Raw genomic sequence first — 52298 nt, 5'->3', positions numbered from 1 at the left:
TTACGCGTTATGGCCATGACACATCTCCACTAACTCCCGAACGGCGAGCAGCCGATTCAGAGTCTCATTTGAAATTAGCGAGTATTGTTTTGCCAGCTCACGAAAGCCCTCAAGTTCGCTTTCACTCAGGTTGCTCTGATCCTGTTTGGCAAATAAAAAGGTATAAATCCAGTTTTTACCCCCTTTGGCCAGAATGATGGCGCGATCGCGATTTTGCTGCAGACGCTTTTTAAATACGCCACCACCCAAATCATCGGCATAACCCAGTTTTACTGCTGCAATTGCCCGACAAAGTTCTTTATCGCCAATGAGATGCCGACGGGCTTGCTTACTGAACCATTTGGTTTTGAATACTCGCGTTGTAGCTGACATAGTCACTCTCCAAAATATAGCACTGGGTGCGAGAGTAATCAGAATCTTTTTCGTCAGCTAGCGGGTATTAAGATTGAAGGTGTTAACATGGCTTTTTTGCGACCTTTCTTGCGCCAGTTGCCGCAATGACACACTGCTACGACCTACTATGCTGCTGCTAATCGATAACTACGACTCCTTCACCTGGAATCTCTACCAATACTTCTGCGAGCTGGGCGCGGATGTGCGTGTGGTGCGCAACGACGCCATTACGCTGGATGAGATAGCAGCGCTGCCGCTGACGCATCTGGTGATTTCGCCGGGCCCATGTACGCCGGATCAATCTGGCATCTCGCTCGCGGCTATTCGCCATTTTGCCGGGCGCTTGCCGATCCTCGGCGTTTGCCTTGGACATCAGGCGATTGCGCAAGCCTATGGCGCGCAGGTGGTACGCGCGCGGCAGGTGATGCATGGCAAAACCTCGCTGATTCAGCACACCAACCAAGGTGTGTTTCGTGATCTGAATAATCCGCTTACCGTGACCCGCTATCACTCATTAATTGTGGCGCGCGATACGCTGCCCGCTGAGTTTGAAGTCACCGCGTGGAGCCTGCGCGACGGCCAGCCGGATGAGATCATGGGCTTCCGCCATCGCAGCTTGCCGCTGGAAGGCGTGCAGTTCCATCCGGAAAGCATCCTCAGTGAGCAAGGGCATCAGCTGCTGGCTAATTTCCTCAACGCGTAACTTATGTTTGCCTTCGTGTGACTTTTTATGCATATTTTGTGATTATAATTTCACATCAGCTCAACAAATAACCCGATGAGGTCGTCAATGGCAGCGGAAAAAATAGCGGTAACCCGGGAAACGTTCGATAACGTAATTTTGCCTGTTTATGCACCTGCGCAGTTTGTGCCGGTAAAAGGCAAAGGCAGCCGAGTGTGGGATCAGCAGGGCAAAGAGTATATCGATTTCTCTGGCGGTATCGCGGTGACTGCATTGGGCCATTGTCATCCGGCGCTGGTGGAAACGCTGAAAACCCAGGGCGAAACGCTGTGGCACACCAGCAACGTGTTCACCAACGAACCGGCGCTGCGTCTGGCGAGTAAACTGATTGCCGCGACCTTTGCCGATCGGGTGTTTTTCGGTAATTCCGGCGCGGAAGCCAACGAAGCGGCATTCAAGCTGGCGCGTTATTACGCCTGCAAAAAACACAGCCCGTTCAAAAGTAAAATCATCGCCTTCCATAACGCCTTCCATGGTCGCACGCTGTTCACCGTGTCGGTGGGTGGCCAGCCGAAATATTCTGATGGCTTCGGTCCAAAACCGGCGGATATCGTGCATGTGCCGTTCAACGATCTCGATGCGGTGAAAGCGGTGATTGACGACCATACCTGCGCCATCGTGGTCGAGCCGATTCAGGGCGAAGGCGGCGTAATGCCGGCTACGCCAGAATTTATGCAAGGCCTGCGCGCCCTCTGTGATGAACATCATGCGCTGCTGGTGCTGGATGAAGTGCAGAGCGGCATGGGACGCAGCGGCAAACTCTTTGCGTATGAACATTACGGTATCAAGCCCGATATCCTCACCACCGCCAAAGCGCTGGGCGGCGGTTTCCCGGTGAGTGCGATGTTGACCACCAACGAAATCGCCTCAGTAATGGCGCCGGGCGTGCACGGCACCACTTACGGCGGCAATCCGCTGGCGTGTGCCATCGCTGAAACCGCGCTGGATATCATCAATACGCCAAAAGTGCTGGAAGGCGTTGAAGCGCGTCGTCAGCAGTTTGTTGAAGCGCTGCAAGCCATCGACAGCAAATTCGCTATCTTCAGCGAGATTCGCGGCAAAGGTCTGCTGATTGGTGCCGCGCTGAAGCCGCAGTTCGCCAGCAAAGCGCGTGACATCCTCAACGCTTCCGCTGCGGAAGGGCTGATGATTCTCACCGCCGGTACTGACGTGATCCGTTTTGTGCCGTCGCTGGTGATTGAACCAACCGATATCGCCGAAGGCATGACGCGTTTCGCCAGCGCGATTGAAAAGGTGCTGGCCGCTTAATCCGCTTTCGGACGTAACACCTTGAGCCAGCGGCCATGATGCGGTCGCTGGCTCCACGCCAGCGAAGAGATGGTGTGCATCACGCTGAGGTGCTGCAAGATCCGCTTCACATGCTGTTCGACAATCGTCACCGGCCCTTCATTAAGATTCTCCGGCGCTTCCAGAATATTGCTGTCATTGCCCGGACCGTCATACGCCAGCCGTTGCTGACAACGCTGCAGCGCGATTTCACAGGATTGCAGATAACCTTCTGCCAGCTTCGATGTCAGCATGGTGTGCTCGCGCGCCAGAATCGTCATGGCATTAATATGCTCGACGATGAACTGACTGTGCGTAACCCACATGCGCATATCTTTCAGATATTGCAGGTTAAAGCCCGGCTCGCTCGATGCCTGGTTCAATGAGTTGAACAGCGCGTTGTGCGCCTGATTAACCTTTATGCGCTGATAAGCCAGTTTATCGGGCGACTGTTCCGGCCCCAGCAGCAGTTGCAGCGCCTCCTGATAGGCTTCCAGCGCATCGTGCGCGTTCTTGCGCAGCAGCCCGCTTTGCCACTGCGGCCACAGCCAAATCATCCCGGCGAAGGCAATTAAACAGCCCATCAAGGTATCCATCATGCGCGGCAGCAGAAACTGCGCGCCGTTCAGCGACAGCAATTGCAGCGAATACACCGCCGTGACGGTAAAGCCAATCATCGACCAGCCATAATATTTCCGCGTGATCAGATAGCTCGCCAGCGTAATCCCCAGCATAAACAGCAGCGTGATCGATTCCGGCACCGCCAGCTGCAGCGACGCGGCGGCGATCAGCAATCCGGCGAAAGTACCCAGCGCACGGTGCTGAATACGCACGCGCGTGGCGTTGTAACCGTTCTGGCTGACGAACATGATGGTCATCAGAATCCAGTAAGGTTTGGGGATGTTAAAGAACAGCGCCAGCGAGCTGCCAAACATCAGCATCACAGCGAAGCGGGCTGCGGTGCGTAACGCGGTGGATTTGAATGACAGATAACTGCGCAGCGCCGGCAACAGCGGCAAACGGCGCTGGCGATCGGCCATTAGGTCACGCGTGTAGAGCGGCTTCTGCGTACGCAACACGCGGGCGATGCGACTGAAGTGATACAGGCAGAAGTTGCCGACCGGATTATCCGGATGCTGGCGTGCAATTTTCTCCAGCGCGCCGAGCTGTTTCTCCATGTGAAAACGGTCCGGCAGCTGATGGTAGAGAATCGCATCCGCCAGCACGCGCAGCCGCGCCGAGATAATCTTGGCGTTCCAGCGAATCACCGCTTCGGCGTGGCTCTCCTCAACCAGCTTCTGCACCTCTTCGGGCTGATGCAAACTCACGGAGATGTGTTCCTGTAAATCCAGCGCAACCTGGAAAGCGCGCGTCAGGCGTTTGTGGCTGTTATCGCGGCTCGCCGACAGCATATGCATTTGCTGATAGCAGGTGGTGATGAGATCGACCGCCTTTTGCTGGCGCGCCAGCAGCGGCGGCAGCGCTTTCTCCGGATCGGTCAGCTGCGTCAGTAAGGTGTATTTGGCATCGCAGTAATCCGCCAGCTCGCGGAACAGCAGGCTGAGCGATTCGCGCATCGGCTGCTCTTTCCACAGCCAGAACCAGAACCAGTTGAACAAGCCGTACCACAGCGTGCCGCCAATATAGAGCAGCGGCGGCACCCATATCGGCATGCGTCCCACTAAGCTGAGCGTAAAGATGGCGGCGATGAGTGTGGCGGGCAGCAGGCGCGCGTGCAGCGGGCCGATTTCGCCGGTTACGCCAATCAGCAGCGGCAGCGCCAGTAAAATCAGCGGCAGCGGTATCTGGTAAGCGGTGAGGATTTGCATCAGGAAACTGCCGGTGGCAAACAGCGAACCACCCACAATCAGGCGTTTGAAGAAGCGTTTGTGCGGCGTATCCAGTCCCGCCATGTTGCAGCAGGCGGGCACTAACGAGAACAGCAGACCTTTTTGCAGATCGCCAAACAGCCAACCGAGAGCCACAGGCAGGCACAGCACCAGCGTTTGCCGCAGCGCATAGTTAACTTCGGGATGATAGATGATTCGGCGCCACATCAGCTCATCGCAAATAGAAACGGCGCGATGTTGCCATCACGCCGTGGGTGAGAAGAAATTAGCGGGTGCCGTAAACGACGATGGTTTTACCGTGTGCGGAGATCAGGTTCTGATCTTCCAGCATTTTCAGGATACGACCCACGGTTTCGCGTGAGCAGCCCACGATCTGACCAATCTCCTGACGGGTGATTTTGATTTGCATCCCGTCTGGGTGAGTCATCGCATCTGGCTGTTTGGCCAGATTTAGCAGCGTTTGCGCAATACGGCCGGTGACATCGAGGAAGGCAAGGTTGCCCACTTTCTCAGATGTCACTTGCAGACGACGCGCCATTTGCGACGAAAGTCGCATTAAAATATCCGGGTTTACCTGAATCAGCTGACGGAATTTTTTGTATGAAATTTCAGCCACTTCGCAGGCAGACTTCGCACGCACCCAAGCACTACGTTCCTGGCCTTCTTCGAAAAGACCGAGTTCGCCGATGAAATCCCCCTGATTGAGGTAGGAGAGAATCATCTCTTTGCCTTCTTCATCTTTAATCAGTACCGCTACGGAACCTTTTACGATGTAGTACAGCGTTTCCGCTTTCTCACCCTGATGGATGAGCGTGCTTTTGGATGGATATTTGTGAATATGGCAATGGGACAGGAACCATTCGAGTGTAGGGTCTGTTTGCGGTTTGCCGAGAACCATTCGCTATTATCCTCTGTTGTAATCGTGCCCAAAACACAGGGGGCATTTTTTCCCTGTCAGGCGGTTTAATCGTCGAGCGTTTCCAGTAAAGGAAAAATTATTCCGGGTGGACTCTTAAGCTACGCTTTTGATTCTTCCGGCCTTCGTCTGTAATGACGAAAATATTTTCAGCACTGTTTGTAGCACAGCTTTTGCGAGCTGTCTTGTGTTGTCTCGCTTCAGCAGAAGGGGGATTACTCTGGATTGCTGTTTGTCAGGTGAAAGCGTACTCTGGCGGCAAAACCGCCGCTTCAGGAGAAAGAATCATGCAGGCACGAGTGAAATGGGTGGAAGGTCTTACCTTTCTCGGAGAATCCTCATCCGGCCATCAGGTATTGATGGATGGTAATTCCGGTGATAAAGCGCCAAGTCCAATGGAAATGGTGCTGATGGCCGCGGGCGGCTGTAGTGCTATTGATGTGGTGTCGATCCTGCAAAAAGGGCGCAGCGATGTGGCCGATTGCGAAGTGAAGCTCACATCGGAACGCCGTGAAGAAGCGCCACGCATTTTTACCCACATCAACCTGCATTTTATCGTTAGCGGTAAAGCGTTGAGCGATAAGGCCGTTGCGCGTGCGGTTGATCTGTCAGCGGAAAAATATTGTTCGGTAGCGATCATGCTGGGTAAAGGCGTGGAAATTACCCACAGCTATGAAGTGATCGAGTTATAACTCGGATTGTAGCGGCGCAATTTATTGCGCAATAAATTGCGCCGCTACGGAATGACTTCGCTTATTCAATCCGCTTCCCTTCAATCAGTCGCTGTACCAGCGGCAGCATAATCAGCTCCATCGCCAATCCCATTTTGCCACCCGGCACCACCAGCGTATTGATGTGCGAAATAAACGATCCCTGAATCATCGCCAGCAGATAGGGGAACGCGATGCCTTCCAGACCACGGAAATGAATCACCACGAAGCTTTCGTCGAGCGACGGAATTTCGCGTGCGGCAAACGGGTTTGAGGTATCAACGGTCGGCACGCGCTGGAAGTTAATGTGGGTGCGCGAGAACTGTGGCGTGATGAAGTTAATGTAATCCTCCATTGACCGTACCACCGAATCCATCACCGCTTCGCGTGAATGGCCGCGCTCGCTGGTGTCACGCACCAGCTTCTGAATCCACTCAAGGTTAACAATCGGCACCACGCCAACCAGCAGATCGACATGCTCCGCCACATTTTGCTGCTGCGTGACCACGCCGCCGTGTAAGCCTTCATAGAACAGCACATCGGTGTTTTCCGGCAGCGGCTGCCACGGCGTAAAAGTGCCCGGCACCTGATTCCACGGCACGGCTTCATCGTAGGTATGCAGATATTTGCGCGATTCGCCAAGGCCAGTTTGGCCGTAATGTTTAAACGTCTGCTCCAGCAGGCCGAAGTCGTTGGCTTCCGGGCCGAAGTAGCTGATGTGACGCCCGAGATCGCGCGCCTTGCGGATCGCCATGTCCATTTCCGGACGTGTGTAGCGATGGAAACTGTCGCCTTCGAGTTCCGCCGCATGCAAATTCAGCTGCTGGAAAATTTTACGGAAGGCGAGGCTGGTGGTGGTGGTTCCGGCGCCGCTGGAACCGGTGACGGCAATAATTGGATGCCTGGCTGACATAACAGAGCTCCCTGTGAAGTCCGGCGATGAGCATTGTTACCACGAATTGCCGCGGGGTGCATCAGCCGCGGAATTCACCCTTCGGCATAATATTGATCGATTCATGCAGTTCCGACCACACCAGCACCACGTCGCCGCGCTCCAGTTGGCGGCGTACGTCGGCGACTTTTTGCAGCAAACTGCGTTCCTGCTCGCCGTAATCAGTGCCTTCGCGTAACACGAAGGTTTCAATCAGGTTTTCCAGCGTGTCCGCTTCGAGTTCTTGCCAGGGAATAATCACAATTACACATCCAGATAGGTTGAGAGCCAGTCGGGCACGCGCTGTTCCAGCCACATTTTCGGTTTAAGAACGGTGCCGCCGACGAAACCGACGTGGCCGCCTTGCTGCGTCAGCTGATACTGAATGGAGGCTGACAGCTGGTCAGGTTGCGGAATAACGGCATCGGTCATAAAGGGATCGTCTTGCGCGTGAATGATCAACAGCGGTTTACGCACGCCGGTCAGCAACGGCATCGCGCTGGCTCGTTGATAATAGTCGTTGGCGTCAATAAAACCGTGCGCACGTGCGGTTATCGCATCATCGAACTCGCGTAAGCGGCGGAAAGCACGTAACTGGCTGAGATCGACCGGCAGCGTGCCAGGCCAGGCGCGCAGTTTGCGCGTGGCGTTCTTTTTCAGCTGCGTCAGTAAATAGTGCTGATAAAAGCGTGAAAAACCCACATCCAGCTTGCCGCTGCACGGCTCGAGCGCCAGCGGCGCTGAGATGGCGATGCCAGCATCAATCGGTGCATCGTGACCTTGCTGACCCAGCAGGCAAGCGAGCATGTTGCCGCCCAGCGAAACGCCGACGGCGGCGGTGGGTACGCTGCCCCATTCGCGCTGCAGCCAGTGAAGGAAGTAGGTGGCGTCTTCGGTTTCACCGGAGTGATAGATGCGCTTTAAGCGATTAGGCTCGCCGCTGCAGCCGCGAAAGTGCATTACCACCGCCAGCCAGCCGCGTGCCTGACACGCCTGCATCAGGCCGTGCGCATACGGGCTGCGAAAGCTGCCTTCCAGTCCGTGAAACATCACCATGCGCGGTTTATGACGCGCCTGCGCCGGATCTTCACTCCACGCTAAATCGACAAAATCGCCGTCCGGCAGGTCAAGACGCTGCCAGTGCGGACGTAACGTAACGCGGCGCCGCAGAATACGCGGCAGCAGCGTTTGCAGATGCGCGTTACTGAATCCGCGCAGGGGTTTAAAACGCTCGCCGCTGGGGCGATCAAAATAGCTTGGGTAAAGGCTTGTCTGATGCATAAGTCGCTGATAGCTTCGATGGGTTGTTCGCTTTACTGGGTGAGGAGCACCCGAATATACATGGAACTGAGTCTTTTTTTATCAATGTTAGGTTTTCTCTGGGTCGCGGCCATCACGCCCGGGCCCAATAATATGTTACTTACCGCCTCGGGTGCTAATTTTGGCTTCCTGCGCACCATTCCGCTGCTGATTGGTATCATGATTGGTATGCAAGTCATGTTGCTAATGGTGGCATTTGGCATCGGCGGCCTCATCCTGCTTTATCCCTCGTTGCATCTCATCCTGAAGATTGCCGGTAGCCTTTATCTGCTGTGGCTGGCATGGAAAATCGCCAGCGCCGAGTATGAAAAACTGGAAACCGACGATGTCACGGTGAAGCAGATGCCTTTCTGGCAAGGCGGCTTGCTGCAGTTGATCAACCCGAAAGCCTGGCTGATGGCGCTCGGCGCGGTGGCCAGCTTCAGCCTGGCGGGCAGCGAATATCTGCATTCGGTGGTGGCGATCAGCATCGGCATGTTCATGGTGAACGTGGTTTCTGGGGTGATCTGGATGGGCTTTGGCTCACTGATTGGACGTCTGCTGCGCAGCCCACGCGCGTGGAAAATCTTCAATCTGGCGATGGGCTTGCTCACCGCTGCCTGCGTATTGCTGATTTGGCGCTAAGTTAGCTGGAAGCGCGTTCAACGCGTTTCCACGGCAACACTTCATGGACCACCGACGCGTTAGGCTGGCGGATGCGTTGCAGCAGCAGCTGTACGCTGCGCACACCCATACGATTCATCGGCTGCTCAATCGTGGTCAGCGGTGGATTCAGGCTGCTGGTAAAGTTGATGCCATCAAATCCCACCACCGCTAAATCTTCCGGCACGCGTAAACCTGCTTCCAACGCCGCGTGGATGACGCCGACCGCCAACACATCCGATACCGCAAACACCGCATCCGGCGGTTCCGGCTGCGTGAGCAGTTCGCGCAAAGCCGCACTGCCCGCTTCGCAGGTGATATTCTCGGCGTAAGCCACACCGCACCAGCTGAGATCCAGCTGCTCCAGCGCCGCGCGATATCCCTCTTCACGCTTATGTGAATAGAGGTAGCGCATATCGCAGTTCACCAGCGCAATACGACGTCGGCCTTTGCTCGCCAGATAACGCACGGTTTCGAAAGCCGCTTCTTTATTATCAATCGCCACGCTTGAGGCGGCGATCGACGGATCGTATTCCGCGCACTGCACCCAAGGCTGATCGCCAATCAATTCTTTCAGCTCATGCAGGCTGCTGGCGGCATCCATGGTGATCACGCCGTCGACCACTTTGCCGGTGAGCAACGCAATGTAGGCCGCTTCGCGCCGCAGCTGCGATCCCGAGTTACACAGCAGAATGTGGTAACCCTGCGCTTCAGCTTCGGCTTCAATGCCCTGAACCACGCGTGAGCAGAATGGATTGGTGATGTCGGGAATCAGCACTAACAACATATGGCTTTGCGAAGTGCGCAACTGGCGCGCCAGCAGGTTGGGCTGATAGTCGCAGATGTCGATGGCCGCCAGCACTTTGGCACGCGTATCCGGGCGCACGCCGGGATTCTGGTTCAAAACCCGTGAAACGGTGGCTTTTGACACGCCAGCCAGGTGTGCGACTTTTTCTATCGACATGGATTCAGGACCGTTAATAAAGAGTTAAAAAATGAGATCTCTATCAATATCACAGCTGCCATGTGAGCGTGTGACATATTTACCGCTTTCCTTTTCTTTCCATTTGCACTTTTTGCATAGCCTTGCCCGATGTTGATCTAAGAACGGATCGTCATTAGGGATAATTTTTAATTCCTTTATGAAATTACTGTTGCTGGAGAAACTGCCCAGACAAAACACATTGGGGTGAATGATGATGGCAATGAAAAAAACAATAACGGCGGTCACAGCGGCTCTGGCCCTGATGGCGTTCCAGGCGCAAGCGGTCAACGTTACCGTGGCGTATCAGACCTCGGCTGAACCAGCCAAAGTGGCGCAGGCGGATAACACCTTCGCCAAAGAGAGCGGTGCTACCGTCGACTGGCGCAAATTTGATAGCGGGGCCAGCGTGTTACGTGCACTGGCGTCGGGCGACGTGCAGATTGGTAATATCGGTTCCAGCCCGCTGGCGGTCGCCGCCACGCAAAAGCTGCCGATTGAAGCTTTCCTGCTGGCCTCTCAGCTCGGTAACTCCGAAGCGCTGGTGGTGAAGAAAACCATCAAAGATCCTAAAGACCTGATTGGCAAGCGCATCGCCGTGCCGTTCATCTCGACGACGCACTACAGCTTCCTCGCCGCGCTCAAGCATTGGGGCATCAAGCCTTCGCAAGTGACCTTAGTCAACCTGCAGCCGCCGGCGATTATTGCTGCCTGGAAACGCGGTGACATTGACGGCGCTTACGTCTGGTCTCCGGCGGTCAACGAGCTGGAGAAAGATGGCAAGGTGCTGACGGACTCTTCGCAGGTCGGCAAGTGGGGCGCGCCAACGCTCGATGTGTGGGTGGTGCGTAAAGACTTTGCGCAGCAGCATCCAGAAATCGTCACCGCCTTTGCCCGCAGCGCCGTTGAAGCGCAGCAAGCTTACATCGCCAATCCGGATCAATGGCTGAAGCAGTCAGACAACCTGAGCAAGCTGGCGCGCCTGAGCGGTGTACCCGAAGCGGATGTGCCGGTGCTGGTAAAAGGCAACACGTACCTCACCGCGCAGCAGCAGGTGGAGCAGCTCGGCAAGCCGGTGAACAAGGCGATTGTCGATACTGCCGGCTTCCTGAAAGAGCAGGGCAAAGTGCCAGACGCGGATAGCGATTACAGCAGCTTCGTCACCACGCGCTTCGTTGCACCCTTAGTGAAATAACCGGAGGCCGTATGCTTAACATCACCCATCTCAATGCGCGTTACGCCGGACAACCCGCGCTGCAGGACATCAACCTGCAGCTGGGCAGCCGAGAGCTGCTGGTGGTGTTAGGTCCCTCCGGCTGTGGCAAAACCACGCTGCTGAACCTCATCGCCGGCTTTCTGCCGCTGGAATCTGGCAGCATTACGCTGGATGGCAAAGCGGTAAAAGGGCCGGGCGCTGAGCGCGGCGTAGTGTTTCAAAATGAAGGATTGCTGCCGTGGCGCAACGTGATCGATAACGTTTCGTTCGGTTTGCAACTGGCGGGCATGGCGAAGGCGGAGCGCCATAGCATTGCACGCCGTTTGATCCGCAAAGTAGGACTGGAAGGTGCAGAGCAGCGTTATATCTGGCAGCTCTCTGGGGGTCAACGCCAGCGCGTGGGCATTGCGCGTGCGCTGGCGGCCGATCCTCAGTTGCTGCTGTTAGATGAGCCGTTTGGCGCGCTGGACGCCTTTACCCGTGAACAGATGCAAACCCTGCTGCTAACGCTGTGGCGTGATACCGGCAAGCAGATTCTGCTGATCACCCACGACATCGAAGAAGCGGTGTTCCTCGCCAGCGAACTGGTGCTGCTGTCGCCGGGACCGGGCCGCGTAGTGGAGCGTTTGAAACTCGACTTCGGCCAACGCTTCGCCGCCGGGGAACCGTGCCGCAGCATCAAATCCGATCCGGCGTTTATCGAACGTCGTGAATATGTACTGAATCAGGTGTTTTCCCAGCGTGAGGCGTTTATATGAGTGCGGTGATTGATGGGAAGACCCAAATGCGTCGTCGTGGACTGCGCTGGCCGTTCTCGCGCCAGTTCTCACTCAGCCTGCTCAGCGTGGGCTTGTTACTGCTGTTGTGGTGGGCTATTACCGCGCTCGGCTTAGTGGCACCGCTGTTCTTACCGCCGCCGCAAGTGGTGCTGCAGAAGCTGATATTGATTGCCAGCCCGCAAGGTTTTATGGACGCCACATTATGGCAGCATCTGGGTGCCAGCCTGGCGCGTATGCTGGTGGCGCTGTTCTTTGCCGCGCTGATTGGGATTCCGGTCGGCATCGCCATGGGCCTGAGCCCGGCGATTCGCGGCTTGCTTGATCCGCTGATCGAACTCTATCGCCCGGTACCGCCGCTGGCTTATTTGCCGCTGATGGTGATCTGGTTTGGCATCGGCGAAACCTCGAAGATTTTACTGATTTATCTGGCGATTTTCGCGCCGGTGACCTTGTCGACGCTGGCGGGTGTGAAGAATGCCCAGCAGGTACGGATTCGCGCGGCACAGGCGCTGGGCGCATCGCGCTGGCAACTGCTGCGCTATGTGATTCTGCCTGGCGCGCTGCCGGAAATCCTCACCGGTTTGCGCATTGGTCTCGGCGTAGGTTGGTCAACGCTGGTGGCGGCGGAACTGATTGCCGCTACGCGGGGACTCGGCTTTATGGTGCAGTCGGCCGGTGAGTTCCTCGCCACCGACGTGGTGCTGGCCGGTATCGCCGTGATTGCCCTGATTGCCTTTGGCTTAGAACTGGGTCTGCGCGCCTTGCAGCGCCGACTGACGCCCTGGAATGGAGAACAGCAATGAACGAACGTCTTAATTTTACCGCGTTGGGCCCGAATATTGGGGCGCAGGTCAGTGATGTCGATCTCAGCCGTCCGCTGAGCGATGCCCAGTTTGAACAGCTCTATCATGGCTTGCTGCGCCATCAGGTGCTGTTCCTGCGTAATCAGGTGATTACCCCGGAACAGCAGCGCGCGCTGGCGATTCGCTTTGGCGATCTGCATATCCATCCGGTCTATCCGCATGCGGAAGGCGTGGAAGAGATCATCGTGCTGGATACGCATCAGGATAATCCGCCGGATAACGACAACTGGCACACCGATGTGACCTTTATTCAAACCCCGCCGGCAATTGCAATCCTGGCTTCGAAGCTGCTGCCGGAAAGCGGCGGCGATACCTTGTGGTCAACCGGGATTGCGGCCTATGAAGCGCTGTCTGAACCGTTTAAGACGCTGTTGAATGGACTGCAGGCGGAGCACGACTTTAAGAAGTCGTTTCAGGAGTACAAATACCGCAAAACCGAGGAAGAGCATCAGCGCTGGCAGCAAGCGGTGGCAAAGAACCCGCCGGTGCAGCATCCGGTGATTCGTACCCACCCGGTGAGCGGACGCAAGGCGCTGTTTGTCAACGAAGGTTTTACCACGCGTTTGCTGGGCTTGAGCGAAAAAGAGAGCGATGCGCTGCTTAACTTCCTGTTTTGGCATAGCGCCAAACCGGAATTCCAGGTGCGCTGGCGCTGGCAAGAGAATGATGTGGCGATTTGGGACAACCGCGTGACCCAACACTATGCTAATGCGGATTATTATCCGGCGCGGCGGGTGATGCATCGCGCGACGGTGTTAGGGGATAAGCCGTTTTAATTTGGAATAGTGCTCGCATTCCCCCTCCTCGGTCCTCCCCCATAAATAGGGGAGGAAGATGCTGCCACATGTAAGTGATGAAGCTGCATGTGGCAGCGTCTCCTTCCCCCGCTTGCGGGGGAAGGCCGGGATGGGGGACAGCGTGCACACTTCCATAAATGGGGGAGGACCGAGGAGGGGGACAGCGCGCACACTCAACCCGCCAGCATCTGCTCCAGCTGTTCCTGCGCATCCAGCCACGCCATTTCGACCTCTTCCAGCGCCGCCTTACTCTCGGCCTGACGCTGCAGCGCCACATTCAAATCGGCTTTGCGGCTCTGATCGTAAATCGCGCTGTCGGCTAACTGGGCTTCCGCATCGCTGAGCTGGCTCTGCCACTTCGCCATCTGCTTCTCAAGCTTCTCGATCTCTTTACGCAGCGGCTGCGTTTGTGCGCGCAGTTCGGCGTCGCGGCGTTTCTGGTCTTTGCGCGATTGCGCGCTGTTGCCGTTGTCCTGCTTCGGTGCGGCATCCTGTTGCGCTTGCTGCTTCTGCAAATCGCTCAGCCACTGCTGATAATCTTCCAGATCACCCTCAAACACGTCGACCTTGCCGTCGTGCACCAGATAGAGATCGTCGGTGGTGGCGCGCAGCAGATGGCGATCGTGCGAGACCACCACCAGCGCGCCTTCGAAATCAATCAGCGCTTCGGTCAGCGCCTGACGCATATCAAGATCGAGGTGGTTAGTTGGTTCATCAAGCAGCAGCAGGTTCGGGCGCTGCCAGACAATTAATGCCAGCACCAGACGCGCTTTTTCGCCGCCGGAGAAACGTTCGGTGATTTCGCTGACTTTATCGCCCTGGAAGCCGAAGCCGCCTAGGTAGTCGCGCAGTTGCTGCTCCAGCACTTTCGGCGCGATGCGTGATAAATGCTGCAAGGGTGATTCATCGGCGCGCAGATATTCCAGCTGATGCTGGGCGAAGTAACCGAGCTTAATGCCTTTCGCCAGGCCAACTTTGCCATCCAGCGCGTCGAGCTCACCGGCTAGCAGCTTAATCAGCGTCGATTTACCCGCGCCGTTACGGCCCAGCAGGCCAATACGTGAACCCGGCACAAGGTTGAGTTTGATGGCGTCGAGAATGATGCGTTCGCCATAACCGGCGGTAACACGCTCCATCTTCAGCAACGGATTCGGCAAGCTTTCTGGCGCGCGGAAACTGAAGCTGAATGGGTTATCGACGTGTGCTGGCGCAATCAATTCCATGCGCTCCAGCATTTTGATGCGGCTCTGCGCCTGCTTGGCTTTGGTCGCCTGCGCGCGGAAGCGATCGATATACTTCTGCAGGTGCGCCACTTTTTCCTGCTGGCTCTGGAACAGCGCTTGCTGCTGCGCCAGCTTGGCGCCGCGCTGACGTTCGAACGAGCTGTAGTTACCGGTGTATTCAAACATCGTCTGCTGTTCGATATGGATGATCTTATCGACCACCGGATCGAGGAAGTCGCGGTCGTGCGAAATCAGCACCAGCGTGCCTTCGTAGCTTTTCAGCCAGCGTTCAAGCCAGATCACCGCATCCAGATCGAGGTGGTTAGTCGGTTCATCCAGCAGCAGCAGATCGGAACGGCACACCAGCGCCTGCGCGAGGTTAAGGCGCATGCGCCAGCCACCGGAGAAATCGCTCACCGGACGCATTAATTGTTCCTGGCTAAAGCCCAAACCGTGCAACAAACTTGAGGCGCGAGCAGGTATGCTCCACGCCTGAATCGCATCCAGCTTGCCGTGCAGCAGGGCGATGGCGTTACCATCGTTGCGCGCGTTGGCGTCGGCCAATTCGGATTCAAGCTGACGATATTCACGGTCGCCGTCGATAACATACTCCAGCGCGGGTTTGCTCAGCGCCGGGGTTTCCTGATTGACCCACGCCAGCGCCCAGTTGCTCGGGAACGTAGCGTTACCTGCATCGCTGCTGATTTCGCCCTTCAGCAATGACAGCAGCGTCGATTTGCCGCAGCCATTTTTGCCCACTAAGCCAACTTTCTGGCCTGGGTTAATGGTGGCTGTTGCGTTATCCAGCAGCACATTGGTGCCGCGGCGAATTTGTAGTGCTGAAAAGACAATCATAAGCGCCGTATCGTCAGAATATGTTAATTTACCGGCAACATAATTCGAGAAAATTTGTTGCGTCGAGCATGGTAGCGGAATTCCTGTGCCGTGACGACGCTTTGGAGGGGAACGATGTCGCAGCCACCCAAAATATTGCTGCTTTACGCCCATCCGGAATCACAGGATTCGATTGCTAATCGGGTTTTGCTGCAGTCGGCTATGGAACTGGACCACGTCACGGTGCACGATTTATACGCCCACTATCCGGATTTTTTTATTGATATTCACTATGAGCAGCAGCTGCTGCGCGACCATCAAATCGTTGTATTCCAACATCCACTTTATACCTACAGCTGCCCGGCGCTCCTGAAGGAGTGGCTGGATCGTGTGCTGTCGCGCGGCTTTGCCAGCGGACCGGATGGTAATGCGCTGGAAGGCAAATACTGGCGCAGCGTGGTCACCACCGGCGAACCGGAAGCGGCGTATCACCCTAGCGGCCTGAATCGCTATCCGATGAGTGACATTATGCGTCCGTTTGAGCTGACGGCGCAGATGTGTCGCATGCACTGGATGACGCCGATGGTGATTTATTGGGCGCGTCGACAAACGCCGGACGTGATGCGTAATTTTGCGCGCGCATACGGCGACTGGCTGGCTTCACCGCTGCCGCAGGGAGGAGTGTGATGGAAGGCGAAACGTTACTGACGGCGGGCGTGATTTATCTGGTCGCGGCGGTGCTGATTGTGCCGATTGCGGCACGTCTCGGCATTGGCGCGGTGCTGGGCTATCTGCTGGCCGGTATCGCGATTGGTCCGTGGGGTTTGGGGTTCATCAGCGACGTCGAGGAGATTTTGCACTTCTCGGAACTCGGCGTGGTGTTCCTGATGTTCATCATCGGGCTTGAACTGAACCCCTCGAAACTGTGGGCGCTGCGCCGTTCGATATTTGGCGTTGGTGCGGCTCAGGTGCTGATTTCCGCCGCCATTCTCGGCGGATTGCTGTGGCTGACCGATTTTAGCTGGCAGGCGGCGGTGATTGGCGGCATTGGTCTGGCAATGTCATCCACGGCGATGGCGCTGCAGCTGATGCGCGATAAAGGCATGAACCGCAGTGAATCGGGACAGCTCGGATTCTCAGTGTTGCTGTTCCAGGATCTAGCGGTGATTCCCGCGTTGGCGCTGGTGCCGCTGCTGGCGGGCGGCGACAGCGGTCATGTTGACTGGTTGAAAGTTGGGATGAAAGTGCTGGCGTTCGGCGGGATGCTGATTGGTGGTCGTTATCTGCTGCGCCCGATTCTGCGCTTCATTGCCGCATCCGGCGTGCGCGAAGTGTTTACTGCCGCCTCACTGCTGCTGGTGCTGGGTTCGGCACTGTTTATGGATGCGCTCGGCCTGTCGATGGCGCTCGGTACTTTCATCGCGGGTATTCTGTTGGCGGAAAGCGAGTATCGCCACGAGCTGGAAGTGGCCATTGAACCGTTCAAAGGTTTGTTGCTGGGCTTGTTCTTTATTTCGGTTGGCATGGCGCTGAATCTCGGCGTGCTTTATACCCACATCACTGAAATTTTGTTGGGCGTGCTGATTCTGGTGACGGTGAAAACGTTGGTGCTGTATGTGCTGGGGCGCATTTATGGCCTGCGTAGTTCGGAGCGCCAGCAGTTTGCCGGTGTGTTAAGCCAGGGCGGCGAGTTTGCCTTTGTGCTGTTCTCGGCGGCGTCGTCGGCCAAAATGTTCAGCGGCGACCAAATGCCGCTGCTGCTGGTGACGGTGACGTTATCCATGATGACCACGCCGCTGCTGATGAACGGCATCGATCGTTTACTGGCGCACCGCTTTAATGAGCCCGATGAAAATGCCGAGAAGCACTTTGTTGAGGACGATCGGCCGCAGGTCATTGTGGTGGGCTTTGGTCGTTTTGGTCAGGTTGTTGGCCGTTTGCTGATGGCGAACAACAAGCGCATTACCGTGCTGGAGCGTGATATCTCCGCGGTGAGCCTGATGCGTAAATATGGCTATAAGGTTTACTATGGCGACGCCACCGAGCTGGAGCTGCTGCGTGCGGCGGGCGCGGAGAATGCGCAATCCATCGTCATTACCTGTAACGATCCGGAAGATTCGATGACCATCGTGCAACTGTGTCAGCAGCATTTCCCGCAGCTGGAAATCCTGGCGCGTGCGCGTGGACGTGTTGAGGCGCACGAACTGTTGCAGGCGGGTGTTACGCTGTTCTCGCGTGAGACGTTCTCCAGTGCGCTGGAGCTAGGTCGTAAAACGCTGATCTCGCTGGGCATGCATCCGCATCAGGCGCAGCGCGCGCAGCAACATTTCCGGCGTCTGGATATGCGTATGCTGCGTGAGCTGGTGCCCAGCCACGATGACAGCGCGCAAGTTTCGCGTGTGCGCGAGGCGCGGCGCGAGCTGGAGGATATCTTCCAGCGCGAAATGCAGCACGAGAAACGTCAGTTTGACGGCTGGGATGACGAGTAGAACTATACTTACTTAATCCGTTCACTAACGACGGCAGGAAACAGTATGCGTAAACAATTTATTGCCGGTGCGGTTTGCCCGCACTGCCAGGAAAAAGACACGTTGGCATTGTGGCGTGAGAACAATGTTGATGTGGTGGAGTGCGTCGAGTGCGGTCATCAAATGCGGGAAGCGGATAAGCAGGTGCGCGATCAGGTTCGCAGCAATGAGCAAGTGATCGGCATTTTTCATCCTGAGTAGCGCAATGGCTCAGCTTTTTTTAAGCTTGAACTTACAGCGGGATTGAATTCCGTTACAATCGGCGCCATTAACGCTGAGCAGTATGCAATAACACATTTGTTGGCATCCTCAGTCTTGAACCTTTCTGGTTGGTTATTGCACGCAAAATTGACCAATGGGACGGGATCTTAGTTCTCAACGGTTAGGAGATATCATGAAAGTAGCAAAAGACCTGGTGGTGAGCCTGGCGTATCAGGTTCGTACCGAAGACGGTGTGTTGGTTGACGAGTCACCGGTGAGTGCACCGTTGGACTATCTGCACGGTCATGGTTCCCTGATTTCTGGTCTGGAAAAAGCGCTGGAAAATCATGATGTAGGCGATAAGTTTGACGTGCATATCCCGGCGAACGACGCTTACGGTCAATACGATGACAACCTCGTACAGCGCGTACCAAAAGACGTGTTTATGGGCGTTGACGAACTGCAGGTTGGCATGCGCTTCCTGGCAGAAACCGATCAGGGTCCAGTTCCGGTTGAAATCACCGAAGTTGAAGATGAGCACGTAGTGGTTGATGGTAACCACATGCTGGCGGGTCAGAACCTGAACTTCAACGTGGAAGTTGTGGCGATTCGCGCAGCGACCGAAGAAGAGCTGGCGCACGGCCACGTGCATGGCGCGGATGGTCATCACCACGATCATGACCACGACCATGGTCACGATCACGGCCAGGGCGGTTGTGGCACTGGCGGTTGCGGCTGCAGCCACTAATTAGTGTGATGCTGGCGAGGCCACCTTCGGGTGGCCTTTCTTATGTACAGCATCTAAGAATGTGCGAGCAACATTGAGGCAAGGCGCCAGGAATCGGGAGAGCGCAGCATACTGTAGTATGTGAGCATCTCACGGTGACGCAGCAACGCGGCATCGATGTGGCGCAGCCATTCTGGACATTAGTAATGCGGCGGCGGCGTCTCTTCTGCTTGTGATGCGATCATCGACGGCGCGCTATCTTTCACTTTATCGATTAACAGACGGACCTGCTCACGCAGTCTGATCATCTCCAGCTCATGCTGAACCACCGTTTGATTGAGCTGATCGATGGTGTATTCCTGAAAAGCCAGCTTGCTCTCCAGCGCCTCAAGGCGTTGTTCCCATTCTGTTGGTTGCATGATCTTTCCTCATCTTGCGGTGCTGCACGTTAGTCTGTTTCGGGCGTGATTCTACGGCCTTTCGCTTCAGAATCACCTGATATTTTACCTTTCCGCGCCATGCTGCATTGAAACGCCGCATAACGCCTATATCTCTGATGAAACTTCCTGAAGCAAAAAAGGTCGGAGGTTGGACGGGTAATTACATTGTGGGAGTGTTCGCCGCTGCCACGTAAAGTTATAGTGTGGGCCTCAGTCCGCAATGATTCCCGAGGTTAGAGGCTTCGGTTTTGGAGAAAGGATGAATTCACTGTTTAAAGTCACATTGTTAGCTACCACCATGGCCTTCGCGCTGAATGCACCGCTGGCAATGGCAGCAGAAACCGCCGCTGCTCCAGTAGACGCCGCTCAGGCTGCGCCGCAAGCACCGAAAAATGCAGCCTTCAAAAACGAAGACCAGCAATCAGCTTATGCACTTGGCGCGTCGCTGGGTCGCTACATGGACAACTCTCTGAAGGAACAAGAGAAGCTGGGCATCAAACTTGATAAAGATCAGTTGATCGCGGGTGTTCAGGACGCCTTTGGCGGCAAGAGCAAACTCTCTGATCAAGAGATCGAGCAAACCCTGCAGGCCTTTGAAGGCCGCGTAAAAGGTGCTGCTCAGGCGAAGATGGAAAAAGACGCGAAAGAGAACTCTGATAAGGGTTCCGCTTACGCTGACAAATTCGCTAAAGAAAAAGGCGTGAAGAAAACCGAATCTGGCCTGCTGTATCAGGTAGAGAAAGAGGGTACCGGTAGCGCGCCGAAAGACAGCGACACTGTGGTTGTGAACTACAAAGGGACGCTGATCGACGGTACTGAGTTCGATAACTCTTATACCCGCGGTGAGCCGCTGTCGTTCCGTCTGGACGGTGTGATTCCGGGCTGGACCGAAGGTCTGAAGCACGTGAAGAAAGGCGGTAAAATCAAGCTGGTGATCCCACCGAACCTGGCTTACGGCAAAAATGGCGTTCCGGGTATTCCGGCCAACTCTACGCTGGTGTTCGATGTTGAACTGCTCGACATCAAACCCGCGCCGAAAGCGGACGAAAAAGCGCAGGCTCCAGTCGCTGCCGATCAGAAAGCCCAGTAATCTTAACTTTCTGCATCACGCCGCCCTCGGGCGGCGTTTTTATTGCGGAGAAGAGAGTAAAGGTCTGGCTAAAGACCAGCACATTTGCCAGACTAGCGCCTGCACAATTATCACAATATGAGTCTGCCCCAATGCTGTCGAGACAGGCTCCAGCCATTTAGGGTAATGTCTTCGATGTCTAATCCATTCAATCCCGGTGAACTGACTGACTTCGATTTACTGGAGCAACGTCCGTTCGAGCAAGCAGATTACGATATCCTCAAATCCTACGAAGCCGTTGTCGATGGCCTGGCGATGCTGATTGGCTCGCACTGCGAAATCGTGCTGCACTCGCTGGAAGATTTGAAGTGTTCTGCGGTGCGTATCGCCAACGGTGAACATACCGGGCGTAAAGTGGGTTCGCCGATTACCGATTTGGCGCTGCGTATGCTGCACGATATGCACGGCGCCGACAGCAATGTCTCCAGAGCCTACTTCACGCGCGCGAAAAGCGGTGTGCTGATGAAATCGGTCACGATCGCGATTCGTAATCGCCAGCAGCGCGTTATTGGCTTGCTGTGCATCAACATGAACCTCGACGTTCCGTTCTCGCAGATTATGTCGACCTTTATGCCGCCGGAGATGCAGCAGGTGGATTCCAACGTCAACTTTGCCAGCTCGGTGGAAGATCTGGTGATGCAGACGCTTGAGTTCGCGATTGAAGAAGTGAGCGCTGACCGTAACGTCTCTAATAATGCTAAGAATCGCCAGATCGTGCTCAATATGTATGAGAAGGGTATCTTCGACATTAAAGATGCGATTAACCAGGTGGCCGATCGCCTCAATATCTCCAAGCACACGGTTTACCTCTACATTCGTCAGTTTAAAAGCGGTGATTTTCAGGGGCAGGATCGTTAATGCGCTACACCTTGCTGGTCACCGGACCAGCATACGGCACGCAACACGCCAGCAGCGCGCTGCTGTTTGCGCGCGCACTCATTAAGGCCGGGCATCAGCTGGAGAGCGTGTTCTTCTATCGTGAAGGCGTGTTGAACGCCAACCAACTGAGCGCGCCGGCCAGCGATGAGGTGGATATGGTGCGTGAATGGCAGCAGTTGCGCGCTGAAAGTGGCGCCGCGCTCAATATCTGCGTGGCCGCAGCATTACGTCGTGGCGTAACCGACGCGCAGGAAGCCGCGCGCTTGCAACTGGCGGGCAGTAACTTGCAGCCGGGTTTTGAACTCAGCGGTTTGGGCGCATTGGCAGAAGCCGCGCTCAGCTGCGATCGTCTGGTGCAATTCTGATGAACCGCGTGGCTTTTCTTTTTACTCAGGCACCGCATGGCAGCAGCGCGGGCAGGGAAGGGCTGGACGCTGTGCTGGCGACGGGCGCGCTAAGCGAAGATATCGGTCTGTTCTTTATCGGGGATGGCGTGCTGCAGCTCAATCGCGACCAGCAACCTGAGCAAATTCTGGCGCGTAACTACATCGCGACTTTTGGCGTGCTGGAGTTGTACGATATTGACCAGTGTTTTGTCTGCGCCGATTCGCTGCTGGCGCGCGGGCAAAGTTTGACGGCCGAACGTGTGTTAAACGCTGAAGTGATGGATGTCGCATCGCTACGCGAAAAGCTGGCTTCCTATCATCGTGTTATTCGATTCTGAGAACTGATCATGCTCTACACGCTGTTGCAATCTCCCTGGCAATGCGACCTCGATAGCCTGCTGCTTTTATTGCAGGAAGGCGACGATCTGCTTTTATTGCAGGATGGCGTCACCGCCGCTTTGGCTGGCAGCCAAATGTTAATCAAGCTCAGCGCATCGCCGGCTACGCTGTGGGTATTAGAAGAAGATGTGGGGGCGCGCGGCCTAGATGAGCAAATTTCGACCAATGTAGCACGTTTGGACTATACTGGTTTCGTTGCGATGACAGCGAAGCATCCACAACAAGTGGCCTGGTAAGAGCGAAAACCTGGTTATTTCTTGACACCCTTTTGACACAGCCCTAAAATTCTGCCTCCTCGTAGTAATACGAGGCGATTTATTACGTGTTTACGAAGCAAAAAGCTAAATCCCAGGAGCTATTTAATGGCAACAGTTAACCAGCTGGTTCGCAAACCACGCGTACGCAAAGTTGCAAAGAGCAACGTGCCTGCGCTGGAAGCTTGCCCGCAGAAACGTGGTGTATGTACTCGTGTGTACACCACTACCCCTAAAAAACCAAACTCAGCACTGCGTAAAGTTTGCCGTGTGCGTTTGACCAACGGTTTTGAAGTTACCTCCTACATCGGCGGTGAAGGTCATAACCTGCAGGAACACTCAGTGATCCTGATCCGTGGCGGTCGTGTTAAAGACTTGCCAGGTGTGCGTTACCACACCGTTCGTGGCGCGCTGGACTGCTCAGGTGTTAAAGACCGTAAGCAGTCACGCTCCAAGTACGGCGTGAAGAAGCCAAAGGCTTAATGGTTCTCCGTTAAGTAAGGCCAAACGTTTTAACTTAAATGTCAAACTAAACTCGTAGAGTTTTGGACAATCCTGAATTAACAACGGAGTATTTCCATGCCACGTCGTCGCGTCATTGGTCAGCGTAAAATTCTACCGGATCCTAAGTTCGGATCAGAGCTGCTGGCTAAATTTGTAAATATCCTGATGGTAGATGGTAAAAAATCTACTGCTGAATCTATCGTCTATACCGCGCTTGATACCCTGGCTCAACGCGCTGGTAAAGATGGCCTGGAAGCGTTCGAGGTTGCTCTCGAAAACGTACGTCCGACTGTCGAAGTTAAGTCACGTCGCGTTGGTGGTTCTACCTACCAGGTTCCAGTTGAAGTCCGTCCGGTTCGTCGTAATGCCCTGGCAATGCGTTGGATCGTAGAAGCTGCTCGTAAACGCGGTGATAAATCTATGGCTCTCCGCCTGGCGAACGAACTTTCTGATGCTGCAGAGAACAAAGGTACTGCAGTTAAGAAACGTGAAGACGTTCACCGCATGGCTGAAGCCAACAAGGCGTTCGCACACTACCGCTGGTAACAGCAACGTAGTTGTTATAAACCCAGCGGGCGTCCCAGTGACTCACCTGCTGGGCTTTTTTAACTTAGAACGTCTAAGAATCAGAGGAATCAAATGGCTCGTAAAACACCCATTGAGCGCTACCGTAACATTGGTATCAGTGCGCACATCGACGCCGGTAAGACTACAACTACCGAACGTGTTCTGTTCTACACCGGTGTAAACCACAAAATCGGTGAAGTTCATGACGGCGCAGCAACCATGGACTGGATGGAGCAGGAGCAGGAACGTGGTATTACCATCACGTCTGCTGCGACTACCTGTTTCTGGTCTGGTATGGCTAAGCAGTTTGAACCACACCACGTAAACATCATCGACACCCCGGGACACGTTGACTTCACCATCGAAGTTGAGCGTTCTATGCGTGTGCTTGATGGCGCAGTAATGGTTTACTGTGCAGTTGGTGGTGTTCAGCCACAGTCTGAAACCGTATGGCGTCAGGCTAACAAATATAAAGTTCCACGCATCGCGTTCGTTAACAAAATGGACCGCATGGGTGCTAACTTCCTGAAAGTTGTTGACCAGATGAAAGTGCGCTTGGGTGCAAACCCAGTTCCACTTCAGCTGGCTATCGGCGCAGAAGAAGGTTTCACCGGTGTTGTTGACCTGGTGAAAATGAAAGCGATCAACTGGAACGATGCCGATCAGGGCGTTACCTTCGTTTACGAAGATATTCCAGCTGATATGCAGGAACTCGCTGAAGAGTGGCGTGCGAAGCTGGTTGAAGCCGCTGCTGAAGGTTCTGATGAGCTGATGGAGAAATTCTTCGGCGGTGAAGAACTGACCGAAGAAGAGATTAAAACTTCTCTGCGTAAGCGCGTTCTGAAAAACGAAATCATCCTGGTGACCTGTGGTTCTGCATTTAAGAACAAAGGTGTTCAGGCGATGCTGGATGCGGTAGTTGAATACCTGCCAGCACCGACTGACGTTACCGCGATTAACGGTATGCTGGACGACGGTAAAGACACGCCGGCTGAGCGTCATTCCGATGACAAAGAGCCGTTTGCTGCACTGGCGTTCAAAATCGCTACCGACCCGTTTGTTGGTAACCTGACCTTCTTCCGCGTTTACTCTGGTGTTGTTAACACCGGTGACACCGTGTTCAACCCGGTTAAGTCAAACCGTGAGCGTCTGGGCCGTATCGTTCAGATGCACGCGAACAAACGCGAAGAGATCAAGGAAGTTCGTGCGGGCGATATCGCCGCTGCGATCGGTCTGAAAGACGTAACCACTGGTGACACCCTGTGTGACCCAGACAACGTCATCATTCTTGAGCGTATGGAATTCCCTGAGCCGGTAATCTCTATCGCCGTTGAGCCGAAAACCAAAGCTGACCAGGAAAAAATGGGTCTGGCTCTGGGTCGTCTGGCGAAAGAAGATCCATCATTCCGCGTATGGACTGATGAAGAAACCAACCAGACCATCATCGCAGGTATGGGTGAGCTGCACCTCGACATCATCGTTGACCGCATGAAGCGTGAATTCAACGTTGAAGCGAACGTCGGTAAACCTCAGGTTGCTTACCGTGAAGCGATTCGCGCGAAAGTTACCGATATCGAAGGTAAACACGCCAAGCAGTCTGGTGGTCGTGGTCAGTATGGTCATGTTGTTATCGACATGTACCCACTGGAGCCGGGCGTTAATCCGAAAGGTTACGAATTTGTCAACGATATCAAGGGCGGTGTGATTCCAACTGAATACATCCCTGCGGTTGATAAAGGTCTCCAGGAGCAGCTGAAATCAGGTCCACTGGCTGGTTATCCGGTAGTTGATCTGGGTGTTCGTCTGCACTTCGGTTCATACCATGATGTCGACTCCTCTGAGCTGGCGTTTAAACTGGCTGCTTCTTTAGCCTTTAAAGATGGCTTTAAGAAAGCACAACCTGTTCTGCTTGAGCCAATCATGAAGGTTGAAGTAGAGACTCCGGAAGAGAACACCGGTGACGTTATCGGTGACCTTAGCCGTCGTCGTGGTATGCTCAAAGGACAGGAATCTAACGCTACTGGCGTTCAGATCCATGCTGAAGTTCCGCTGTCTGAAATGTTCGGATATGCAACCCAGCTGCGTTCTCTGACCAAAGGCCGTGCTTCTTACTCCATGGAGTTCCTGAAGTACGATGATGCGCCGAACAACGTCGCTCAGGCCGTTATTGAAGCTCGTAGCAAATAAGCTACGGTTTAAAAATTGTGAACTGATGCCTTCATGACTCATGAAGGCACAACGTAAGGAATTATCGCCATGGCGAAAGAGCAATTTCAGCGTAACAAACTGCACGTAAACGTGGGCACCATCGGTCACGTCGACCACGGTAAAACCACCCTGACTGCAGCAATTACTACCGTACTGGCTAAAACCTACGGCGGTAAGGCAAGCAAATTCGATGAGATCGATAAAGCGCCAGAAGAGAAAGCACGTGGTATCACCATCAACACTTCTCACGTTGAATATGAAACCCCGTCTCGCCACTATGCGCACGTTGACTGCCCAGGCCACGCCGACTATGTGAAAAACATGATCACCGGTGCTGCCCAGATGGACGGCGCGATCCTGGTTGTTGCTGCGACTGATGGCCCAATGCCACAGACCCGTGAGCACATCCTGCTGGGTCGTCAGGTTGGCGTTCCTTACATCATCGTGTTCCTGAACAAGTGCGACATGGTTGATGATGAAGAGCTGCTGGAACTGGTAGAGATGGAAGTACGTGACCTGCTGTCAGCTTATGACTTCCCAGGCGACGACACTCCAATCGTACGTGGTTCTGCTCTGAAAGCGCTGGAAGGCGACGCTGAGTGGGAAGCTAAGATCATTGAGCTGGCTGAGCACCTGGATACTTACATCCCAGAGCCAGTTCGTGCAATCGACAAGCCGTTCCTGCTGCCAATCGAAGACGTATTCTCAATCTCTGGCCGTGGTACCGTTGTTACCGGTCGTGTTGAGCGCGGTATCGTTAAAGTGGGCGACGAAGTTGAAGTTGTTGGCCTTAAAGACACTGTGAAATCAACCTGTACTGGCGTTGAAATGTTCCGCAAACTGCTGGACCAGGGTCAGGCAGGCGAGAACTGTGGTGTTCTGCTGCGTGGTATCAAGCGTGAAGACATCGAGCGTGGCCAGGTTCTGGCTAAGCCGGGTTCAATCAAGCCACATACCCAGTTCACTTCAGAAGTTTACGTTCTGTCTAAAGATGAAGGCGGCCGTCATACTCCGTTCTTCAAAGGCTACCGTCCTCAGTTCTACTTCCGTACTACTGACGTGACCGGTGACGTTCAACTGCCAGAAGGCGTTGAGATGGTAATGCCAGGCGACAACGTAAAAATGACCGTTACTTTGATCAAGCCAATCGCTATGGATCAGGGTCTGCGTTTTGCAATCCGTGAAGGCGGCCGTACTGTTGGTGCGGGTGTTGTTGCTGAAATTATCGCTTAATTGCGTTAATGTCGATGGCTGTTTCGGCAGTCATCGCAGCATGAAAAAGAGCACTTCGGTGCTCTTTTTTTATGTCTGAATTTTGCCGTTTCGATTAATCCCACATAAAAGCTGCGTTTGAAATAAAAACCATTCTCATTTACAATTTGATCATAAATTGTACGGGAGTCCGCAGTAAATGTACGTCTGCTTGTGTAATGCCGTGAGTGATAAAACTCTGCGCGAAGTGGTTCGCCGCTATCAACCCAAATCGATTCAACAATTGCGCCAGTTGGTTCCCATTGGAAAGCAATGTGGCAAGTGCGTGCGGTTTGCGCGTGAAATTATGGAAGATGAACTGCAAAACGTGCCGCTCTACAAAGAGATAGCTTAATGAAGTAATTCTGCACTTCCTAATACCCACAATAACTGTCGCGTTTTTTTGACTTCCTTTCATCCGCATCTACGCTCTATTTAGTTGGAAGCGGAGGAAGCAAAAATGAAGGGCGACAGTAAAATCATATTTCATCTCAACAAATTGCTGGGGAATGAACTGGTTGCGATTAATCAGTACTTCCTTCATGCGCGTATGTTCAAAAATTGGGGTCTGACCCGGCTCAATGACGTTGAGTATCATGAGTCAATCGATGAAATGAAACATGCGGACAAATACATCGAACGCATTCTTTTTCTTGAAGGAATTCCTAACCTGCAAGATCTAGGTCGATTACGCATCGGTGAAGACGTACCGGAAATGCTGCAATCTGACCTGGCATTAGAACTGGAAGGCGCAAAGGATTTGCGTGAGGCGATAGCCTATGCCGACAAGGTTCATGACTACGTCAGCAGAGACATGATGATTGAGATTCTTACGGAAGAGGAAGGGCACATAGACTGGCTGGAAACGGAACTCGATCTGGTGAACAAACTCGGCCTGCAAAATTATCTTCAGTCTCAATTAAAAGATCAGAACGAACATTAGCCATATGCCCATCGTCACGCAAGCCCGCTCAGTCAAAACGATTGCTGCGGTTTTTTTTCGGTCTGTAACCAGATTGATGTGGTTAAAAACACAACACGGGTTGCTTCCTGAACTGATTTACGTATAATGCGCGGGCCTGCCGATATTGGTGTGGCGCGATTCGAGCAGAATCGCAGGGGATAGCTGTTTATGTATCGCCTAACAATACTCCCAATTGGGGAGTTATATGCTGAACGATTACACTCCTCCATCAATCGTAATGGATGCGGGTAGTAATTCTTTTCGTTTATAAAATGTTTGGAGCCTTGGTCTCATGTCGAACCAAAGAATCCGTATCCGTCTTAAAGCGTTTGATCATCGCCTGATCGATCAATCAACCGCGGAAATCGTTGAGACTGCCAAGCGCACTGGTGCGCAGGTACGTGGTCCGATCCCGCTGCCAACCCGCAAAGAGCGTTTTACCGTTCTGATCTCTCCGCACGTTAACAAAGACGCGCGTGATCAGTACGAAATCCGCACTCACAAGCGTCTGGTAGACATCGTTGAGCCAACTGAAAAAACCGTTGATGCTCTGATGCGTCTGGACCTGGCTGCCGGTGTTGACGTGCAGATCAGCCTGGGTTAATCAGGTCATCGAGCGATTGAGAGGTTGATACAATGATTGGTTTAGTCGGTAAAAAAGTGGGTATGACCCGCATCTTCACTGAAGATGGCGTTTCAATCCCAGTAACCGTTATCGAAGTTGAAGCAAACCGCGTTACTCAGGTCAAAGGCCTGGACAACGATGGTTACCAAGCTATTCAGGTTACCACCGGTGCTAAAAAAGCAAGCCGTGTGAGCAAGCCTGAAGCAGGTCATTTTGCTAAAGCTGGCGTTGACGCTGGCCGTGGTCTGTGGGAATTCCGCACCGAAGGTGAAGATTTCTCTGTTGGCCAGAGCATCAGTGTTGAAATTTTCGCTGACGTTAAAAAAGTAGACGTTACCGGTACCTCTAAAGGTAAAGGTTTCGCAGGTACCGTTAAGCGCTGGAACTTCCGTACCCAGGATGCTACACACGGTAACTCCTTGTCACACCGCGTTCCGGGTTCTATCGGTCAGAACCAGACTCCGGGCAAAGTGTTCAAAGGCAAGAAAATGGCTGGTCAGCTGGGTAATGAGCGCGTAACCGTTCAGAGCCTGGAAGTAGTACGTGTTGACGCTGAGCGCAACCTGCTGCTGGTCAAAGGTGGCGTCCCGGGTGCAACTGGGTGCGATCTGATTGTTAAACCAGCTGTGAAGGCGTAAGGGGATAGCAATGGAATTAGTACTGAAAGACGCGCAGAGCGCGCTGACTGTTTCCGAAACTACCTTCGGTCGTGATTTCAACGAAGCGCTGGTTCACCAGGTTGTTGTTGCTTATGCTGCTGGTGCTCGTCAGGGTACTCGTGCGCAGAAGACTCGTGCTGAAGTTACTGGTTCAGGCAAAAAGCCTTGGCGCCAGAAAGGTACCGGCCGTGCGCGTTCAGGTTCTGTAAAGAGCCCGATCTGGCGTTCAGGTGGCGTAACCTTCGCTGCACGTCCACAGGACCACAGTCAAAAAGTTAACAAAAAGATGTACCGCGGCGCGCTGAAAAGCATTCTGTCCGAGCTGGTACGTCAGGACCGTCTGATCGTTGTCGAGACGTTCTCTGTAGAAGCGCCTAAAACTAAGCTGCTGGTACAGAAACTGAAAGACATGGCGCTGCAAGATGTGCTGATCATCACCGGTGAACTGGATGAGAATCTGTTCCTGGCTGCGCGTAACCTGTACAAGGTTGACGTGCGTGATGCAGCGGGCATCGACCCAGTTAGCCTGATCGCCTTCGACAAAGTCGTTATGACTGCGGAAGCAGTTAAGCAAGTTGAGGAGATGCTGGCATGATCCGTGAAGAACGTCTGCTGAAAGTAGTGCGTGCACCGCACGTATCAGAAAAAGCATCTACTGCGATGGAAAAAACCAATACCATCGTTCTCAAAGTTGCTAAAGACGCGACCAAAGCAGAGATCGTTGCTGCTGTTGAGAAGCTGTTCGAAGTGGAAGTTAAAGACGTAAACACCTTGGTAGTTAAAGGGAAAGTTAAGCGTCACGGACAGCGTATCGGTCGTCGTAGCGACTGGAAAAAAGCTTACGTCACCCTGAAGGAAGGCCAGAATCTGGACTTCGTCGGCGGCGCTGAGTAAGTCGGAGGAGAAAGACAATGGCAGTTGTTAAATGTAAACCGACATCTCCGGGTCGTCGCCACGTAGTTAAAGTGGTGAACCCAGAGCTGCACAAGGGCAAACCATTTGCTCCGCTGGTAGAAAAAAACAGCAAATCCGGTGGTCGTAACAACAATGGTCGTATCACTACCCGTCATATCGGTGGTGGTCACAAGCAGGCTTACCGTATTGTTGACTTCAAACGCAACAAAGATGGTATCCCAGCAGTTGTTGAGCGTCTTGAGTACGATCCGAACCGTTCTGCGAACATCGCACTGGTTCTGTACAAAGATGGCGAGCGCCGTTACATCCTGGCCCCTAAAGGCCTGAAAGCCGGCGATCAGATTCAATCTGGCGTTGATGCTGCGATTAAAGCAGGTAACACCCTGCCGATGCGTAACATCCCGGTGGGTTCTACCGTTCATAACGTAGAAATGAAACCAGGCAAAGGCGGTCAGATTGCTCGCTCAGCTGGTACTTACGTGCAGATCGTTGCGCGTGAAGGTTCCTACGTTACCCTGCGTCTGCGTTCAGGCGAAATGCGCAAAGTTGAATCCGAATGTCGTGCAACTCTTGGCGAAGTCGGCAACTCTGAGCACATGCTGCGCGTACTGGGTAAAGCTGGTGCAACCCGTTGGCGTGGTGTTCGTCCTACCGTTCGCGGTACTGCGATGAACCCAGTCGATCACCCGCACGGTGGTGGTGAAGGTCGTAACTTTGGTAAGCACCCGGTAACTCCGTGGGGCGTTCAGACCAAAGGTAAGAAGACCCGTAGCAACAAGCGTACTGATAAATTTATCGTACGTCGCCGTAGCAAATAATTTTAGAGGATAAGCCATGCCACGTTCTCTCAAGAAAGGTCCTTTTATTGACCTGCACTTGCTGAAGAAGGTAGAGAAAGCGGTGGAAAGCGGTGACAAGAAGCCCCTGCGCACTTGGTCCCGTCGTTCAACGATCTTCCCTAACATGATCGGTTTGACCATCGCTGTCCATAATGGTCGTCAGCACGTTCCTGTCTTTGTTTCCGACGAAATGGTCGGCCACAAACTGGGTGAATTTGCACCGACACGTACTTATCGCGGCCATGCTGCAGATAAGAAAGCCAAGAAGAAATAAGTAGGAGGAAGAGATGGAAACTATTGCTCAACATCGCCATGCTCGTTCTTCTGCTCAGAAGGTTCGCCTGGTGGCAGACCTGATTCGCGGTAAGAAAGTGTCGCAGGCTCTGGATATTCTGACCTACACCAACAAGAAAGCTGCTGTGTTGGTTAAGAAAGTCCTGGAATCTGCCATTGCGAACGCCGAACACAACGATGGCGCTGATATCGACGATCTGAAAGTCGCGAAAATCTTCGTAGACGAAGGCCCAAGCATGAAGCGCATTATGCCGCGTGCGAAAGGTCGTGCAGATCGCATCCTGAAGCGCACCAGCCACATTACTGTGGTTGTGTCCGATCGCTGAGACTCTGGAGACTAGCAATGGGTCAGAAAGTACATCCTAATGGTATTCGCCTGGGTATTGTAAAACCATGGAACTCTACCTGGTTTGCGAACACCAAAGAATTCGCTGACAACCTGGACAGCGATTTTAAAGTCCGTCAGTTCCTGACCAAGGAACTGTCTAAAGCGTCTGTATCTCGTATCGTTATCGAGCGTCCGGCTAAGAGCATCCGTGTGACTATTCACACTGCTCGCCCGGGTATCGTTATCGGTAAAAAAGGTGAAGACGTAGAAAAACTGCGTACGGTCGTCGCGAAAATCGCTGGCGTTCCTGCACAGATCAACATCGCCGAAGTCCGTAAGCCGGAACTGGACGCTAAATTGGTTGCTGATAGCATCACTTCACAGCTGGAGCGTCGTGTGATGTTCCGTCGTGCTATGAAGCGTGCTGTACAGAACGCAATGCGTCTGGGCGCGAAGGGTATTAAAGTCGAAGTCAGCGGCCGTTTGGGCGGTGCCGAGATCGCACGTACCGAATGGTACCGTGAAGGTCGCGTACCGTTGCACACACTGCGTGCAGATATTGACTACAACACCTCTGAAGCGCACACCACTTATGGTGTAATCGGCGTTAAGGTATGGATCTTCAAAGGCGAGATCCTGGGTGGTATGGCTGCTGTTGAACAACCGGAACCGGCTGCTCAACCTAAAAAGCAGCAGCGTAAAGGCCGTAAGTAAGGAGAGTCGCTGATGTTACAACCAAAGCGTACGAAATTCCGTAAAGTGCACAAAGGCCGCAACCGTGGTCTGGCGCAAGGTACGGATGTCAGCTTCGGTACTTTCGGTCTGAAAGCTGTTGGCCGTGGTCGTCTGACTGCTCGTCAGATCGAAGCAGCACGTCGTGCTATGACCCGTGCAGTTAAGCGTCAAGGTAAAATTTGGATCCGTGTATTCCCGGACAAACCAATTACCGAGAAGCCGCTGGAAGTGCGTATGGGTAAAGGTAAGGGTAACGTGGAGTATTGGGTTGCCCTCATTCAACCGGGTAAAGTCCTGTATGAAATGGACGGAGTTTCGGAAGAATTGGCCCGTGAAGCCTTCAAGCTGGCAGCAGCAAAACTGCCTATCAAAACCACCTTTGTTACTAAGACGGTGATGTAATGAAAGCAAATGAGCTGCGTGAAAAAAGCGTTGAAGAGCTGAATACTGAGCTACTTAACCTGCTGCGTGAGCAGTTTAACCTGCGCATGCAAGCAGCATCCGGCCAACTTCAGCAAACCCATCTGCTGAAAGAAGTTCGCCGTAATGTTGCACGTGTTAAGACTTTACTGACTGAGAAGGCGGCGTAATGACCGATAAAATCCGTACTCTGCAGGGTCGTGTTATTAGTGACAAAATGCAGAAATCTGCAGTTGTTGCTATCGAACGTGTCGTGAAACACCCGATCTACGGTAAATTCATCAAGCGTACGACTAAGCTGCACATCCATGACGAGAACAATGAATGCGGTATTGGTGACGTGGTTGAAATCCGCGAAACCCGTCCGCTGTCCAAGACTAAGTCTTGGACGCTGGTTCGCGTTGTAGAGAAAGCGGTTCTGTAATAGAATCCGTTTCCTCTAAAAAATAAAACGAACGGCTCGTCTGAGCCGTTCGTTTTTTCTACCCATGTGCGAGAACCGGTGTTATAATGCCGCGCCCTCAATTATGGGGCTTTTTAACGACCTGAGGTTTGGGTCCCGAAGTAGTAGTTGACATTAGCGGAGCACTAAAATGATCCAAGAACAGACTATGCTGAACGTCGCCGACAACTCCGGTGCACGTCGCGTAATGTGTATCAAGGTTCTGGGTGGCTCGCACCGTCGCTACGCAGGCGTCGGCGATATCATCAAAGTGACCATCAAGGAAGCAATTCCTCGTGGCAAGGTGAAAAAAGGTGATGTCCTGAAAGCGGTAGTGGTGCGCACCAGGAAGGGTGTTCGTCGCCCGGACGGTTCTGTCATTCGCTTCGATGGTAATGCATGCGTTATTTTAAACAATAACAGCGAGCAACCTATCGGTACGCGTATTTTTGGGCCGGTAACTCGTGAACTTCGTACTGAAAAGTTCATGAAAATTATCTCTCTGGCACCAGAAGTACTCTAAGGAGCGAGCAATGGCAGCGAAAATCCGTCGTAACGACGAAGTTATCGTGCTTACCGGCAAAGACAAAGGTAAACGCGGTAAAGTAAAGAACGTCCTGACTTCTGGTAAAGTCATCGTTGAAGGTATCAACCTGGTTAAGAAACATCAGAAGCCGGTTCCGGCCCTGAACCAGCCAGGTGGCATCGTTGAAAAAGAAGCTGCTATTCAAGCTTCCAACGTTGCACTCTTCAATGCGGCAACCGGCAAGGCTGACCGTGTAGGCTTTAGATTCGAAGACGGCAAAAAAGTCCGTTTCTTCAAGTCTAATAGCGAAACTATCAAGTAATTTGGAGTAGTACGATGGCGAAACTGCATGATTACTACAAAGACGAAGTAGTCCAGAAACTCATGACAGAGTTCGGCTACAATTCTGTCATGCAAGTCCCTCGGGTCGAGAAGATCACCCTGAACATGGGTGTTGGTGAAGCGATCGCTGACAAGAAACTGCTGGATAACGCAGCAGCTGACCTGGCAGCAATCTCCGGTCAAAAACCGCTGATCACCAAAGCACGCAAATCAGTTGCAGGCTTCAAAATCCGTCAGGGCTATCCGATCGGCTGTAAAGTAACTCTGCGCGGTGAGCGTATGTGGGAGTTCTTTGAGCGTCTGATCACTATTGCTGTACCACGTATTCGTGACTTCCGCGGTTTATCTGCTAAGTCGTTCGACGGTCGTGGTAACTACAGCATGGGCGTTCGTGAGCAGATCATCTTCCCAGAAATCGATTATGACAAAGTCGATCGCGTTCGTGGTTTGGATATTACCATTACCACTACTGCGAAATCTGATGATGAAGGCCGTGCTCTGCTGGCTGCCTTTGAATTCCCATTCCGCAAGTAAGGTAGGGTTACTTAATGGCTAAGCAATCGATGAAAGCACGCGAAGTTAAGCGTGTGAAATTAGCAGACAAGTTCTTCGCCAAGCGCGTTGAACTGAAAGCGATCATTTCTGATGTGAACGCATCCGACGAAGATCGTTGGGATGCCGTTCTCAAGCTGCAGAGTCTGCCGCGTGATTCCAGCCCTTCCCGTCAGCGTAACCGCTGCCGTCAGACAGGTCGTCCGCACGGTTTCTTGCGGAAGTTTGGGTTGAGCCGTATCAAGGTCCGTGAAGCCGCAATGCGCGGTGAAATCCCGGGTCTTAAAAAGGCTAGCTGGTAATTGTCACCATTTGAATCACGGGAGTAACACAGATGAGCATGCAAGATCCGATCGCGGATATGCTGACCCGTATCCGTAACGGTCAGGCCGCGAACAAAGTTGCGGTCTCTATGCCTTCCTCCAAGCTGAAAGTGGCAATTGCCAACGTGCTGAAGGAAGAAGGCTATATTGAAGATTTTAAAATCGAAGGCGATATCAAGTCTGAGCTGGAAGTTACTTTAAAGTATTTCCAGGGCAAGGCTGTGGTAGAGAGCATTCAGCGTGTTAGTCGTCCAGGTCTGCGCATCTATAAGAAAAAAGATGAGCTGCCAAAAGTAATGGCTGGTCTGGGCATCGCTGTAATCTCTACCTCTAAAGGTGTCATGACTGATCGTGCAGCGCGCCAAGCTGGTCTTGGTGGCGAAATTATCTGCTACGTAGCGTAATCGGAGGAATAAAATGTCTCGTGTTGCAAAAGCACCTGTCGTTGTTCCTGCGGGCGTAGAGGTAAAACTCAGCGGTCAGGAAGTTTCGATCAAAGGCAAAAACGGCGAGCTGACTCGTACTATCAACAGTGCTGTAGAAGTTAAGCATGCAGACAACGCCCTGACTTTCGCTCCACGCGAAGGTTATGCGGATGGTTGGGCACAAGCAGGTACTGCTCGTGCGCTGCTGAACGGCATGGTTATCGGTGTTACCGAAGGCTTCACCAAGAAGCTGCAACTGGTTGGTGTTGGTTATCGTGCAGCTGTTAAAGGCAACTCTGTGAGCTTGGCCCTTGGCTTCTCTCACCCTGTTGACCATGCACTGCCGGCCGGCATCACTGCTGAATGTCCAACTCAGACTGAGATCGTGCTGAAAGGCGCTGATAAACAGCTGATTGGTCAGGTTGCAGCTGATCTGCGCGCCTACCGTCGTCCTGAGCCTTATAAAGGCAAGGGTGTTCGTTACGCCGACGAAGTCGTGCGTACCAAAGAGGCTAAGAAGAAGTAAGGTAACACTATGGATAAGAAATCTGCTCGTATCCGTCGTGCGACCCGTGCACGTCGCAAGCTCAAAGAGCTGGGTGCTACTCGCCTGGTGGTACATCGTACCCCGCGTCATATCTACGCACAGGTGATCGCCCCGAACGGTTCCGAAGTTCTGGTTGCTGCTTCTACTGTAGAAAAAGCTATTGCCGAACAACTGAAGTATACCGGTAACAAAGACGCCGCTGCAGCTGTAGGTAAAGCTCTGGCTGAGCGCGCTGTTGAGAAAGGCATTACTAATGTCTCTTTCGACCGTTCCGGGTTCCAATATCATGGTCGTGTCCAGGCACTGGCAGATGCTGCCCGTGAAGCTGGCCTTCAGTTCTAAGGTAGAGGTCTAAGATGTCAAACATCGAGAAACAAGCTGGCGAACTGCAGGAAAAACTGATCGCGGTAAACCGTGTATCTAAAACTGTAAAAGGTGGTCGTATTTTCTCCTTCACCGCACTGACTGTAGTGGGTGATGGTAACGGCCGCGTTGGTTTTGGTTACGGTAAAGCGCGTGAAGTTCCAGCAGCGATCCAGAAAGCGATGGAGAAAGCCCGTCGCAATATGATTAACGTCGCGCTGACTCACGGCACCCTGCAGCACCCTGTTAAAGGTGCTCACACAGGTTCTCGTGTGTTCATGCAGCCAGCTTCTGAAGGTACCGGTATCATCGCCGGCGGTGCAATGCGCGCCGTTTTAGAAGTTGCTGGAGTACATAACGTTCTGGCTAAAGCGTATGGTTCTACCAACCCGATTAACGTGGTTCGTGCAACTATCGATGGCCTGGGCAATATGAATTCTCCGGAAATGGTCGCTGCCAAGCGTGGTAAATCCGTTGAAGAAATTCTGGGGTAATCACGATGGCTAAGACAATTAAAATTACACAAACCCGCAGTTCAATCGGCCGCCTGCCTAAGCACAAAGCGACTCTGGTTGGCTTGGGTCTGCGTCGCATCAATCACACCGTTGAGCGTGAAGATACGCCTGCTGTACGCGGTATGATTAACGCGATTTCCTACATGCTGAAAGTGGAGGAGTAAGAGATGCGTTTAAACACTCTGTCTCCGGCCGAAGGGTCTAAACACGCTTCTAAGCGTCTGGGTCGTGGTATCGGTTCTGGCCTCGGTAAAACTGGTGGTCGTGGTCACAAAGGTCAGAACTCTCGTTCTGGCGGTGGCGTACGTCGCGGTTTCGAGGGTGGCCAGATGCCTCTGTACCGTCGTCTGCCGAAATTCGGTTTCACCTCTCGCAAAGCAATGATCACGACAGAAGTTCGTCTGTCTGATCTGGCGAAAGTTGAAGGCGGTATTGTTGACCTGAATACGCTGAAAGCGGCCAATATTATCGGTGTTCAGATTGAATTCGCGAAAGTGATTCTTTCTGGTGAAGTTTCTGCACCGGTAACGGTTCGCGGTCTGCGTGTCACCAAAGGTGCTCGTGCTGCAATCGAAGCTGCTGGCGGTAAAATCGAGGAATAAGTAGCAGATGGCAAAGCAACCGGGATTAGATTTTCAAAGTGCCAAAGGTGGCTTTGGTGAACTGAAGCGCAGACTGTTGTTTGTAATCGGTGCACTCATTGTCTTCCGAATTGGCTCTTTTATTCCAATCCCCGGTATCGATGCCACTGTACTTGCCAAACTGCTTGAGCAACAGCGTGGCACCATCATTGAAATGTTCAACATGTTCTCTGGTGGTGCTCTCAGTCGTGCCTCAATCTTCGCTCTGGGTATTATGCCATATATTTCGGCTTCTATTATTATCCAGCTGCTGACGGTGGTTCATCCAGCGTTAGCTGAGATTAAGAAAGAGGGTGAAGCTGGTCGTCGCAAGATTAGCCAGTACACTCGCTACGGCACACTGGTTCTGGCTGTATTCCAGTCGATCGGTATTGCTACCGGTTTACCGAATATGCCTGGAATGCAGGGGCTGGTAATGAATCCAGGCTTTGCATTCTACTTTACCGCTGTTGTAAGTCTGGTTACTGGGACAATGTTCCTGATGTGGCTGGGCGAACAGATTACTGAGCGAGGTATCGGTAACGGTATCTCGATCATTATCTTCGCAGGTATTGTTGCGGGACTCCCGCCGGCCATTGGCCATACCATCGAGCAAGCGCGGCAAGGTGACCTGCACTTCCTTCTGTTGCTGTTGGTTGCAGTTCTAGTATTTGCAGTGACGTTCTTTGTTATTTTCGTCGAGCGTGGCCAGCGCCGCATTGTGGTCAACTACGCTAAACGTCAGCAAGGTCGTCGTGTATATGCTGCACAGAGCACACATTTACCGTTGAAAGTGAATATGGCGGGCGTAATCCCAGCTATTTTTGCTTCCAGCATTATTCTGTTCCCGGCGACCATAGCATCATGGTTCGGGGGCGGTACCGGTTGGAACTGGCTGACAACAATTTCGCTGTATTTGCAACCAGGACAGCCGCTTTATGTGCTACTCTATGCGACTGCAATCATCTTCTTCTGTTTCTTCTACACGGCGTTGGTCTTCAACCCACGTGAAACAGCAGATAACCTGAAGAAGTCTGGTGCATTCGTACCGGGAATTCGTCCGGGAGAGCAAACGGCGAAGTACATCGATAAAGTAATGACACGTCTGACCTTAATCGGCGCACTGTATATTACTTTTATCTGCCTGATCCCGGAGTTCATGCGTGATGCTATGAAAGTTCCATTCTACTTTGGCGGCACATCGCTGCTCATCGTAGTGGTCGTCATCATGGACTTTATGGCTCAAGTGCAAACTCTGATGATGTCGAGTCAGTACGAGTCTGCATTGAAGAAAGCTAACCTGAAGGGCTACGGCCGTTAATTCGGGTGCTTGAGAAGTTACGGAGAGTAAAAATGAAAGTTCGTGCTTCCGTCAAGAAATTATGTCGTAACTGCAAAATCATTCGCCGCGACGGTGTCGTACGTGTGATCTGCAGCGCCGAGCCAAAGCATAAACAGCGCCAAGGCTGATATTGTCACATATTTTTCTTGCAAAGTCGGGTTGAGCTGGCTAGATTAGCCAGCCAATCTTTTGTATGTCGATGCGTTACCATTTGAGTATCCTGAAAACGGGCTTTTCAGCATGGGACGCATTTGTTTAATTATAGGAGTGCATAGTGGCCCGTATAGCAGGCATTAACATTCCTGATCAAAAACATACCGTTATCGCATTAACTTCGATTTTCGGTATCGGTAAAACTCGTTCTAAAGCCATCTGCGCTTCAACGGGTATTGCTGAAAATGTTAAGATCAGAGAGCTGTCTGAAGAACAAATTGAACAGCTGCGTGAAGCAGTTGGTAAATTCGTTGTTGAAGGTGATCTGCGCCGTGAAATCACCCTGAGTATCAAGCGTCTGATGGACCTTGGTTGCTATCGTGGTTTACGCCATCGTCGTGGTCTGCCAGTTCGCGGTCAGCGTACTAAGACCAATGCACGTACCCGTAAGGGTCCGCGTAAACCGATCAAGAAATAATCGGGGTGAGTAAATAATGGCAAAGGCACCAGTTCGTGCACGCAAGCGTGTAAGAAAACAAGTCTCAGATGGCGTGGCTCATGTCCATGCATCTTTTAACAACACCATCGTTACAATTACTGATCGTCAGGGTAACGCACTGGGTTGGGCAACCGCCGGTGGTTCCGGTTTCCGCGGTTCACGTAAATCTACTCCGTTTGCTGCTCAGGTAGCTGCAGAGCGCTGTGCAGAAGCAGTGAAAGATTACGGTATTAAGAATCTGGAAGTTATGGTTAAGGGTCCGGGTCCAGGACGCGAATCAACAATTCGTGCTCTGAACGCTGCTGGTTTCCGCATCACTAATATTACTGATGTGACTCCAATCCCTCACAACGGTTGTCGTCCGCCGAAAAAACGTCGCGTTTAATCGCCCGTTTTTAGGTTAGTTGGAGAAAGAAAATGGCAAGATATTTGGGTCCTAAGCTCAAGCTGAGCCGTCGTGAGGGTACCGACTTATTCCTTAAGTCTGGCGTTCGCGCGATCGATACCAAGTGCAAAATTGAACAACCACCTGGTCAGCATGGTGCGCGTAAACCGCGTCTGTCTGACTACGGCGGCCAGTTGCGTGAAAAGCAGAAAGTTCGTCGTATGTACGGCGTGCTGGAGCGTCAGTTCCGCAACTACTATAAAGAAGCAGCACGTCTGAAAGGCAACACAGGTGAAAACCTGCTGGCCCTGCTGGAAGGCCGTCTGGATAACGTTGTTTACCGTATGGGCTTTGGCGCCACTCGTGCAGAAGCACGTCAGCTGGTTAGCCATAAATCTATCCTGGTGAACGGTCGCGTTGTTAACATCGCTTCTTATCAGGTATCTCCGAATGATGTCGTAAGCATCCGTGAGAAAGCCAAACAGCAATCTCGCGTGAAGGCCGCTCTGGAGCTGGCTGAGCAGCGTGAAAAGCCAACCTGGCTGGAAGTTGATGCTACTAAGATGGAAGGTGTGTTCAAGCGTATTCCTGAACGTACTGATCTGTCTGCGGACATTAACGAACACCTGATCGTCGAGCTTTACTCTAAGTAAAGCTTAGTACCAAAGAGAGGACACAATGCAGGGTTCTGTGACAGAGTTTCTAAAACCGCGCCTGGTAGATATCGAGCAAGTGAGTTCGACGCACGCCAAGGTGACCCTTGAGCCGTTAGAGCGTGGCTTTGGCCATACTCTTGGCAACGCACTGCGCCGTATTCTGCTTTCTTCCATGCCGGGTTGCGCGGTGACCGAGGTTGAGATTGATGGTGTGCTTCATGAGTACTCCACCAAAGAGGGCGTACAGGAAGATATCCTGGAAATCCTGCTTAACCTGAAAGGGTTGGCGGTAAGAGTTCAAGGTAAAGATGAAGTCATCCTTACTTTGAATAAATCTGGCATTGGCCCTGTGACTGCAGCCGACATCACCCACGACGGTGATGTTGAAATCGTCAAGCCGCAGCATGTGATCTGCCACCTGACCGATGAAAACGCATCTATTAGCATGCGTATCAAAGTTCAGCGTGGTCGTGGTTATGTGCCGGCTTCTGCCCGAATTCATTCGGAAGAAGATGAGCGCCCAATCGGCCGTCTGTTGGTTGACGCTTGCTACAGCCCTGTAGACCGTATTGCCTACAATGTTGAAGCAGCGCGTGTAGAACAGCGTACCGACCTGGACAAGCTGGTCATCGAAATGGAAACCAACGGCACAATCGATCCTGAAGAGGCGATTCGTCGTGCGGCAACCATCCTGGCAGAACAACTGGAAGCTTTCGTTGACTTACGTGATGTACGTCAGCCGGAAGTAAAAGAAGAGAAACCAGAATTCGATCCGATCCTGCTGCGCCCTGTTGACGATCTGGAATTGACTGTCCGCTCTGCTAACTGCCTCAAGGCAGAAGCTATCCACTACATCGGTGATCTGGTACAGCGTACCGAGGTTGAGCTGCTTAAAACGCCTAACCTGGGTAAAAAATCTCTTACCGAGATTAAAGATGTGCTTGCTTCACGTGGTTTGTCTCTGGGCATGCGCCTGGAAAACTGGCCACCAGCAAGCATTGCTGATGAATAAACCGATCACAGGTTAAGGTTTCACTGAGAAGGATAAGGTCATGCGCCATCGTAAGAGTGGTCGTCAACTGAACCGCAACAGCAGCCATCGTCAGGCTATGTTCCGCAACATGGCTGGTTCTCTGGTTCGTCATGAGATCATTAAGACGACTCTGCCGAAAGCCAAAGAGCTGCGCCGCGTAGTTGAGCCGCTGATTACTCTTGCCAAGACCGACAGCGTAGCTAATCGTCGTCTGGCATTCGCCCGCACTCGTGATAACGAGATCGTGGCAAAACTGTTTAACGAGCTGGGCCCGCGTTTCGCGAGCCGTGCCGGTGGTTACACTCGCATTTTGAAGTGTGGCTTCCGTGCTGGTGACAACGCTCCGATGGCTTACATCGAGCTGGTTGATCGTCCAGAAGCTCAAGCAGAAGCTACTGCAGAGTAATTTGCAGTATCGTAAAAAACCCGCTTCGGCGGGTTTTTTATTGTCCGTAATTCCTTTCCATTTACTCCCCTTTCGCTATGCTGATGGCTGATACACCCATCAGGAACTCCCTTATGTGGCTAATTGATCAACTTGTAGAGCAACATATACGTGAAGCTCAGGAAAAGGGTGAGCTGAGTAATTTGCCCGGCGAAGGTGCACCTTTACAGCTAGATGATGACAGCGGAGTGCCAGTTGAACTGCGCACGGCATATCGGCTGTTGAAAAATTCTGGTTACTTACCTCCGGAACTTGAAATGCGTCGAGAAGCATTGGCGGTAAACGATCTGCTACGCGAACTGGATCCTGACGATGGCAAGGCGCGAGAACTGTCGAAACGCTTAGCTTTGCTAGAAATAAAACTCCAGCAAGCCGGAATCAGTACCGAATTTTTGCGCGGCGAGTATAGCGATAACATCCATCATCATTTGCAGCGGGAGAAATAGCATGTTTCGGATTGGCCAACTGGCAAAAATGGCGGATGTGACGCCAGACACCATCCGCTTTTATGAAAAACAGCAGATGATGAATCATGAGGTACGCACTGAGGGCGGTTTTCGTCTTTATAACGACGATGATTTACAGCGGCTGCGTTTTATTCGTTATGGTCGCCAACTCGGCTTTAGCTTAGAGTCAATCCGTGATTTATTGTCAATCCGCATCGATCCTGAACATCATACTTGCCAGGAATCCAAAGCCATTGTGGCGAAAAGATTGGATGAAGTGAATGGCATGATTGCCGAACTACAGACGATTCAACGTTCATTGCATCGTTTAGCTGAAACCTGCTGCGGCGAAATACATAGCAGCGCTTGCTGTTCAATACTTGAAGCTCTGGAGAGAGGTGAGGAGCCGCAGCCGGAAATTTGTTGTAGTAAGGATTGAATTTTGCGCTGGAAGGAATATAGTTGCGCCGTTAATAACCGGAGGACGAGATGACTCGCTATCAGCACCAAAAAGGTAAAATCAACGATAATGCACTGGAAGCATTATTACATGATCCACTGTTTAGGCAGCGCATTGAGAAGAATCAGAAAGGAAAGGGCAGCTATCAACGTAAAGACAAACATGGCAAAGGACGTAACTGGGAGGCCAGTGATAAGCAGAAAAGTTTATCACTGGCCTTCTTCTTTAAAGACAAAAAAGCCGCCTTACGTGGGCGGCTTTTTTATTATAATTTATCGTGATTTTGTTGTTTTAACAGGTCACGGATTTCAGTGAGCAGTAACTCTTCATTCGTCGGCTTAGGTGCCGCTTTCTCAACTTCTTTTTTCTGATACAGCTTGTTCATTACTTTAATTGCCAGGAATATCGCGAAGGCAACAATAACGAAATCGAACACGGTCTGAATAAAGTTACCGTACTCCATTACCACAGCAGGAATATCACCTTCTGCCGGTTTTAATATCCATTTAAACTGTTTGAAATCGACGCCACCAATCAGCAAGCCAAGTGGCGGCATGATGATATTGGCGACCAGTGAAGAAACAATCTTACCAAAAGCGGCACCGATGATGACACCTACCGCCAGATCAACCACGTTCCCGCGCATTGCAAAATCACGAAACTCTTTGAATAAACTCATTGTTATCTCCTTGCCTTGGCCAATGGCTAAAGTCTAACAAACCTTTGTGCAATTGCCATTAGAACAATGGATTAAGCGAAATTTTCACGGCGGGCTTTCGCCCGCAGCTTTTACAGGAAGAATGGACTTGGCTGGAACAGGCGCTCAACATCGGGCACAAACTTCTTATCCGTCAGGAACATAATTACGTGATCGCCCTGTTCGACGCGCACGTTATCATTGGCGATGATCACCTCATCACCGCGCACCACAGCACCGATAATGGTTCCCGGCGGCAACTTAATATCTTCTATCAAACGCCCAACCACGCGTGAGGTGGTTTCATCGCCGTGTGCGATCGCTTCGATTGCTTCTGCAATACCGCGACGCAGTGAGGACACGCCCACGATATCGGCTTTACGTACGTGACTTAGCAGCGCCGAGATCGTGGCTTGTTGCGGCGAGATCGCAATGTCGATCACGCTACCTTGAACAAGATCGACGTAGGCGCGGCGCTGGATCAGCACCATTACTTTTTTCGCACCCATTTTCTTAGCCAGCATGGCCGACATAATATTGGCTTCATCGTCGTTAGTGACCGCGATGAAGAGATCCACCTGATCGACATGCTCTTCGGCCAGCAATTCCTGATCCGAGGCATCACCGTAAAACACGATAGTATCGTGCAAACGTTCTGCCAGTTCTGCCGCGCGTTGTTGATTACGTTCGATCAACTTCACGCTGTACTGTTTTTCCAGGCGCTGCGCCAATCCAAAGCCGATATTTCCGCCGCCAACTAACATGATGCGCTTATACGGTTTTTCCAGACGCTGCATTTCACTCATCACCGCGCGGATGTGTTGGCTCGCGGCAATAAAGAACACTTCATCGCCGGCTTCCACAATCGTAGAACCCTGGGGACGAATGGGACGATCCTGACGAAAAATCGCCGCGACTCGCGTATCAATATGCGGCATATGTTCACGCATGATCGACAAAGGATTCCCGACCAGCGGTCCGCCATAATAGGCTTTAACCACTGCGAGGCTCACTTTGCCTTCGGCAAAATTCACTACCTGAAGTGCGCCAGGATACTGAATCAGGCGGTAGATATTGTCGATCACCAACTGCTCAGGGGAGATCAGATGATCAATTGGTACGGCTTCAGGTACAAACAGCTTCTCAGCATCGCGTAAGTATTCAGCGGCGCGAATACGCGCGATACGATTGGGCGTATTAAAAAGGGAATACGCAATTTGACAAGCCACCATGTTGGTTTCATCGGAGTTGGTTACCGCCACCAACATATCCGCATCTTCAGCACCGGCTTCACGCAAAATACGCGGATGTGATCCGTGACCATGCACGACGCGCAGATCAAATTTGTCCTGCAATACGCGTAAACGCGTCGCATCGCTATCGACGACGGTGATATCGTTATTTTCCCCGACCAGATTTTCTGCCAGGGTTCCGCCGACCTGGCCGGCGCCGAGGATAATGATTTTCATGGCTTAGATGCTCTTGTCAGTGTGCGCAGCACTATTTTTTCATCAGCTTAGCGTAGAAGAAGCCGTCGCCGCCATCGATGGCCGGGAAAACCTGCCAGCCATTAGCCTGGCCCTGTGGTAACGTTTCGGCCACGGCGTCGCTGTGCGCTGCCAAAAAGGCGCTGATTTGATTGTGATTCTCTTCCGGCAATATTGAGCAGGTGGCATATATCATCGTGCCGCCAGATTTTAGACGCGGCCAGACGGCCTCAAGTATTTCGCGCTGTAGATTCGCCAGCTCAGGAATATCACGATCGCGACGTAGCCACTTGATGTCTGGATGGCGGCGAATAACGCCCGTGGCAGAGCAGGGCGCATCGAGCAGGATACGATCAAACTGCATATCACCACACCATTCTGCCGGTGTACGACCATCGCCCTGACGCACTTCGGCCTGCATGCCCAGGCGCTGTAAGTTCTCATGCACACGGAGCAGGCGTTGCGGGTCAACATCGACGGCTAAGACTTTGGCCTGCGGGGCGATTTCGAGGATATGCGTGGTTTTACCACCTGGAGCAGCACAGAGATCGAGAATAGTTTCCCCATTTTTTGGCTCAAGCAACAGTGCGCAACGTTGTGCAGAAAGATCCTGCACCGTCACCCAACCTTGATCGAAACCCGGCAGCTGGCTGACTGGAGCGGGTGATTCCAGTCGCAATGCATCTTGTGCATCGCCAGGAAAAGCAACTTTATCTTCTGCCTGCAATAGCGCCAGCCAGGCATCGCGACTGTGATACTGGCGATTGACGCGCAGCCACATCGGCGGTCGCTGATTGTTAGCTTCAACAATCTGTTGCCACTCTTCTGGCCATGCCGCTTGCAGACGTTTCAGCAACCAGCCTGGATGCCAGTAACGTTGCGAGCCCTGATCGACTTCGGCTAACAGCGCTTCTTGCTGGCGCAGGAACTGGCGCAACACGCCATTTAACAGGCCTTTTAAAGCCGTGCGCTTCAGCACTTCAGCACCCGCCACGGTTTCTGCCAGTGCCGCATGGGCCGGCACGCGGGTATATAGCAGCTGATAGAGGCCAACCATCAACAGATAATGCAACACTCGCTGCTTACCGGTTAAGGTGCGCTCCATCAGTTTGCCGATTAAGGCTTCCAGCTGCGGCAGCGTGCGCATCACGCCAAAACAGAGTTCTTGCAGCAGCGCGCCATCTTTATCGGATAGGTTCTTTTGCGCGCCCGGCAAAATGGCACTCAGCGATTCGCCTTTGTCCACAACGCGTTCAATGAGTTGCGCGGCCAGGCTGCGCAAGTTGGTAGCTTTTTTCATGTTATTTCATCAAACAAAAAGCCCGGTCAAACCGGGCTTGGAGGATCAGGCCAGAACGGTTCCAGGTACGAACCATTCGCGGCGCGAATTGAGCAGGTCCTGAGCGGACATGGCTTTTTTACCGGCAGGTTGCAGCGATACCAGATTCAGCACACCATCGGCCGTTGCGATCTGAATGCCTTGTTTATCAGCATGGACGATTTCACCGGGTTGCTTGTTCTGATGCGGCAAAACCGTTGCCTGCCAGACTTTTACCGGTTGCTCTTCAATCATGAAATAGCTCATTGGCCATGGATTGAAGGCACGAATACAACGTTCCAACTGCGCTGCTGAAAGTGACCAATTGAGACGCGCTTCTTCTTTACTCAGTTTCTCGGCATAAGAGACCAGCGCTTCATCCTGGACCTCTGGCCTGGCATTACCGCTTGCCAGCAGATCCAGCGTTAACAGCATGCCTTGCGGGCCGAGTTGCGCCAGCTTCTCATACAGCGACGCGCTGGTGTCTTCAGCCGTAATTGGGCAGGAGAGTTTATGCAGCATGTCGCCGGTATCGAGGCCAACATCCATCTGCATAATGGTGACACCGGTTTCGCTATCGCCGGCCCAGAGAGAGCGTTGGATGGGTGCAGCACCGCGCCAGCGTGGCAGCAGCGAACCATGCACATTGATACAACCCAGGCGCGGCATCGCCAGCACGGCTTTTGGCAGGATCAAGCCATAAGCGACCACCACCATGATATCGGCCTGCAGATCGGCAACCAGATGCTGGTTCTCTTCAGGCTTCAGAGATTTCGGCTGAAATACGGGAATATCGTGCGCCTGTGCCAGGACTTTGACCGGGCTTGACGTAAGCTTATTGCCGCGTCCGGCTGGACGATCGGGCTGGGTAAAGACGCCAACAACCTGATGCTCAGAAGCAAGTAGCGCGTCTAAATGACGCGCTGCAAAGTCAGGTGTACCGGCAAAGATAATTTTGAGCGGAGCAGACACAGTTTAACCTTCTATTAGCACTTAATCTTCGCGTGCGTTTAGGCGGGCCAATTTTTCCAGTTTCTGTTTGATACGCTGACGTTTCAGTGGCGACAGATAATCAATGAAAAGTTTGCCATCGAGATGATCGATTTCATGCTGGATGCAAATCGCCAGCAGACCGTCGGTTTCCAGCTCAAAGCTTTTGCCGTCACGATCCTGCGCACGCACCTTGACCCACTCTGCGCGCGGCACAAAAGCACGTTGCTCAGGAATAGAAAGGCAGCCTTCTTCAATACCGGTTTCACCGCTTTTTTCCAGCAGTTCCGGATTAATCAGCACCAAACGCTCGTCACGGTTTTCAGAAACATCAATAACAATGATGCGCTGATGAATATCGACTTGGGTCGCCGCTAAGCCAATACCTTCTTCGGCGTACATGGTTTCAAACATGTCGTCGACAATACGCTGCACGTCTGCGTTTACGGTTGCCACCGGCGCAGCGATTTTGCGAAGGCGATCATCAGGGAAATGTAATACCTGCAAAACTGACATAAATATCCAGATCTGTATGCGTTGAAGAAAAGATTACTGCCTCATATTGTAGACTTTTTGATGTCTGATTGACAGCATTGCACCGCATGATAGCGCGGCTGACAGGGAGTGCAGCATGGAGAGAATTGAATGGATGCTCAGGCTGGCAAATGTGAAAGGCTTAAGCTCTGGAGTTGTCAGACATTTAGCTGAGGCATTGCAGGATAATGCTCAGGTTGATGACGATCTTTTACTGGATCAGGGATTAAACGAAACCCAGCGACAACAGTTTAAAGAGCTTTGTCCACGCCAGTTAGCACGAACACATCTATGGCTGGAGGATGAACAGCATCATGTAGTTACCTGTATCGACGAACATTATCCCTCGGCGTTAGCGGAAATCAGTCGACGTCCCTCATTGCTGTATGTCGCGGGAAATATGGACATCTTGCAGACGCCCCAACTCGGTGTCGTGGGCAGCCGTCACTGCACGCATTATGGTAAGCAATGGGGAAGCTGGTTTACGCAGCAATTAGCGCTAAGTGGATTGACCATCACCAGCGGCCTTGCGCGCGGAATCGATGGCGTGGCGCATCGGGCCGCGTTAGAAGTGCAGGGCAAAACCGTTGCAGTATTAGGCAGCGGCCTGCAGCATATCTACCCTAAAAGTCATCAAGCGTTAGCACGTGAGATCATCGCTGGCGGTGGCGCACTGATCTCGGAATTCCCCCTTGATACGGCACCGCATGCGGTTAACTTTCCGCGGCGTAATCGCATCATCAGTGGTTTAAGTCTTGGCGTACTGGTAGTTGAAGCCACGTTAAAAAGCGGTTCGCTGGTGACGGCACGCTACGCTTTGGAACAAAATCGTAACGTTTATGCATTACCCGGCGCGCTAGGCAATCCGGGTAGTGAAGGTACGCACTGGCTTATCCAGCAAGGCGCGCTGCTGGTGGCGCATCCTAACAATATCCTTGAAGATTTACATTCAACGCTGCAATGGTTGCCTGATAGCAGTTCAGAAACAATATATTCACAACACAGTGACGATGTGCCATTGCCATTTGCAACTGTGTTGGCTAACGTAGGTGATGAGGTTACACCTGTTGACGTCGTCGCTGAACGTGCCGGCCAACCTGTGCCAGTTATCGCAGCTCACCTGCTGGAGCTGGAGTTAGCAGGATGGATCGCAGCTGTACCCGGCGGCTATGTCCGATTGAGGAGGGCATGCCATGTTCGACGTACTTATGTACTTGTTTGAGACGTATATCCACAACGAAGCTGAAATGCGCGTTGATCAGGATAAATTGACCGATGATTTAACCGATGCCGGTTTTCATCGTGAAGATATCTACAATGCGTTGAATTGGCTTGAGCGGTTAGCGGATTATCAGGAAGGCTTGGTTGCGCCAGTACTCATGGCAAACGATCCGCTCTCAATGCGAATCTATACCGAAGAGGAAAACCAGCGTTTAGATGCAGAATGTCGCGGTTTTATTTTGTTCCTGGAACAGGTCCAGGTGCTGAATATGGAAACGCGCGAGATGGTCATCGAACGTGTAATGGCCCTTGATACCCTCGAATTCGATCTTGAAGATCTCAAATGGGTGGTGTTGATGGTGCTTTTTAACATCCCAGGATGTGAAAACGCCTATCAGCAAATGGAAGAACTGTTATTCGACGTCAATGAAGGTATGCTGCATTAATAATTTGCGATTGATGCAACCGGTAATATGAGTAAATCAGCACTATTTTCCGTGCCTAAACACGATCCCTGCCCCGCTTGCGGGGCAGAATTAGTCATACGTTCCGGCAAACACGGCCCTTTTCTGGGGTGTGTAAATTATCCAACCTGCGATTACATTCGCCCGCTGAAAAGTCAGGGAGATGGACACGTCGTTAAAGTGCTGGAAGGCCATGCATGCCCCCAGTGTGGCGCAGACAAAGTTCTGCGTCAGGGGCGATTTGGCATGTTCGTGGGTTGCAGTCACTACCCGGAATGTGATTACACCGAAACTATCGACAAGCCTGATGAAACAGCTATCGCCTGTCCGCAATGTCAGAGCGGTAAACTGGTACAGCGGCGCTCGCGCTATGGCAAAACCTTCTACTCTTGCGATCGCTATCCAGATTGCCAGTTTGTCCTTAACGCAGCGCCGGTTGAAGGCGTTTGCCCGCATTGCCAGTTCCCTTTATTAATAGAGAAGAAAACCGCACAAGGCATGAAGCGCTTCTGCGCCAGCAAACGCTGCGGTAAGCCCATTGTCCAGGACGCATCATCATCATGAAGCCAAGCCAGTATTCAGCGGGTAGTCTCGATTTTTGCATTGAGAGGCTACAGCAACAGGAAGTTATCGCCTATCCAACCGAAGCCGTATTTGGATTGGGCTGCGATCCCGACAGCGAGGATGCCGTAATGGCACTTTTGGCGCTCAAGCAGCGTCCAGTCGAGAAGGGACTCATTTTGATTGCAGCCGATTACGCGCAGCTGGAACCTTATATCGCCGACCGTGAACTCTCTGTGCTGCAGCGCGAGCGTATGTTTGCCAGTTGGCCTGGCCCGGTAACCTATGTAGTGCCAGCTTCGCCACATACGCCGCGTTGGTTAACGGGGCGTTTTGACTCACTGGCCATTCGCGTTAGCGATCATCCTGACGTACAGGCTTTGTGTCGCGGTTTTGGTAAACCTCTGGTTTCGACCAGCGCCAATCTTTCCGGCGAACCGCCTTGTCGTAATGCGGAAGAGGTTGCTAAGCAATTTGGTCCGCAGTTCCCGGTCTTAAATGCTGAAACGGGTGGGCGACTGAATCCTTCTGAAATCCGCGACGTTATTAGCGGTGAACTTATTCGTCAGGGCTAACGCATGGAAAATTTTGCCGTATTTGGTCACCCGATTGCGCATAGCAAATCTCCTTTCATTCATAACTTGTTCGCTGAGCAAACCGGCATTGAGCATCAATATGGCAAGGAGTGCGCGCCACTTGAGGGTTTTCCTCAGTCGATCGCCCATTTTTTTGCGCATGGCGGCAAAGGTGCCAATGTCACGCTGCCTTTTAAACAGCAGGCGTGGGAATTTGCCGATGAGCTTAGCGAGCGTGCGGCATTGTCTGGTGCGGTTAATACGTTAAAGAAAGATGCGCAGGGCAAGATCTTCGGCGATAACACCGATGGCATCGGCTTGCTCAGCGATCTGGAACGACTGCAGATGATCCATCCAGGCGATCGAATTCTGCTGGTGGGCGCCGGTGGTGCTGCGCGTGGCGTAATCCTGCCGCTGCTTTCATTCGGATGTTCGCTGGTGGTAGTGAATCGCACCGTGGCACGCGCCGAGCAGCTGGCAGAGATTTTCCAGCATAGCGGGGATATCAAAGCGGCCAGCTTTGAGCAATTAACGGATCAGCAATTTGATCTGATCATTAATGCGACCTCGAGCGGTGTTGATGGCAAAGTTCCGGCGTTAGACACATCACTAATTAATGCGCAAACGCGGTGTTATGACATGTTTTATCAACAAGGTTTGACGCCATTCTTACTGTGGTGCCAGCAGCAGGGCGCGCAGCAGCTTGCGGATGGTGTTGGCATGTTAGTAGGGCAAGCCGCTCACGCTTTTCATTTATGGCATGGCGTGATGCCAGAGATCACGCCAGTGATAGCCAAACTAAAGCAGTCGATGCAGCAGAGGTAAGGCTGGCGATCAGGAATGTGATTGGCTTTCCTGAGCGAGATATTCATTCTTCCAACCAACATAGTTGTTAGATGAGTAAAGCAGCCCGGCGATTTCCGCTTCACTGAGTGGGCGGACCTGCTTAACCGGGCTGCCTAAATACAGGTAGCCACTCTCCAGTCGTTTACCTGGCGGCACCAAACTGCCAGCGCCAATCATCACATCATCTTCAACGATCACGCCGTCCAGCAGAATGGATCCCATACCAACCAGTACGCGATTGCCGATAGTGCAGCCGTGCAGCATCGCTTTATGCCCTACCGTGACATCTTCGCCAACAATCAGCGGATAACCTTCCGGATTGCTGCTGGACTTGTGAGTGACGTGCAGTACGCTGCCATCCTGGATATTGCTTCTTTTGCCTATCACCACTTTATTGACGTCACCACGAATCGCAACCAGCGGCCAGATGCTAACGTCATCGTCGAGTTGTACTTCACCCACCACCACGCTGCTGCTATCGATCATCACGCGATCGCCTTGTTGCGGGAAATGGTTCTTATAAGGTCGTAGGGCTGTGGACATGATCTTCTCCTTTTACGTTTTTACCCAAGCCTGCGGCTTAAAAGGCGGATAAACAAGATGATTTTTGAGCGGATCGCTCGCGATCGCAGCGAAAAGAGTGAAAACTCGCCAGTCGATTAAAAAGATCGAAAAAAGGGGTTGTGCAAAAAATTCGGATCCCTATAATGCGCCACCACTGAGACGGCAAAGCGGCAACGCAGACGGCTCGGCAGGGAGTGAAGAAATTCATCCCGCCGGATGAAAACGCTGAA

The 52298-nt window shown here is 52.6% G+C and carries 74 protein-coding genes and 1 pseudogene (1 of these 75 running past the window's edge); 59 read left to right on the top strand and 16 right to left on the bottom strand.

Annotation, left to right across the window (positions count from 1 at the left end; genetic code table 11):
- Window positions 1-17, bottom strand: the 5' portion of a protein-coding gene (locus tag DEU53_RS15200; RefSeq protein WP_110867610.1) for a DNA-binding transcriptional regulator. It extends 307 nt beyond the left edge of the window; 17 of the gene's 324 nt are visible here — the first part of the coding sequence; the start codon lies at window positions 15-17; its stop codon lies beyond the left edge, outside the window.
- Entirely contained in the window at window positions 1-372 is a 372-nt protein-coding gene (locus tag DEU53_RS15195; protein ID WP_110867609.1) for a type II toxin-antitoxin system RelE/ParE family toxin, read from the bottom strand. The genes DEU53_RS15200 and DEU53_RS15195 overlap by 17 nt, the downstream gene beginning before the upstream one ends.
- Window positions 373-520: 148 nt before the next feature.
- On the opposite strand from DEU53_RS15195, the gene DEU53_RS15190 reads away from it, so the two are divergent.
- Window positions 521-1096, top strand: a complete 576-nt coding sequence (locus DEU53_RS15190; RefSeq protein ID WP_110867608.1) for an aminodeoxychorismate synthase component II — start codon at window positions 521-523, stop codon at window positions 1094-1096.
- 87 nt (window positions 1097-1183) lie between these two features.
- Window positions 1184-2404, top strand: a complete 1221-nt coding sequence (locus tag DEU53_RS15185; RefSeq protein ID WP_110867607.1) for an aspartate aminotransferase family protein — start codon at window positions 1184-1186, stop codon at window positions 2402-2404.
- Here DEU53_RS15185 and DEU53_RS15180 read toward each other — a convergent pair.
- Together DEU53_RS15180 and crp are read right to left on the bottom strand one after the other, a co-directional pair.
- On the bottom strand, window positions 2401-4479 hold the full coding sequence (locus DEU53_RS15180; protein WP_110867606.1) for a YccS/YhfK family putative transporter: 2079 nt from the start codon (window positions 4477-4479) through the stop codon (window positions 2401-2403). The genes DEU53_RS15185 and DEU53_RS15180 overlap by 4 nt on opposite strands.
- A 58-nt stretch (window positions 4480-4537) precedes the next feature.
- The gene (crp, locus tag DEU53_RS15175; protein ID WP_003852956.1) at window positions 4538-5170 is read right to left on the bottom strand and encodes a cAMP-activated global transcriptional regulator CRP; all 633 of its coding nucleotides are present in this window, start codon (window positions 5168-5170) and stop codon (window positions 4538-4540) included.
- A gap of 305 nt (window positions 5171-5475) precedes the next feature.
- Here crp and DEU53_RS15170 point away from each other — a divergent pair, with 305 nt between their 5' ends.
- Window positions 5476-5880: an OsmC family protein gene (locus DEU53_RS15170; RefSeq protein WP_049851954.1), complete on the top strand. Its 405-nt coding sequence runs from the start codon at window positions 5476-5478 to the stop codon at window positions 5878-5880.
- A 61-nt stretch (window positions 5881-5941) separates the two neighbouring features.
- Here DEU53_RS15170 and DEU53_RS15165 read toward each other — a convergent pair whose 3' ends face one another.
- From DEU53_RS15165 to DEU53_RS15155, 3 genes are all read right to left on the bottom strand, one after another.
- Entirely contained in the window at window positions 5942-6811 is an 870-nt protein-coding gene (locus tag DEU53_RS15165) for a phosphoribulokinase (RefSeq protein WP_101762648.1), read from the bottom strand.
- Window positions 6812-6872: 61 nt separating this feature from the next.
- The gene (locus DEU53_RS15160) at window positions 6873-7091 is read right to left on the bottom strand and encodes a YheU family protein (RefSeq protein ID WP_007892223.1); all 219 of its coding nucleotides are present in this window, start codon (window positions 7089-7091) and stop codon (window positions 6873-6875) included.
- Window positions 7092-7093: 2 nt separating this feature from the next.
- On the bottom strand, window positions 7094-8110 hold the full coding sequence (locus DEU53_RS15155) for a hydrolase (protein WP_110867605.1): 1017 nt from the start codon (window positions 8108-8110) through the stop codon (window positions 7094-7096).
- 60 nt (window positions 8111-8170) lie between these two features.
- Here DEU53_RS15155 and DEU53_RS15150 point away from each other — a divergent pair, with 60 nt between their 5' ends.
- Window positions 8171-8773, top strand: a complete 603-nt coding sequence (locus tag DEU53_RS15150; RefSeq protein WP_110867604.1) for a LysE family translocator — start codon at window positions 8171-8173, stop codon at window positions 8771-8773.
- 1 nt (window position 8774) lies between these two features.
- Here the strand turns inward: DEU53_RS15150 and DEU53_RS15145 are convergent, their stop codons facing one another.
- A complete protein-coding gene (locus DEU53_RS15145; protein ID WP_101762645.1) occupies window positions 8775-9755 on the bottom strand; it encodes a LacI family DNA-binding transcriptional regulator in 981 nt (326 codons plus the stop codon).
- A 232-nt stretch (window positions 9756-9987) separates the two neighbouring features.
- On the opposite strand from DEU53_RS15145, the gene tauA reads away from it, so the two are divergent.
- The 4 genes from tauA to tauD are packed head-to-tail and all read left to right on the top strand — an operon-like array spanning window position 9988 to window position 13407.
- Window positions 9988-10968, top strand: a complete 981-nt coding sequence (tauA, locus tag DEU53_RS15140; RefSeq protein WP_110867719.1) for a taurine ABC transporter substrate-binding protein — start codon at window positions 9988-9990, stop codon at window positions 10966-10968.
- An 11-nt stretch (window positions 10969-10979) separates the two neighbouring features.
- On the top strand, window positions 10980-11747 hold the full coding sequence (tauB, locus tag DEU53_RS15135; protein ID WP_110867603.1) for a taurine ABC transporter ATP-binding subunit: 768 nt from the start codon (window positions 10980-10982) through the stop codon (window positions 11745-11747).
- Window positions 11744-12571, top strand: a complete 828-nt coding sequence (gene tauC, locus DEU53_RS15130; protein WP_101762642.1) for a taurine ABC transporter permease TauC — start codon at window positions 11744-11746, stop codon at window positions 12569-12571. Before tauB ends, tauC begins: the two co-directional genes overlap by 4 nt.
- Window positions 12568-13407, top strand: a complete 840-nt coding sequence (gene tauD / locus DEU53_RS15125) for a taurine dioxygenase (RefSeq protein ID WP_110867602.1) — start codon at window positions 12568-12570, stop codon at window positions 13405-13407. The genes tauC and tauD overlap by 4 nt, the downstream gene beginning before the upstream one ends.
- 194 nt (window positions 13408-13601) lie before the next feature.
- Here tauD and DEU53_RS15115 read toward each other — a convergent pair whose 3' ends face one another.
- On the bottom strand, window positions 13602-15506 hold the full coding sequence (locus DEU53_RS15115; protein ID WP_110867601.1) for an ABC transporter ATP-binding protein: 1905 nt from the start codon (window positions 15504-15506) through the stop codon (window positions 13602-13604).
- Window positions 15507-15620: 114 nt separating this feature from the next.
- Here DEU53_RS15115 and kefG point away from each other — a divergent pair, with 114 nt between their 5' ends.
- The 4 genes from kefG to slyD all read left to right on the top strand — a co-directional run bounded on the left by kefG (window position 15621) and on the right by slyD (window position 18962).
- The gene (kefG, locus tag DEU53_RS15110) at window positions 15621-16172 is read left to right on the top strand and encodes a glutathione-regulated potassium-efflux system ancillary protein KefG (protein ID WP_101762639.1); all 552 of its coding nucleotides are present in this window, start codon (window positions 15621-15623) and stop codon (window positions 16170-16172) included.
- Complete coding sequence (kefB, locus tag DEU53_RS15105; protein ID WP_110867600.1) at window positions 16172-17974, top strand: glutathione-regulated potassium-efflux system protein KefB; 1803 nt, start codon at window positions 16172-16174, stop codon at window positions 17972-17974. Before kefG ends, kefB begins: the two co-directional genes overlap by 1 nt.
- A 45-nt stretch (window positions 17975-18019) precedes the next feature.
- The gene (locus DEU53_RS15100; RefSeq protein WP_007892203.1) at window positions 18020-18214 is read left to right on the top strand and encodes a YheV family putative zinc ribbon protein; all 195 of its coding nucleotides are present in this window, start codon (window positions 18020-18022) and stop codon (window positions 18212-18214) included.
- A gap of 193 nt (window positions 18215-18407) precedes the next feature.
- The gene (gene slyD, locus DEU53_RS15095) at window positions 18408-18962 is read left to right on the top strand and encodes a peptidylprolyl isomerase (RefSeq protein ID WP_049851962.1); all 555 of its coding nucleotides are present in this window, start codon (window positions 18408-18410) and stop codon (window positions 18960-18962) included.
- A 179-nt stretch (window positions 18963-19141) separates the two neighbouring features.
- Here slyD and DEU53_RS15090 read toward each other — a convergent pair whose 3' ends face one another.
- Complete coding sequence (locus DEU53_RS15090; RefSeq protein ID WP_101762638.1) at window positions 19142-19360, bottom strand: protein SlyX; 219 nt, start codon at window positions 19358-19360, stop codon at window positions 19142-19144.
- A gap of 280 nt (window positions 19361-19640) precedes the next feature.
- On the opposite strand from DEU53_RS15090, the gene fkpA reads away from it, so the two are divergent.
- From fkpA to DEU53_RS14880, 42 genes and pseudogenes are all read left to right on the top strand, one after another.
- Complete coding sequence (gene fkpA / locus DEU53_RS15085) at window positions 19641-20471, top strand: FKBP-type peptidyl-prolyl cis-trans isomerase (protein ID WP_110867599.1); 831 nt, start codon at window positions 19641-19643, stop codon at window positions 20469-20471.
- A gap of 174 nt (window positions 20472-20645) precedes the next feature.
- The gene (locus DEU53_RS15080; RefSeq protein WP_007886240.1) at window positions 20646-21368 is read left to right on the top strand and encodes a transcriptional regulator; all 723 of its coding nucleotides are present in this window, start codon (window positions 20646-20648) and stop codon (window positions 21366-21368) included.
- The gene (gene tusD / locus DEU53_RS15075; RefSeq protein ID WP_110867598.1) at window positions 21368-21754 is read left to right on the top strand and encodes a sulfurtransferase complex subunit TusD; all 387 of its coding nucleotides are present in this window, start codon (window positions 21368-21370) and stop codon (window positions 21752-21754) included. Before DEU53_RS15080 ends, tusD begins: the two co-directional genes overlap by 1 nt.
- Window positions 21754-22113 (top strand): sulfurtransferase complex subunit TusC, encoded by a 360-nt coding sequence (gene tusC, locus DEU53_RS15070; protein ID WP_110867597.1) that lies wholly within the window; start codon window positions 21754-21756, stop codon window positions 22111-22113. Before tusD ends, tusC begins: the two co-directional genes overlap by 1 nt.
- Window positions 22114-22122: 9 nt before the next feature.
- A complete protein-coding gene (gene tusB / locus DEU53_RS15065; protein ID WP_110867596.1) occupies window positions 22123-22410 on the top strand; it encodes a sulfurtransferase complex subunit TusB in 288 nt (95 codons plus the stop codon).
- Between the two features lie 126 nt (window positions 22411-22536).
- Complete coding sequence (gene rpsL, locus DEU53_RS15060; protein ID WP_006120575.1) at window positions 22537-22911, top strand: 30S ribosomal protein S12; 375 nt, start codon at window positions 22537-22539, stop codon at window positions 22909-22911.
- A 96-nt stretch (window positions 22912-23007) separates the two neighbouring features.
- Entirely contained in the window at window positions 23008-23478 is a 471-nt protein-coding gene (rpsG, locus tag DEU53_RS15055; RefSeq protein ID WP_007886246.1) for a 30S ribosomal protein S7, read from the top strand.
- Window positions 23479-23571: 93 nt separating this feature from the next.
- The gene (gene fusA / locus DEU53_RS15050) at window positions 23572-25686 is read left to right on the top strand and encodes an elongation factor G (protein WP_101762633.1); all 2115 of its coding nucleotides are present in this window, start codon (window positions 23572-23574) and stop codon (window positions 25684-25686) included.
- A gap of 69 nt (window positions 25687-25755) precedes the next feature.
- Entirely contained in the window at window positions 25756-26940 is a 1185-nt protein-coding gene (gene tuf, locus DEU53_RS15045) for an elongation factor Tu (protein ID WP_110867595.1), read from the top strand.
- A gap of 178 nt (window positions 26941-27118) precedes the next feature.
- Window positions 27119-27313, top strand: coding sequence for a bacterioferritin-associated ferredoxin (gene bfd, locus DEU53_RS15040; protein ID WP_008104746.1), 195 nt, complete (start codon window positions 27119-27121; stop codon window positions 27311-27313).
- Between the two features lie 105 nt (window positions 27314-27418).
- The gene (gene bfr, locus DEU53_RS15035; protein WP_101762566.1) at window positions 27419-27901 is read left to right on the top strand and encodes a bacterioferritin; all 483 of its coding nucleotides are present in this window, start codon (window positions 27419-27421) and stop codon (window positions 27899-27901) included.
- A gap of 313 nt (window positions 27902-28214) precedes the next feature.
- Window positions 28215-28526 carry a 30S ribosomal protein S10 gene (rpsJ, locus tag DEU53_RS15030; RefSeq protein ID WP_006120582.1) on the top strand — a complete coding sequence of 104 codons (312 nt, stop codon included), beginning with the start codon at window positions 28215-28217 and terminating at the stop codon, window positions 28524-28526.
- A gap of 32 nt (window positions 28527-28558) precedes the next feature.
- Entirely contained in the window at window positions 28559-29185 is a 627-nt protein-coding gene (gene rplC / locus DEU53_RS15025; protein ID WP_008104741.1) for a 50S ribosomal protein L3, read from the top strand.
- A 10-nt stretch (window positions 29186-29195) separates the two neighbouring features.
- Window positions 29196-29801, top strand: a complete 606-nt coding sequence (gene rplD, locus DEU53_RS15020) for a 50S ribosomal protein L4 (protein ID WP_007891650.1) — start codon at window positions 29196-29198, stop codon at window positions 29799-29801.
- The gene (rplW, locus tag DEU53_RS15015) at window positions 29798-30100 is read left to right on the top strand and encodes a 50S ribosomal protein L23 (RefSeq protein WP_007891652.1); all 303 of its coding nucleotides are present in this window, start codon (window positions 29798-29800) and stop codon (window positions 30098-30100) included. The genes rplD and rplW overlap by 4 nt, the downstream gene beginning before the upstream one ends.
- A gap of 17 nt (window positions 30101-30117) precedes the next feature.
- Window positions 30118-30939, top strand: coding sequence for a 50S ribosomal protein L2 (gene rplB, locus DEU53_RS15010; RefSeq protein WP_007891654.1), 822 nt, complete (start codon window positions 30118-30120; stop codon window positions 30937-30939).
- Window positions 30940-30955: 16 nt separating this feature from the next.
- Window positions 30956-31234 carry a 30S ribosomal protein S19 gene (gene rpsS / locus DEU53_RS15005; RefSeq protein ID WP_001138115.1) on the top strand — a complete coding sequence of 93 codons (279 nt, stop codon included), beginning with the start codon at window positions 30956-30958 and terminating at the stop codon, window positions 31232-31234.
- Window positions 31235-31247: 13 nt separating this feature from the next.
- On the top strand, window positions 31248-31580 hold the full coding sequence (gene rplV / locus DEU53_RS15000) for a 50S ribosomal protein L22 (protein ID WP_007891659.1): 333 nt from the start codon (window positions 31248-31250) through the stop codon (window positions 31578-31580).
- A 17-nt stretch (window positions 31581-31597) separates the two neighbouring features.
- Window positions 31598-32296: a 30S ribosomal protein S3 gene (gene rpsC, locus DEU53_RS14995; protein ID WP_007891660.1), complete on the top strand. Its 699-nt coding sequence runs from the start codon at window positions 31598-31600 to the stop codon at window positions 32294-32296.
- 12 nt (window positions 32297-32308) lie between these two features.
- Window positions 32309-32719, top strand: coding sequence for a 50S ribosomal protein L16 (rplP, locus tag DEU53_RS14990; RefSeq protein ID WP_015962145.1), 411 nt, complete (start codon window positions 32309-32311; stop codon window positions 32717-32719).
- Entirely contained in the window at window positions 32719-32907 is a 189-nt protein-coding gene (rpmC, locus tag DEU53_RS14985) for a 50S ribosomal protein L29 (protein WP_007891662.1), read from the top strand. Before rplP ends, rpmC begins: the two co-directional genes overlap by 1 nt.
- Complete coding sequence (rpsQ, locus tag DEU53_RS14980) at window positions 32907-33161, top strand: 30S ribosomal protein S17 (protein WP_007891663.1); 255 nt, start codon at window positions 32907-32909, stop codon at window positions 33159-33161. Before rpmC ends, rpsQ begins: the two co-directional genes overlap by 1 nt.
- A 169-nt stretch (window positions 33162-33330) precedes the next feature.
- Entirely contained in the window at window positions 33331-33702 is a 372-nt protein-coding gene (rplN, locus tag DEU53_RS14975; RefSeq protein ID WP_006120590.1) for a 50S ribosomal protein L14, read from the top strand.
- 10 nt (window positions 33703-33712) lie between these two features.
- Window positions 33713-34027 carry a 50S ribosomal protein L24 gene (rplX, locus tag DEU53_RS14970; protein WP_007891664.1) on the top strand — a complete coding sequence of 105 codons (315 nt, stop codon included), beginning with the start codon at window positions 33713-33715 and terminating at the stop codon, window positions 34025-34027.
- A gap of 14 nt (window positions 34028-34041) precedes the next feature.
- The gene (rplE, locus tag DEU53_RS14965) at window positions 34042-34581 is read left to right on the top strand and encodes a 50S ribosomal protein L5 (protein WP_007891665.1); all 540 of its coding nucleotides are present in this window, start codon (window positions 34042-34044) and stop codon (window positions 34579-34581) included.
- Between the two features lie 14 nt (window positions 34582-34595).
- Complete coding sequence (gene rpsN, locus DEU53_RS14960) at window positions 34596-34901, top strand: 30S ribosomal protein S14 (RefSeq protein WP_007891666.1); 306 nt, start codon at window positions 34596-34598, stop codon at window positions 34899-34901.
- Between the two features lie 32 nt (window positions 34902-34933).
- Window positions 34934-35326, top strand: a complete 393-nt coding sequence (rpsH, locus tag DEU53_RS14955) for a 30S ribosomal protein S8 (RefSeq protein WP_007891668.1) — start codon at window positions 34934-34936, stop codon at window positions 35324-35326.
- 13 nt (window positions 35327-35339) lie between these two features.
- Window positions 35340-35873, top strand: coding sequence for a 50S ribosomal protein L6 (rplF, locus tag DEU53_RS14950; protein ID WP_008104735.1), 534 nt, complete (start codon window positions 35340-35342; stop codon window positions 35871-35873).
- 9 nt (window positions 35874-35882) lie between these two features.
- Complete coding sequence (gene rplR / locus DEU53_RS14945; RefSeq protein ID WP_008104733.1) at window positions 35883-36236, top strand: 50S ribosomal protein L18; 354 nt, start codon at window positions 35883-35885, stop codon at window positions 36234-36236.
- A 14-nt stretch (window positions 36237-36250) separates the two neighbouring features.
- Window positions 36251-36751, top strand: coding sequence for a 30S ribosomal protein S5 (gene rpsE, locus DEU53_RS14940; RefSeq protein ID WP_007891679.1), 501 nt, complete (start codon window positions 36251-36253; stop codon window positions 36749-36751).
- A 5-nt stretch (window positions 36752-36756) separates the two neighbouring features.
- Entirely contained in the window at window positions 36757-36936 is a 180-nt protein-coding gene (gene rpmD, locus DEU53_RS14935; RefSeq protein WP_007891681.1) for a 50S ribosomal protein L30, read from the top strand.
- Window positions 36937-36939: 3 nt separating this feature from the next.
- Window positions 36940-37374: a 50S ribosomal protein L15 gene (gene rplO, locus DEU53_RS14930; protein WP_007891684.1), complete on the top strand. Its 435-nt coding sequence runs from the start codon at window positions 36940-36942 to the stop codon at window positions 37372-37374.
- 7 nt (window positions 37375-37381) lie between these two features.
- The gene (gene secY / locus DEU53_RS14925) at window positions 37382-38713 is read left to right on the top strand and encodes a preprotein translocase subunit SecY (protein WP_007891686.1); all 1332 of its coding nucleotides are present in this window, start codon (window positions 37382-37384) and stop codon (window positions 38711-38713) included.
- A 32-nt stretch (window positions 38714-38745) separates the two neighbouring features.
- Window positions 38746-38862, top strand: coding sequence for a 50S ribosomal protein L36 (gene rpmJ, locus DEU53_RS14920; RefSeq protein WP_004160566.1), 117 nt, complete (start codon window positions 38746-38748; stop codon window positions 38860-38862).
- 146 nt (window positions 38863-39008) lie between these two features.
- Window positions 39009-39365, top strand: a complete 357-nt coding sequence (gene rpsM, locus DEU53_RS14915; RefSeq protein ID WP_034830736.1) for a 30S ribosomal protein S13 — start codon at window positions 39009-39011, stop codon at window positions 39363-39365.
- 16 nt (window positions 39366-39381) lie between these two features.
- A complete protein-coding gene (gene rpsK, locus DEU53_RS14910) occupies window positions 39382-39771 on the top strand; it encodes a 30S ribosomal protein S11 (protein WP_004160563.1) in 390 nt (129 codons plus the stop codon).
- A gap of 32 nt (window positions 39772-39803) precedes the next feature.
- Window positions 39804-40424, top strand: a complete 621-nt coding sequence (rpsD, locus tag DEU53_RS14905) for a 30S ribosomal protein S4 (RefSeq protein ID WP_007891687.1) — start codon at window positions 39804-39806, stop codon at window positions 40422-40424.
- A 25-nt stretch (window positions 40425-40449) separates the two neighbouring features.
- Window positions 40450-41439: a DNA-directed RNA polymerase subunit alpha gene (rpoA, locus tag DEU53_RS14900; protein ID WP_007891688.1), complete on the top strand. Its 990-nt coding sequence runs from the start codon at window positions 40450-40452 to the stop codon at window positions 41437-41439.
- Between the two features lie 40 nt (window positions 41440-41479).
- Window positions 41480-41866 (top strand): 50S ribosomal protein L17, encoded by a 387-nt coding sequence (rplQ, locus tag DEU53_RS14895; protein ID WP_008104728.1) that lies wholly within the window; start codon window positions 41480-41482, stop codon window positions 41864-41866.
- A gap of 113 nt (window positions 41867-41979) precedes the next feature.
- Window positions 41980-42351 (top strand): DUF1992 domain-containing protein, encoded by a 372-nt coding sequence (locus tag DEU53_RS14890; RefSeq protein ID WP_101762567.1) that lies wholly within the window; start codon window positions 41980-41982, stop codon window positions 42349-42351.
- Window position 42352: 1 nt separating this feature from the next.
- Window positions 42353-42790, top strand: coding sequence for a Zn(2+)-responsive transcriptional regulator (zntR, locus tag DEU53_RS14885; RefSeq protein ID WP_110867594.1), 438 nt, complete (start codon window positions 42353-42355; stop codon window positions 42788-42790).
- Between the two features lie 50 nt (window positions 42791-42840).
- Window positions 42841-43032 (top strand): annotated as a pseudogene (locus tag DEU53_RS14880) (alternative ribosome-rescue factor A); the annotation flags it as partial.
- 44 nt (window positions 43033-43076) lie between these two features.
- On the opposite strand, the gene mscL reads toward DEU53_RS14880, so the two are convergent.
- From mscL to def, 5 genes are all read right to left on the bottom strand, one after another.
- Window positions 43077-43490, bottom strand: coding sequence for a large-conductance mechanosensitive channel protein MscL (mscL, locus tag DEU53_RS14875; RefSeq protein WP_007891693.1), 414 nt, complete (start codon window positions 43488-43490; stop codon window positions 43077-43079).
- 110 nt (window positions 43491-43600) lie between these two features.
- Window positions 43601-44977, bottom strand: coding sequence for a Trk system potassium transporter TrkA (trkA, locus tag DEU53_RS14870; protein WP_007891694.1), 1377 nt, complete (start codon window positions 44975-44977; stop codon window positions 43601-43603).
- A 31-nt stretch (window positions 44978-45008) separates the two neighbouring features.
- Window positions 45009-46295: a 16S rRNA (cytosine(967)-C(5))-methyltransferase RsmB gene (rsmB, locus tag DEU53_RS14865; protein ID WP_110867592.1), complete on the bottom strand. Its 1287-nt coding sequence runs from the start codon at window positions 46293-46295 to the stop codon at window positions 45009-45011.
- 45 nt (window positions 46296-46340) lie between these two features.
- Window positions 46341-47285, bottom strand: a complete 945-nt coding sequence (fmt, locus tag DEU53_RS14860) for a methionyl-tRNA formyltransferase (protein ID WP_110867591.1) — start codon at window positions 47283-47285, stop codon at window positions 46341-46343.
- A gap of 21 nt (window positions 47286-47306) precedes the next feature.
- Window positions 47307-47819: a peptide deformylase gene (def, locus tag DEU53_RS14855; RefSeq protein ID WP_008104717.1), complete on the bottom strand. Its 513-nt coding sequence runs from the start codon at window positions 47817-47819 to the stop codon at window positions 47307-47309.
- A 115-nt stretch (window positions 47820-47934) separates the two neighbouring features.
- Between def and dprA the strand changes: the two genes are divergently transcribed.
- The 5 genes from dprA to aroE are packed head-to-tail and all read left to right on the top strand — an operon-like array spanning window position 47935 to window position 51483.
- Window positions 47935-49059: a DNA-protecting protein DprA gene (gene dprA, locus DEU53_RS14850; RefSeq protein WP_110867590.1), complete on the top strand. Its 1125-nt coding sequence runs from the start codon at window positions 47935-47937 to the stop codon at window positions 49057-49059.
- A complete protein-coding gene (gene smg, locus DEU53_RS14845; RefSeq protein WP_007891699.1) occupies window positions 49031-49504 on the top strand; it encodes a DUF494 family protein Smg in 474 nt (157 codons plus the stop codon). The genes dprA and smg overlap by 29 nt, the downstream gene beginning before the upstream one ends.
- A gap of 27 nt (window positions 49505-49531) precedes the next feature.
- The gene (locus DEU53_RS14840) at window positions 49532-50086 is read left to right on the top strand and encodes a type I DNA topoisomerase (protein ID WP_101762573.1); all 555 of its coding nucleotides are present in this window, start codon (window positions 49532-49534) and stop codon (window positions 50084-50086) included.
- Window positions 50083-50658: an L-threonylcarbamoyladenylate synthase type 1 TsaC gene (tsaC, locus tag DEU53_RS14835; protein WP_110867589.1), complete on the top strand. Its 576-nt coding sequence runs from the start codon at window positions 50083-50085 to the stop codon at window positions 50656-50658. Before DEU53_RS14840 ends, tsaC begins: the two co-directional genes overlap by 4 nt.
- 3 nt (window positions 50659-50661) lie before the next feature.
- Window positions 50662-51483 (top strand): shikimate dehydrogenase, encoded by an 822-nt coding sequence (aroE, locus tag DEU53_RS14830; protein ID WP_110867588.1) that lies wholly within the window; start codon window positions 50662-50664, stop codon window positions 51481-51483.
- Between the two features lie 9 nt (window positions 51484-51492).
- Here the strand turns inward: aroE and DEU53_RS14825 are convergent, their stop codons facing one another.
- A complete protein-coding gene (locus DEU53_RS14825; protein WP_110867587.1) occupies window positions 51493-52047 on the bottom strand; it encodes a gamma carbonic anhydrase family protein in 555 nt (184 codons plus the stop codon).
- Window positions 52048-52298: the final 251 nt, after the last annotated feature.

Origin of the sequence: Pantoea sp. AG1095, from assembly GCF_003208415.1 — a bacterium.
GTDB lineage: Bacteria > Pseudomonadota > Gammaproteobacteria > Enterobacterales > Enterobacteriaceae > Pantoea > Pantoea leporis.
This window is presented reverse-complemented; position numbering and strand designations above follow the sequence as displayed.

Bases quoted from the DNA above. Each gene is read 5' to 3' on its own strand.
- slyD (WP_049851962.1), top strand. From the start codon at position 18,408: ATGAAAGTAGCAAAAGACCTGGTGGTGAGCCTGGCGTATCAGGTTCGT.
- fusA (WP_101762633.1), top strand. From the start codon at position 23,572: ATGGCTCGTAAAACACCCATTGAGCGCTACCGTAACATTGGTATCAGT.
- DEU53_RS15080 (WP_007886240.1), top strand. From the start codon at position 20,646: ATGTCTAATCCATTCAATCCCGGTGAACTGACTGACTTCGATTTACTG.
- rpsN (WP_007891666.1), top strand. From the start codon at position 34,596: ATGGCTAAGCAATCGATGAAAGCACGCGAAGTTAAGCGTGTGAAATTA.
- rpoA (WP_007891688.1), top strand. From the start codon at position 40,450: ATGCAGGGTTCTGTGACAGAGTTTCTAAAACCGCGCCTGGTAGATATC.
- rplC (WP_008104741.1), top strand. From the start codon at position 28,559: ATGATTGGTTTAGTCGGTAAAAAAGTGGGTATGACCCGCATCTTCACT.
- rplV (WP_007891659.1), top strand. From the start codon at position 31,248: ATGGAAACTATTGCTCAACATCGCCATGCTCGTTCTTCTGCTCAGAAG.
- DEU53_RS15185 (WP_110867607.1), top strand. From the start codon at position 1,184: ATGGCAGCGGAAAAAATAGCGGTAACCCGGGAAACGTTCGATAACGTA.
- rpsD (WP_007891687.1), top strand. From the start codon at position 39,804: ATGGCAAGATATTTGGGTCCTAAGCTCAAGCTGAGCCGTCGTGAGGGT.
- rplW (WP_007891652.1), top strand. From the start codon at position 29,798: ATGATCCGTGAAGAACGTCTGCTGAAAGTAGTGCGTGCACCGCACGTA.
- zntR (WP_110867594.1), top strand. From the start codon at position 42,353: ATGTTTCGGATTGGCCAACTGGCAAAAATGGCGGATGTGACGCCAGAC.
- DEU53_RS15115 (WP_110867601.1), bottom strand. From the start codon at position 15,506: ATGATTGTCTTTTCAGCACTACAAATTCGCCGCGGCACCAATGTGCTG.
- trkA (WP_007891694.1), bottom strand. From the start codon at position 44,977: ATGAAAATCATTATCCTCGGCGCCGGCCAGGTCGGCGGAACCCTGGCA.
- DEU53_RS15165 (WP_101762648.1), bottom strand. From the start codon at position 6,811: ATGTCAGCCAGGCATCCAATTATTGCCGTCACCGGTTCCAGCGGCGCC.
- DEU53_RS14840 (WP_101762573.1), top strand. From the start codon at position 49,532: ATGAGTAAATCAGCACTATTTTCCGTGCCTAAACACGATCCCTGCCCC.
- rplF (WP_008104735.1), top strand. From the start codon at position 35,340: ATGTCTCGTGTTGCAAAAGCACCTGTCGTTGTTCCTGCGGGCGTAGAG.
- rplE (WP_007891665.1), top strand. From the start codon at position 34,042: ATGGCGAAACTGCATGATTACTACAAAGACGAAGTAGTCCAGAAACTC.
- tauA (WP_110867719.1), top strand. From the start codon at position 9,988: ATGATGGCAATGAAAAAAACAATAACGGCGGTCACAGCGGCTCTGGCC.
- fkpA (WP_110867599.1), top strand. From the start codon at position 19,641: ATGAATTCACTGTTTAAAGTCACATTGTTAGCTACCACCATGGCCTTC.
- rpsS (WP_001138115.1), top strand. From the start codon at position 30,956: ATGCCACGTTCTCTCAAGAAAGGTCCTTTTATTGACCTGCACTTGCTG.
- DEU53_RS14825 (WP_110867587.1), bottom strand. From the start codon at position 52,047: ATGTCCACAGCCCTACGACCTTATAAGAACCATTTCCCGCAACAAGGC.
- rpmJ (WP_004160566.1), top strand. From the start codon at position 38,746: ATGAAAGTTCGTGCTTCCGTCAAGAAATTATGTCGTAACTGCAAAATC.
- DEU53_RS15190 (WP_110867608.1), top strand. From the start codon at position 521: ATGCTGCTGCTAATCGATAACTACGACTCCTTCACCTGGAATCTCTAC.
- DEU53_RS15180 (WP_110867606.1), bottom strand. From the start codon at position 4,479: ATGTGGCGCCGAATCATCTATCATCCCGAAGTTAACTATGCGCTGCGG.
- rpmD (WP_007891681.1), top strand. From the start codon at position 36,757: ATGGCTAAGACAATTAAAATTACACAAACCCGCAGTTCAATCGGCCGC.
- def (WP_008104717.1), bottom strand. From the start codon at position 47,819: ATGTCAGTTTTGCAGGTATTACATTTCCCTGATGATCGCCTTCGCAAA.
- tusD (WP_110867598.1), top strand. From the start codon at position 21,368: ATGCGCTACACCTTGCTGGTCACCGGACCAGCATACGGCACGCAACAC.
- secY (WP_007891686.1), top strand. From the start codon at position 37,382: ATGGCAAAGCAACCGGGATTAGATTTTCAAAGTGCCAAAGGTGGCTTT.
- bfd (WP_008104746.1), top strand. From the start codon at position 27,119: ATGTACGTCTGCTTGTGTAATGCCGTGAGTGATAAAACTCTGCGCGAA.
- tauD (WP_110867602.1), top strand. From the start codon at position 12,568: ATGAACGAACGTCTTAATTTTACCGCGTTGGGCCCGAATATTGGGGCG.
- tsaC (WP_110867589.1), top strand. From the start codon at position 50,083: ATGAAGCCAAGCCAGTATTCAGCGGGTAGTCTCGATTTTTGCATTGAG.
- tuf (WP_110867595.1), top strand. From the start codon at position 25,756: ATGGCGAAAGAGCAATTTCAGCGTAACAAACTGCACGTAAACGTGGGC.
- rpsE (WP_007891679.1), top strand. From the start codon at position 36,251: ATGTCAAACATCGAGAAACAAGCTGGCGAACTGCAGGAAAAACTGATC.
- DEU53_RS15090 (WP_101762638.1), bottom strand. From the start codon at position 19,360: ATGCAACCAACAGAATGGGAACAACGCCTTGAGGCGCTGGAGAGCAAG.
- rplP (WP_015962145.1), top strand. From the start codon at position 32,309: ATGTTACAACCAAAGCGTACGAAATTCCGTAAAGTGCACAAAGGCCGC.
- DEU53_RS14890 (WP_101762567.1), top strand. From the start codon at position 41,980: ATGTGGCTAATTGATCAACTTGTAGAGCAACATATACGTGAAGCTCAG.
- rplX (WP_007891664.1), top strand. From the start codon at position 33,713: ATGGCAGCGAAAATCCGTCGTAACGACGAAGTTATCGTGCTTACCGGC.
- DEU53_RS15145 (WP_101762645.1), bottom strand. From the start codon at position 9,755: ATGTCGATAGAAAAAGTCGCACACCTGGCTGGCGTGTCAAAAGCCACC.
- rpsJ (WP_006120582.1), top strand. From the start codon at position 28,215: ATGTCGAACCAAAGAATCCGTATCCGTCTTAAAGCGTTTGATCATCGC.
- tauB (WP_110867603.1), top strand. From the start codon at position 10,980: ATGCTTAACATCACCCATCTCAATGCGCGTTACGCCGGACAACCCGCG.
- bfr (WP_101762566.1), top strand. From the start codon at position 27,419: ATGAAGGGCGACAGTAAAATCATATTTCATCTCAACAAATTGCTGGGG.
- crp (WP_003852956.1), bottom strand. From the start codon at position 5,170: ATGGTTCTCGGCAAACCGCAAACAGACCCTACACTCGAATGGTTCCTG.
- rpsK (WP_004160563.1), top strand. From the start codon at position 39,382: ATGGCAAAGGCACCAGTTCGTGCACGCAAGCGTGTAAGAAAACAAGTC.
- tusB (WP_110867596.1), top strand. From the start codon at position 22,123: ATGCTCTACACGCTGTTGCAATCTCCCTGGCAATGCGACCTCGATAGC.
- rpsH (WP_007891668.1), top strand. From the start codon at position 34,934: ATGAGCATGCAAGATCCGATCGCGGATATGCTGACCCGTATCCGTAAC.
- rplO (WP_007891684.1), top strand. From the start codon at position 36,940: ATGCGTTTAAACACTCTGTCTCCGGCCGAAGGGTCTAAACACGCTTCT.
- rpsL (WP_006120575.1), top strand. From the start codon at position 22,537: ATGGCAACAGTTAACCAGCTGGTTCGCAAACCACGCGTACGCAAAGTT.
- DEU53_RS15170 (WP_049851954.1), top strand. From the start codon at position 5,476: ATGCAGGCACGAGTGAAATGGGTGGAAGGTCTTACCTTTCTCGGAGAA.
- rpmC (WP_007891662.1), top strand. From the start codon at position 32,719: ATGAAAGCAAATGAGCTGCGTGAAAAAAGCGTTGAAGAGCTGAATACT.
- rplR (WP_008104733.1), top strand. From the start codon at position 35,883: ATGGATAAGAAATCTGCTCGTATCCGTCGTGCGACCCGTGCACGTCGC.
- DEU53_RS15195 (WP_110867609.1), bottom strand. From the start codon at position 372: ATGTCAGCTACAACGCGAGTATTCAAAACCAAATGGTTCAGTAAGCAA.
- rplD (WP_007891650.1), top strand. From the start codon at position 29,196: ATGGAATTAGTACTGAAAGACGCGCAGAGCGCGCTGACTGTTTCCGAA.
- rpsC (WP_007891660.1), top strand. From the start codon at position 31,598: ATGGGTCAGAAAGTACATCCTAATGGTATTCGCCTGGGTATTGTAAAA.
- tauC (WP_101762642.1), top strand. From the start codon at position 11,744: ATGAGTGCGGTGATTGATGGGAAGACCCAAATGCGTCGTCGTGGACTG.
- rpsQ (WP_007891663.1), top strand. From the start codon at position 32,907: ATGACCGATAAAATCCGTACTCTGCAGGGTCGTGTTATTAGTGACAAA.
- rplB (WP_007891654.1), top strand. From the start codon at position 30,118: ATGGCAGTTGTTAAATGTAAACCGACATCTCCGGGTCGTCGCCACGTA.
- smg (WP_007891699.1), top strand. From the start codon at position 49,031: ATGTTCGACGTACTTATGTACTTGTTTGAGACGTATATCCACAACGAA.
- rpsG (WP_007886246.1), top strand. From the start codon at position 23,008: ATGCCACGTCGTCGCGTCATTGGTCAGCGTAAAATTCTACCGGATCCT.
- mscL (WP_007891693.1), bottom strand. From the start codon at position 43,490: ATGAGTTTATTCAAAGAGTTTCGTGATTTTGCAATGCGCGGGAACGTG.
- tusC (WP_110867597.1), top strand. From the start codon at position 21,754: ATGAACCGCGTGGCTTTTCTTTTTACTCAGGCACCGCATGGCAGCAGC.
- kefB (WP_110867600.1), top strand. From the start codon at position 16,172: ATGGAAGGCGAAACGTTACTGACGGCGGGCGTGATTTATCTGGTCGCG.
- DEU53_RS15100 (WP_007892203.1), top strand. From the start codon at position 18,020: ATGCGTAAACAATTTATTGCCGGTGCGGTTTGCCCGCACTGCCAGGAA.
- rplQ (WP_008104728.1), top strand. From the start codon at position 41,480: ATGCGCCATCGTAAGAGTGGTCGTCAACTGAACCGCAACAGCAGCCAT.
- dprA (WP_110867590.1), top strand. From the start codon at position 47,935: ATGGAGAGAATTGAATGGATGCTCAGGCTGGCAAATGTGAAAGGCTTA.
- DEU53_RS15155 (WP_110867605.1), bottom strand. From the start codon at position 8,110: ATGCATCAGACAAGCCTTTACCCAAGCTATTTTGATCGCCCCAGCGGC.
- kefG (WP_101762639.1), top strand. From the start codon at position 15,621: ATGTCGCAGCCACCCAAAATATTGCTGCTTTACGCCCATCCGGAATCA.
- rplN (WP_006120590.1), top strand. From the start codon at position 33,331: ATGATCCAAGAACAGACTATGCTGAACGTCGCCGACAACTCCGGTGCA.
- rsmB (WP_110867592.1), bottom strand. From the start codon at position 46,295: ATGAAAAAAGCTACCAACTTGCGCAGCCTGGCCGCGCAACTCATTGAA.
- DEU53_RS15150 (WP_110867604.1), top strand. From the start codon at position 8,171: ATGGAACTGAGTCTTTTTTTATCAATGTTAGGTTTTCTCTGGGTCGCG.
- aroE (WP_110867588.1), top strand. From the start codon at position 50,662: ATGGAAAATTTTGCCGTATTTGGTCACCCGATTGCGCATAGCAAATCT.